Origin of the sequence: Methylomusa anaerophila (assembly GCF_003966895.1) — a bacterium.
Classification (GTDB): Bacteria; Bacillota; Negativicutes; order Sporomusales; family Sporomusaceae; genus Methylomusa; species Methylomusa anaerophila.
Window position 1 is genome coordinate 1038086 of sequence record NZ_AP018449.1, and the last position, 57671, is coordinate 1095756.

General features: G+C 49.7%; 50 protein-coding genes and 1 other annotated feature (2 of these 51 running past the window's edge). Of the genes, 11 read left to right on the top strand and 39 right to left on the bottom strand.

Annotated elements, in window-relative coordinates; translation table 11 throughout:
- The 3 genes in view from MAMMFC1_RS04640 to MAMMFC1_RS04650 are tightly spaced (at most 24 nt apart) and all read left to right on the top strand, a layout consistent with a single transcriptional unit that may run on beyond the window.
- Positions 1-19, top strand: the final stretch of a protein-coding gene (locus tag MAMMFC1_RS04640) for an NADH-quinone oxidoreductase subunit NuoE family protein (protein ID WP_126306895.1). Its footprint begins 485 nt before the window's first position; only the last 19 of its 504 coding nucleotides appear in the window; its start codon lies off the left edge, out of view; it ends in the stop codon at positions 17-19.
- A 24-nt stretch (positions 20-43) separates the two neighbouring features.
- Positions 44-3139 (top strand): NADH-ubiquinone oxidoreductase-F iron-sulfur binding region domain-containing protein, encoded by a 3096-nt coding sequence (locus tag MAMMFC1_RS04645; protein ID WP_126306897.1) that lies wholly within the window; start codon positions 44-46, stop codon positions 3137-3139.
- 9 nt (positions 3140-3148) lie between these two features.
- Complete coding sequence (locus MAMMFC1_RS04650) at positions 3149-4936, top strand: NADH-dependent [FeFe] hydrogenase, group A6 (RefSeq protein ID WP_126306899.1); 1788 nt, start codon at positions 3149-3151, stop codon at positions 4934-4936.
- 243 nt (positions 4937-5179) lie between these two features.
- On the opposite strand, the gene MAMMFC1_RS04655 is transcribed toward MAMMFC1_RS04650, so the two are convergent.
- Both MAMMFC1_RS04655 and MAMMFC1_RS04660 read right to left on the bottom strand, forming a co-directional pair.
- Positions 5180-6202, bottom strand: a complete 1023-nt coding sequence (locus MAMMFC1_RS04655; RefSeq protein ID WP_232035665.1) for an FAD:protein FMN transferase — start codon at positions 6200-6202, stop codon at positions 5180-5182.
- 21 nt (positions 6203-6223) lie between these two features.
- On the bottom strand, positions 6224-6958 hold the full coding sequence (locus MAMMFC1_RS04660) for a hypothetical protein (RefSeq protein WP_126306901.1): 735 nt from the start codon (positions 6956-6958) through the stop codon (positions 6224-6226).
- A 167-nt stretch (positions 6959-7125) separates the two neighbouring features.
- On the opposite strand from MAMMFC1_RS04660, the gene MAMMFC1_RS04665 reads away from it, so the two are divergent.
- Positions 7126-7956: a fumarylacetoacetate hydrolase family protein gene (locus MAMMFC1_RS04665; protein WP_126306903.1), complete on the top strand. Its 831-nt coding sequence runs from the start codon at positions 7126-7128 to the stop codon at positions 7954-7956.
- Between the two features lie 235 nt (positions 7957-8191).
- Here the strand turns inward: MAMMFC1_RS04665 and leuB are convergent, their stop codons facing one another.
- From leuB to MAMMFC1_RS04745, 16 genes are all read right to left on the bottom strand, one after another.
- On the bottom strand, positions 8192-9295 hold the full coding sequence (leuB, locus tag MAMMFC1_RS04670) for a 3-isopropylmalate dehydrogenase (protein WP_126306905.1): 1104 nt from the start codon (positions 9293-9295) through the stop codon (positions 8192-8194).
- The gene (gene leuD, locus MAMMFC1_RS04675; RefSeq protein WP_126306907.1) at positions 9292-9801 is read right to left on the bottom strand and encodes a 3-isopropylmalate dehydratase small subunit; all 510 of its coding nucleotides are present in this window, start codon (positions 9799-9801) and stop codon (positions 9292-9294) included. Before leuD ends, leuB begins: the two co-directional genes overlap by 4 nt.
- 2 nt (positions 9802-9803) lie before the next feature.
- Positions 9804-11072 carry a 3-isopropylmalate dehydratase large subunit gene (gene leuC / locus MAMMFC1_RS04680; protein ID WP_126306909.1) on the bottom strand — a complete coding sequence of 423 codons (1269 nt, stop codon included), beginning with the start codon at positions 11070-11072 and terminating at the stop codon, positions 9804-9806.
- A gap of 43 nt (positions 11073-11115) precedes the next feature.
- Positions 11116-12744 (bottom strand): citramalate synthase, encoded by a 1629-nt coding sequence (cimA, locus tag MAMMFC1_RS04685; protein WP_126306911.1) that lies wholly within the window; start codon positions 12742-12744, stop codon positions 11116-11118.
- 89 nt (positions 12745-12833) lie between these two features.
- Positions 12834-13156 (bottom strand) — a binding site (T-box leader).
- 75 nt (positions 13157-13231) lie between these two features.
- Positions 13232-14524, bottom strand: a complete 1293-nt coding sequence (locus MAMMFC1_RS04690; RefSeq protein ID WP_126306913.1) for a hybrid sensor histidine kinase/response regulator — start codon at positions 14522-14524, stop codon at positions 13232-13234.
- A gap of 385 nt (positions 14525-14909) precedes the next feature.
- Positions 14910-15479: an aminoacyl-tRNA hydrolase gene (pth, locus tag MAMMFC1_RS04695; protein ID WP_126306915.1), complete on the bottom strand. Its 570-nt coding sequence runs from the start codon at positions 15477-15479 to the stop codon at positions 14910-14912.
- 157 nt (positions 15480-15636) lie between these two features.
- A complete protein-coding gene (locus MAMMFC1_RS04700; protein WP_126306917.1) occupies positions 15637-16584 on the bottom strand; it encodes a ribose-phosphate diphosphokinase in 948 nt (315 codons plus the stop codon).
- Between the two features lie 255 nt (positions 16585-16839).
- Entirely contained in the window at positions 16840-18210 is a 1371-nt protein-coding gene (gene glmU / locus MAMMFC1_RS04705; RefSeq protein ID WP_126306919.1) for a bifunctional UDP-N-acetylglucosamine diphosphorylase/glucosamine-1-phosphate N-acetyltransferase GlmU, read from the bottom strand.
- Positions 18211-18474: 264 nt separating this feature from the next.
- Positions 18475-19674 (bottom strand): threonine ammonia-lyase, encoded by a 1200-nt coding sequence (ilvA, locus tag MAMMFC1_RS04710; RefSeq protein WP_232035666.1) that lies wholly within the window; start codon positions 19672-19674, stop codon positions 18475-18477.
- A 1-nt stretch (position 19675) separates the two neighbouring features.
- The gene (gene purR, locus MAMMFC1_RS04715) at positions 19676-20497 is read right to left on the bottom strand and encodes a pur operon repressor (RefSeq protein ID WP_126306923.1); all 822 of its coding nucleotides are present in this window, start codon (positions 20495-20497) and stop codon (positions 19676-19678) included.
- Between the two features lie 356 nt (positions 20498-20853).
- Entirely contained in the window at positions 20854-21612 is a 759-nt protein-coding gene (locus MAMMFC1_RS04720) for a nucleotidyltransferase family protein (protein WP_126306925.1), read from the bottom strand.
- A gap of 72 nt (positions 21613-21684) precedes the next feature.
- Positions 21685-22368 carry a GntR family transcriptional regulator gene (locus MAMMFC1_RS04725; protein WP_126306927.1) on the bottom strand — a complete coding sequence of 228 codons (684 nt, stop codon included), beginning with the start codon at positions 22366-22368 and terminating at the stop codon, positions 21685-21687.
- A gap of 2 nt (positions 22369-22370) precedes the next feature.
- Positions 22371-23243: a 4-(cytidine 5'-diphospho)-2-C-methyl-D-erythritol kinase gene (gene ispE / locus MAMMFC1_RS04730; RefSeq protein WP_126306929.1), complete on the bottom strand. Its 873-nt coding sequence runs from the start codon at positions 23241-23243 to the stop codon at positions 22371-22373.
- 251 nt (positions 23244-23494) lie between these two features.
- A complete protein-coding gene (locus MAMMFC1_RS04735) occupies positions 23495-23989 on the bottom strand; it encodes a chemotaxis protein CheW (RefSeq protein WP_126306931.1) in 495 nt (164 codons plus the stop codon).
- Between the two features lie 111 nt (positions 23990-24100).
- The gene (cphA, locus tag MAMMFC1_RS04740) at positions 24101-26797 is read right to left on the bottom strand and encodes a cyanophycin synthetase (RefSeq protein ID WP_126306933.1); all 2697 of its coding nucleotides are present in this window, start codon (positions 26795-26797) and stop codon (positions 24101-24103) included.
- A gap of 63 nt (positions 26798-26860) precedes the next feature.
- Positions 26861-27679: a cyanophycinase gene (locus MAMMFC1_RS04745; protein ID WP_126310446.1), complete on the bottom strand. Its 819-nt coding sequence runs from the start codon at positions 27677-27679 to the stop codon at positions 26861-26863.
- A 535-nt stretch (positions 27680-28214) separates the two neighbouring features.
- Here MAMMFC1_RS04745 and MAMMFC1_RS04750 point away from each other — a divergent pair.
- Positions 28215-28712 (top strand): L,D-transpeptidase, encoded by a 498-nt coding sequence (locus tag MAMMFC1_RS04750; RefSeq protein ID WP_232035667.1) that lies wholly within the window; start codon positions 28215-28217, stop codon positions 28710-28712.
- On the opposite strand, the gene MAMMFC1_RS04755 is transcribed toward MAMMFC1_RS04750, so the two are convergent.
- From MAMMFC1_RS04755 to MAMMFC1_RS04765, 3 genes are all read right to left on the bottom strand, one after another.
- On the bottom strand, positions 28674-29483 hold the full coding sequence (locus MAMMFC1_RS04755; protein ID WP_126306937.1) for a HipA family kinase: 810 nt from the start codon (positions 29481-29483) through the stop codon (positions 28674-28676). The genes MAMMFC1_RS04750 and MAMMFC1_RS04755 overlap by 39 nt on opposite strands.
- A 148-nt stretch (positions 29484-29631) precedes the next feature.
- Positions 29632-30594 (bottom strand): SPOCS domain-containing protein, encoded by a 963-nt coding sequence (locus tag MAMMFC1_RS04760; RefSeq protein WP_126306939.1) that lies wholly within the window; start codon positions 30592-30594, stop codon positions 29632-29634.
- 41 nt (positions 30595-30635) lie between these two features.
- A complete protein-coding gene (locus MAMMFC1_RS04765; protein WP_232035668.1) occupies positions 30636-31328 on the bottom strand; it encodes a DUF3794 domain-containing protein in 693 nt (230 codons plus the stop codon).
- Between the two features lie 448 nt (positions 31329-31776).
- On the opposite strand from MAMMFC1_RS04765, the gene MAMMFC1_RS04770 reads away from it, so the two are divergent.
- Positions 31777-32055: a hypothetical protein gene (locus MAMMFC1_RS04770; protein ID WP_232035669.1), complete on the top strand. Its 279-nt coding sequence runs from the start codon at positions 31777-31779 to the stop codon at positions 32053-32055.
- 80 nt (positions 32056-32135) lie between these two features.
- Here the strand turns inward: MAMMFC1_RS04770 and yabG are convergent, their stop codons facing one another.
- A complete protein-coding gene (gene yabG, locus MAMMFC1_RS04775) occupies positions 32136-33017 on the bottom strand; it encodes a sporulation peptidase YabG (protein WP_126306941.1) in 882 nt (293 codons plus the stop codon).
- A gap of 355 nt (positions 33018-33372) precedes the next feature.
- On the opposite strand from yabG, the gene MAMMFC1_RS04780 reads away from it, so the two are divergent.
- Positions 33373-34179, top strand: a complete 807-nt coding sequence (locus MAMMFC1_RS04780; RefSeq protein WP_232035783.1) for a glycosyltransferase family 2 protein — start codon at positions 33373-33375, stop codon at positions 34177-34179.
- Positions 34180-34382: 203 nt separating this feature from the next.
- Here the strand turns inward: MAMMFC1_RS04780 and rsmA are convergent, their stop codons facing one another.
- The 7 genes from rsmA to metG form a co-directional block, all read right to left on the bottom strand.
- Positions 34383-35255 carry a 16S rRNA (adenine(1518)-N(6)/adenine(1519)-N(6))-dimethyltransferase RsmA gene (gene rsmA / locus MAMMFC1_RS04785; RefSeq protein WP_126310449.1) on the bottom strand — a complete coding sequence of 291 codons (873 nt, stop codon included), beginning with the start codon at positions 35253-35255 and terminating at the stop codon, positions 34383-34385.
- Entirely contained in the window at positions 35248-35802 is a 555-nt protein-coding gene (gene rnmV, locus MAMMFC1_RS04790; RefSeq protein WP_126306943.1) for a ribonuclease M5, read from the bottom strand. Before rnmV ends, rsmA begins: the two co-directional genes overlap by 8 nt.
- 195 nt (positions 35803-35997) lie before the next feature.
- Positions 35998-37713 carry an ABC transporter ATP-binding protein/permease gene (locus MAMMFC1_RS04795; protein ID WP_126306944.1) on the bottom strand — a complete coding sequence of 572 codons (1716 nt, stop codon included), beginning with the start codon at positions 37711-37713 and terminating at the stop codon, positions 35998-36000.
- A 500-nt stretch (positions 37714-38213) separates the two neighbouring features.
- Positions 38214-39074 carry an acyl-ACP--UDP-N-acetylglucosamine O-acyltransferase gene (gene lpxA / locus MAMMFC1_RS04800; protein ID WP_126306946.1) on the bottom strand — a complete coding sequence of 287 codons (861 nt, stop codon included), beginning with the start codon at positions 39072-39074 and terminating at the stop codon, positions 38214-38216.
- Between the two features lie 352 nt (positions 39075-39426).
- Positions 39427-40410, bottom strand: a complete 984-nt coding sequence (locus tag MAMMFC1_RS04805; protein WP_126306948.1) for a 3D domain-containing protein — start codon at positions 40408-40410, stop codon at positions 39427-39429.
- 106 nt (positions 40411-40516) lie between these two features.
- The gene (locus tag MAMMFC1_RS04810; protein ID WP_126306950.1) at positions 40517-41281 is read right to left on the bottom strand and encodes a TatD family hydrolase; all 765 of its coding nucleotides are present in this window, start codon (positions 41279-41281) and stop codon (positions 40517-40519) included.
- A 1-nt stretch (position 41282) separates the two neighbouring features.
- Entirely contained in the window at positions 41283-43214 is a 1932-nt protein-coding gene (gene metG, locus MAMMFC1_RS04815; protein ID WP_126306952.1) for a methionine--tRNA ligase, read from the bottom strand.
- Positions 43215-43517: 303 nt separating this feature from the next.
- Here metG and MAMMFC1_RS04820 point away from each other — a divergent pair, with 303 nt between their 5' ends.
- Positions 43518-43766 (top strand): AbrB/MazE/SpoVT family DNA-binding domain-containing protein, encoded by a 249-nt coding sequence (locus tag MAMMFC1_RS04820; protein ID WP_126306954.1) that lies wholly within the window; start codon positions 43518-43520, stop codon positions 43764-43766.
- Positions 43767-43926: 160 nt separating this feature from the next.
- On the opposite strand, the gene rsmI is transcribed toward MAMMFC1_RS04820, so the two are convergent.
- From rsmI to MAMMFC1_RS04870, 10 genes are all read right to left on the bottom strand, one after another.
- A complete protein-coding gene (gene rsmI / locus MAMMFC1_RS04825; protein WP_232035670.1) occupies positions 43927-44793 on the bottom strand; it encodes a 16S rRNA (cytidine(1402)-2'-O)-methyltransferase in 867 nt (288 codons plus the stop codon).
- Positions 44794-44961: 168 nt separating this feature from the next.
- A complete protein-coding gene (locus MAMMFC1_RS04830) occupies positions 44962-45732 on the bottom strand; it encodes a tRNA1(Val) (adenine(37)-N6)-methyltransferase (RefSeq protein ID WP_126306956.1) in 771 nt (256 codons plus the stop codon).
- A 243-nt stretch (positions 45733-45975) separates the two neighbouring features.
- Positions 45976-46782: a PSP1 domain-containing protein gene (locus MAMMFC1_RS04835; protein WP_126306958.1), complete on the bottom strand. Its 807-nt coding sequence runs from the start codon at positions 46780-46782 to the stop codon at positions 45976-45978.
- A complete protein-coding gene (holB, locus tag MAMMFC1_RS04840; protein ID WP_126306960.1) occupies positions 46776-47777 on the bottom strand; it encodes a DNA polymerase III subunit delta' in 1002 nt (333 codons plus the stop codon). Before holB ends, MAMMFC1_RS04835 begins: the two co-directional genes overlap by 7 nt.
- Before the next feature lie 9 nt (positions 47778-47786).
- Positions 47787-48233 (bottom strand): YaaR family protein, encoded by a 447-nt coding sequence (locus tag MAMMFC1_RS04845; RefSeq protein WP_126310451.1) that lies wholly within the window; start codon positions 48231-48233, stop codon positions 47787-47789.
- A gap of 176 nt (positions 48234-48409) precedes the next feature.
- Positions 48410-49099 carry a dTMP kinase gene (locus tag MAMMFC1_RS04850; RefSeq protein ID WP_126310452.1) on the bottom strand — a complete coding sequence of 230 codons (690 nt, stop codon included), beginning with the start codon at positions 49097-49099 and terminating at the stop codon, positions 48410-48412.
- A 190-nt stretch (positions 49100-49289) separates the two neighbouring features.
- A complete protein-coding gene (locus MAMMFC1_RS04855) occupies positions 49290-50723 on the bottom strand; it encodes an aminotransferase class I/II-fold pyridoxal phosphate-dependent enzyme (RefSeq protein ID WP_232035784.1) in 1434 nt (477 codons plus the stop codon).
- A 285-nt stretch (positions 50724-51008) separates the two neighbouring features.
- Positions 51009-51623, bottom strand: a complete 615-nt coding sequence (clpP, locus tag MAMMFC1_RS04860) for an ATP-dependent Clp endopeptidase proteolytic subunit ClpP (RefSeq protein WP_126306964.1) — start codon at positions 51621-51623, stop codon at positions 51009-51011.
- Between the two features lie 67 nt (positions 51624-51690).
- Positions 51691-52242, bottom strand: a complete 552-nt coding sequence (locus MAMMFC1_RS04865; protein ID WP_126306966.1) for a nitroreductase family protein — start codon at positions 52240-52242, stop codon at positions 51691-51693.
- A 15-nt stretch (positions 52243-52257) separates the two neighbouring features.
- On the bottom strand, positions 52258-53400 hold the full coding sequence (locus tag MAMMFC1_RS04870; protein WP_126306968.1) for a sensor histidine kinase: 1143 nt from the start codon (positions 53398-53400) through the stop codon (positions 52258-52260).
- Between the two features lie 284 nt (positions 53401-53684).
- Here MAMMFC1_RS04870 and MAMMFC1_RS04875 point away from each other — a divergent pair, with 284 nt between their 5' ends.
- The 3 genes in view from MAMMFC1_RS04875 to MAMMFC1_RS04885 are tightly spaced (each overlapping or abutting the next) and all read left to right on the top strand, a layout consistent with a single transcriptional unit that may run on beyond the window.
- On the top strand, positions 53685-55565 hold the full coding sequence (locus tag MAMMFC1_RS04875; RefSeq protein ID WP_126306970.1) for a spore germination protein: 1881 nt from the start codon (positions 53685-53687) through the stop codon (positions 55563-55565).
- On the top strand, positions 55562-56668 hold the full coding sequence (locus MAMMFC1_RS04880; protein ID WP_126306972.1) for a GerAB/ArcD/ProY family transporter: 1107 nt from the start codon (positions 55562-55564) through the stop codon (positions 56666-56668). Before MAMMFC1_RS04875 ends, MAMMFC1_RS04880 begins: the two co-directional genes overlap by 4 nt.
- Positions 56653-57671, top strand: partial view of a Ger(x)C family spore germination protein gene (locus MAMMFC1_RS04885; protein WP_126306974.1) — the 5' portion only. Its footprint extends 262 nt past the window's final position; only the first 1019 of its 1281 coding nucleotides appear in the window; it begins with the start codon at positions 56653-56655; its stop codon lies off the right edge, out of view. The genes MAMMFC1_RS04880 and MAMMFC1_RS04885 overlap by 16 nt, the downstream gene beginning before the upstream one ends.

A 57671-nucleotide genomic window follows, 5' to 3' on the forward strand; every position in this document is an offset into this window, starting at 1 on the left:
TATTTTGGCTAAGTATTAATTGAAGAGGCTTGGAGGTGAAGAAATGAGCGTTACAGCGATTAAAAGCATCAGTGATTTAGAAAATATTAAAATAAACTATAATGAAAAATTAGCGAAGTATAATTACCAGGTGCTGGTTTGCGGTGGGGCCGGTTGTGTCTCTTCCAACTGCAGCGAAATCAAGGCTGCCTTAGAGAAAAGTCTGGCCGAATTTAACCTTAAAAATAAGGTTGCCGTCATTGAAACCGGCTGTATGGGTACCTGTGCGGTGGGACCGGTTGTCCTGATCCTGCCGGATCAAACCTTCTATACCGAAGTTAACCCGGCCAAAATGGCGGAGATTGTTAAATCCCATATCATCAACGGCACGATCCTTGAACAATATACCTTCTATGATCACGCCCTGCAAAAACACATTCCCAATATCCATGATATTAATTTCTTTAAGGATCAGGTCAAGATTGCCTTACGCAACTGCGGTTTGATTGATTATTCTTCTATCGAAGCCTATATTGCCAGAGACGGCTATTTTGCCATTGCCAAAGCCTTGGGCGGCATGACCGATAAAGAGGTCGTGGAAGAAGTCAAAAAATCGGGTCTCAGAGGGCGCGGCGGCGCCGGGTTCCCGGCCGGTATTAAATGGGAAGCCGGAATGAAAGCGGAGGCCGATCAGAAATATATTGTTTGTAATGCCGACGAAGGCGACCCCGGTGCTTTTATGGACAGAAGCATCCTGGAAGGCGATCCGCACACCGTCATTGAAGGAATGATGTTAGGCGGCTACGCCATTGGGGCGACCATGGGTTATGTCTATGTCCGCGCCGAATACCCGATTGCGGTGGAACGTTTAGGCGCTGCCATCGATGAAGCCCGTCAGTATGGTTTGCTGGGGGAAAAACTGTTCGGCAGCGATTTTCAGTTTGATTTGGAGATCCGGATTGGGGCCGGTGCCTTTGTTTGCGGTGAAGAAACCTCCCTCATGGCCTCCATTGAAGGACAGCGCGGTGAACCGAGACAAAAACCGCCGTTCCCCTTTGAACGCGGCTTGTTTGGCAAGCCGACCATCATTAATAACGTGGAATCTTACGCCAATGTTCCGCCCATTATCCTCAAAGGCTCCCACTGGTTTTCCCAGTTTGGCACCGAGACCAGCAAAGGGACCAAAGTTTTCGCTTTGGCCGGAGATATTGTCAATACCGGTATTGTCGAAGTTCCGATGGGAACTCCCCTGGGCGATATTCTCTTTAAGATCGGCGGCGGCATTCCCGGCGACAAACCGTTTAAAGCGGCCCAGGCCGGCGGACCTTCCGGCGGCTGTATTACCAAGGAATATTTAAATACGCCGGTCGACTACGAACATATCATCAAGTTAGGCGCGATCATGGGCTCCGGCGGACTGATCGTCATGAACGAAGATACCTGTATGGTGGATACCGCCAGGTATTTCATGGAGTTCATCCAGGATGAATCCTGCGGGAAGTGCCTCCCTTGCCGGGTAGGCACCAAACGAATGCTGGAGATTTTGGAACGGATCACCAAAGGCCAAGGCCGGGAAGGCGACATCGAACTGTTGGAAGAACTCAGTGAAAGCATCCAGCAGACGGCCATGTGCGGCTTAGGACAATCCGCTCCCAATCCGGTTTTAAGTACCATCAAATATTTCCGTCACGAATATGAAGAACACATTAAATATAAATACTGCCGGGCCGGGGTCTGTTCCGAACTGTTTATCTCGCCTTGTGAAAATGCCTGTCCGGCCAGTGTCAATGTTCCCGGCTATATGGCCCTGGTTTCCTCCCGCCGGTTTATTGACGCTTATAACCTGATCCGGCAGGAAAATCCCTTCCCGGCGGTTTGCGGGAGAATCTGCACCCATCCCTGCGAGAGCAAATGCCGCCGAAATCAATTGGATGAAGCCTTGGCTATTTCCGACCTCAAGCGTTTTGTGGCCGACTATGCCTTCAAACACGAAGAGGCTTTCAACAAAGACATTGTTTATCCCACAAACGGCAAGAGCGTCGGGATTATCGGCGCCGGTCCTTCGGGCTTAACCTGCGGTTATTATCTGGCCAGGCTGGGTTATGCCGTTGATGTTTACGAAGCCCAATCCATCGCTGGCGGCGTCCTGGCCTTTGGTATTCCGGAATACCGGCTGCCCAACAATGTTTTGGCCCATGAAATTAAACTGATTGAACAGGTCGGCGTTACTATTCACCTGAGTACGGAAGTCGGCAAAGATATTACCTTTGACGAACTCCGCCAGAAACATGACTCCGTTTACATCGCTACCGGTACCCAGCTTTCCAACCGGATTGGCATCCCCGGTGAAGATCTGCCCGGCGTGGTCCATGGTCTGGAGTTCCTGCGCAACGTCAATCTGGGTAGCAAGGTGAAGATCGGGGAAAACGTAGCCGTGATCGGCGGCGGCAACACTGCAATCGATGCGGCCAGAACCGCTCTCCGCATGGGCGCCAAAAAAGTGCAGATTCTCTATAGAAGAACCGTGGAAGATATGCCTGCCGATGCCAGGGAAATCCACGATTCCCTGGAAGAAGGCATTGAAATCATTCCGCTGGTGGCACCGGTTCGCTTCGTGGGCGACGGTCAGGTTGCAGTCGTTGAATGTGTCAGGATGGAACTGGGCGGTTTTGATTCGGCCGGCCGAAGAAGACCAAAGGTCAAAGAAGGGTCCACCTTTACCATTAAAGCCGATATGGTTATTCCGGCAGTCAGCCAGTCTTCCGACCTGCCCTTTGTCAAGACAGAAGAAGTGGAAGTCACGGAATGGGGCACTTTCGTCACCGATAAGGACACGCTGATGACCTCCCTGGAAGGTGTCTTTGCCGGCGGCGATGTAGCCAGGGGTTCCGATGTGGCCATCACGGCCATTGCCGACGGTAAAAAAGCCGCGATCTCGATCGACCAGTACCTGGGCGGCAAGGGAACCTTAAATAAAGGGGAAGCCATTGACATTCCGGCGCCCAATGATGAAGACGAACTGGTTGAACATGAACGCTTCCCGATGGAAGTGCTTGATCCGGAAAAGAGAAAAGACTGCTTCCGCGAAGTGGTCCGCGGTTATCATAAGCTGAATGCAATTGCAGAATCGATGCGCTGTTTACGCTGTGACAGGAGGTAGGTGAAAGACATGATCAATTTAACGATTAACGGTAAGCCGGTTTCCGTAGCGGAAAGTTCGACCATCCTGGAAGCGGCTAAACAGAATAATATTTATATTCCAAACCTCTGTTATCTGGAGGGTGTCCATCAATTCGGATCCTGCAGATTGTGTGTGGTGGAGGTTGAAGGGGCCAGAAACCTGCAGGCCTCCTGTATGGTTCCGGTCCGGGAAGGGATGGTCATTAAAACCAATACCGAAAAGGTCCGTAAAGCCAGGAAGGTTCTTTACGAGCTGCTTTTGTCCGATCATCCCAAGGATTGCTTAAGCTGTGAACGCAACCAGAGCTGCGAGCTGCAGGAAATCGGCAACCGCCTGGGTGTGACGGAAGCCCGTTTTGAAGGAGAGCGTTCCAAAGGGTTTGAAGATTTTTCTCCTTCCATTACGCGGGATATGTCCAAATGTATTCTGTGCCGCCGGTGTATTACGGTTTGTAAAGAGATTCAGAACGTCGGCATCCTCAATGCCCAGAACCGGGGTTTCAAAACCGTGGTGGGGCCGGCCATGGATCTGCCGATTAATTCGGTAAACTGCGCTTACTGCGGTCAATGTACGGTCGTTTGTCCGGTTGGCGCCCTCAAGGAAACCGATGCCATCCAGAGTGTCTGGAAAGCCATTAATGATAAAAAGAAACGGGTCGTTGTCCAGGTGGCCCCGGCCATCAGGGCCGCTATCGGCGAAGAATTCGGCCTGGCTCCGGGAACGCTCGTTACAGGCAAGCTGGTCACCGCCCTGCGCGAAATGGGTTTTGACGATGTGTTTGACACCAACTTTGCTGCCGACCTGACCATTATGGAAGAAGGAACCGAACTCCTGACCCGGGTGAAAAAGGCCCTGACCGGCGGGGAAGCGACCCTGCCGATGGTCACCAGCTGCAGCCCCGGTTGGATTAAGTATGTCGAGCACGCCTTCCCGCAGGAACTCGATCATCTTTCCACCTGCAAATCCCCGCATACCATGCTGGGAGCGCTGGCCAAATCCTATTATGCCGAGAAAATCAAGGTTGATCCCAAGGATATGGTTGTTGTTTCCATTATGCCTTGTACGGCCAAGAAGTTTGAAATCTCCAGGCCGGAAATGAAAAATAACGGTGTGCCCAATGTGGATGCCGTTCTCACAACCCGGGAACTGGCCAAAATGATCAAGGAAGCCGGCATCGACTTTGTTAATCTGGCAGACAGCCAGTTTGACAATCCGCTGGGCCTTTCCTCCGGGGCGGCCGATATCTTCGGGGTGACCGGCGGTGTGATGGAAGCCGCCCTGCGGACGGTTTATGAACTAGTTACCGGACGGGAACTGCCGTTTGAAAAACTGCATGTGACCCCGATTGTTGGTTTGGAACAAATCAAAACAGCGGATATCCTGATTGAAGACCCGCTGGAAGACTATAAATTCCTGGACGGCTTTACCGTTAAAATCGCGGTGACCAGCGGCCTGAAAGGGGCGAAAATCCTTTTGGATCAGATCGCCAAAGGCGAGTCGCCGTATCACTTTATCGAAGTGATGGGTTGTTCCGGCGGCTGTATCGGCGGCGGCGGCCAGCCCAGACCCACAACCCCGGAGATCCGCAAAAAACGGATGGCGGCCATTTACCAGGAAGACGAAGGCAAAGCACTGAGAAAGTCTCATGAAAATGAGTATATCAACAAGCTTTATCAGGAATACCTGGTTGCCCCCAATGGTCATAAGTCCCATGATCTCCTGCATACCCATTACACGAAACGTGGAAAATTTAACGAATATCTCAATAAAGAATAAGTTTTGGCCCTAACGGATTAGACGATAGAGAAACGAAGTAATAAATAGCCGGCAAAGGTCAATGATTTGCCAGGGCTTTTGCCCAATGGATATTTATTAAATTTAACAGATAAAAGCCGCGCCTAAATCAGGGCTGAAAGGCCCATTCAGGCGCGGTCTTTGTTTAAGGCCCATCCTATTGTACGATTCTACTCCATTTATCGTAAACGTCTCAACATCTTAGGCAATCTACACGTTTCAGTACTACTGCGTCACTTCCACTTTGCCCTCAAGCCCAGGGGTCAAAATCACTCTCCCGTCAACTGTTACAAGTATCGCCTCCGCCTCGGGAAAATAGTGGCGCAGCAGTTGCTGCCCCCGTTCGGCGCCGAGGATAAATATGGCGGTGCTTAGGATATGGTTTTCGTCGGCGGAATTGGTGACCATGGTGACGCTGGCCAGTTCACCCGGCTGACGGCCTGTTCTGGCATCGAGGATGTGGGAATAGCGTACCCCGTCCTTGATGAAGTATCGCTGATAATCTCCCGACGTCTCCAGGACATCCCAGCCGGTCATGGATATCTTGGCAATGACCCCGTCTGAATTCCGCGGATGCTGCACGCCGATACGCCACGGTTGTCCATCCGGTTTGGTCCCGATAACCCGGACATCGCCGCCGGCGTTGAGCAGGGCTGACTTTATCCCCCTGGCCTTCATAACTTCGACGGCTTTGCGGTTGGCAAACCCTTTCGCCACTGCCCCCAAATCGATGCTCATGCCTTCTTGGGGTAAAAACACTGTATTGTTCGTCTCATCAATCTGGAGCAAGCGATAATTGACTAACGGCAACATTTTGTCAATCTCGGCCTGGGTAGGCACGAATTCCCCCTTATGTCCTATTCCCCATAATTGGGTAAGCGGCCCTACCGTCACATCCAAAGCGCCATCCAGTTTTTCCGACCGGGACTGAGCCAGCTTCAGCAGGGAAATCAATTCGGGATCCACCTGAACCGGGGCCTTGCCGGCCATAGCGTTGATTTTGGACACTTGGCTGTTGGGATCAAAATGGTCGGCCAAGCCTTGTATCCGCTTAAATTCGCCAAACGCGGCCTCCACTGCCGCCTCACTGCCGGAACCGTAGGCGGTGATCTCAATAATGGTATCCATCAGAAACTGAGTTTCCTTATAGGGCTTGGGAGCGAAGATACCACCTGGGCTGCAGGCGGCGGTTATAAACATTAAAATAAATGCAGCCGGCATTAAAATAAAAAGATTGCGGCGTCTCATACTTATATACTTATCCTCCCTTTATGCTTGAAACTCTTTGTCAAATGCCTCAAATTCCTTAAATTCTTTAAATTGCTCCACAATCGAAGAAAAAATACTAATGATTTCCTGTTGATGCTTTTCCCTAAGGGTCCGCGAAATTTCAATCTGAAATGCATTATAGTTCCGGCCATAACCGGGATAGCGGCGGCTATCGCCCCAGCGATGGGCTGCCAGCGACGGGTTGCCTACCCAATGTTGGTCGAAGACAATCTTGACTTCGGGAAATATCTCTTTTGTCTTCTCTTTAAGAGTTTCACCAAACCATTTCCTTATTTTCAGGGAACATGTATGACCGTGGATGGTACCTACTTCCATACTGAGCGGACCATAATGAAGGTCCTTCATGCCATGCAGCCCCAAATGCAAATAAGGTGCAAGCAGTTTGTCGCCCGTGCCGGTTAGTATATTTAAGTTTTTCAAAATATCCCGGATTACCGCGCGGTATTCCGCTACCGCCGCCTGATTTGCCGGTCCGGGCGGCCGGTTAAGGTCGGCTACGGTTCGGGACACCGTGCTGATAATTCCCGCACAGCATGTATTGGCCATAATACCGGCAACAATTTGGCCGGTAAATCTGTCGGCCTGAGGCGAAGCGGCATGGACAGCATCCACATGGCAGCAGTTATTGCCATTCCCAAAATAATATTTTACAAAACTGCCGGCAAAAGGCGGCAAAAATTGTTGATTTTCCGCTTCCGAATTCATAAAGGCCAACACTCACCCCTCTCTCGACCCGTTTGTCATTTTTAAGTTGCATATTACTTTTTATTATTTTTTGTTGTATTTGCTGCTAAGTATGCCTAATAAAGTAATATTCCAACCATGCCGCAAATGTCCTTCTCCAAATTTATAAAATAGGAAAATAACCGGAGGGAAATGACTTGAAAATAGTCAGATTTACATATGGCGCTCAGGATAAATGGGGCGTATTAAATGAAAAAAATGAAAAAAAAATAAACATTATTAACGGTAATATTTTCGCTAACTATAATAACCATAATAGCTATGATAACTATAATAACTATGAAGTATCAGATGAATACGTTTCGCTTGATAATGTACAATTACTGGCTCCTTGCATCCCCAGCAAGGGAGTTTGTATTGGACTTAATTATTATGACCATGCCAGGGAAATGAACCTCAAGCTGCCGGCGGAGCCGCTGATGTTTCTGAAACCTTCATCTTCGCTAAACCATCCCGGCGGTATTATTGAGTATCCCGCCATCTCACAGAATCTCCATTATGAAGCGGAAATGGCGATAGTCATAAAGAAACAGGCCCGGCATGTATCTGTGGAAAATGCTTATGACTATATATTAGGCTATACCTGCGCCAATGACGTTACCGCCCGCGATTTACAACAAAAAGACGGACAATGGACCAGGGGCAAATCATTTGACACCTTTATGCCGCTGGGACCGTATATTGAGACTGATATCGATCCGCATAATATCAATATTACGCTTTATGTAAATAATGTGGCCTGCCAGTCATCCAATACCGGTAATCTTATATTTAAAGTTCCTGAACTGCTGGTGTTTGTCACTCAGGTTATGACCCTATATCCGGGTGATGTAATATTAACCGGGACACCGGCCGGAGTAGGGCCGATGCAGGCAGGGGACACTGTGGCGGTTGAATTGGAAGGCATAGGCAGATTAGAGAATACTGTCAGCAAAGCTGACAAGAGAAGCTGTCAACCTCTTTTATAAGGCTTTAATCCAGAGATGTTTACTGAAAAAAATATTTATCCCAATGTGTCAACAGAAAGTACTTATACTTTCTGTTAGAGCAAAAAAGGGGCGCCGCATTGCGTTTTTTCATAAAACGTTTTGCGGCAGCCCCTTCCGTTTTTTAAACTTATTAATATTTATCAATTTTTTATCAATTTTATTATCGATAGCTATTGCCTGTTGGAGGCGGGTATGGCGGCTTCACTGTCTGTATCTATATTTCCGCCAGCACCAATTCTCCCATTTTTTTGGTACCGACTTTTTCGAACCCTTCTGTCCAAATGTCCCCTGTCCGATACCCTTGGCCGAGGACGCTTTTTACCGCTTTTTCAATATCCCGTGCCGCTTCCGCCATACCCAGGGAATATTCAAACAGCATGGCGGCGGATAATATCTGCGCCAGGGGATTGGCCAGATCCTGACCGGCGATGTCCGGCGCCGAACCGTGAATGGGTTCGTACATGCCCAGGCTGCCCTCCCCTAAGCTGGCGGAGGCCAGCATGCCGATGGAACCGGTTATCATCGACGCCTCATCCGAGAGGATATCGCCAAACATATTGCTGGTTACGATTACATCGAATTGGGCCGGGTTTTTCACCAGTTGCATGGCGGCGTTGTCAACATACAGATAATCTATAGCAACATCGGGGTAGTCCTTGGCGATTTTGTTCACCACTTCCCGCCACAGTCTTGAGGATTCAAGGATATTGGCCTTGTCCACAAGGGTAACCTTGCGGCGTCTTTTCCGGGCCGCTTCGAAAGCAGTCCTGGTTATCCGGGATATTTCTTTTTCATTGTAGACTTCATGGTCATAGGCGGCAGCGTAGCCATCCACCGTCGTTCTGCCTTTTTCCCCGAAATAGATGCCGCCTGTCAGTTCGCGCACGATTAATAGATCGATGCCTTTTTCAATAATGGTGTCTTTGAGGGGTGACGCGGCTTTCAGTTCGTCATAAATCCTGGCCGGACGCAGATTCGCGTATAGCCCCAGACCGCCGCGCAGCCCGAGAAGAGCTTGTTCCGGCCGCTTGTCGCCGCTGAGATTATCCCACTTGGGGCCGCCTACCGCGCCCAACAGAACGGCATCCGACTTTTGGCATTGAGCCAGTGTTTCTTTCGGCAAGGGTTCGCCGGCCTTGTCGATAGCACAGCCGCCGGCTAATAGTTCGGTAAAGTTTAGCTTTACTTCATGCTTGGCGGCTACTTTTTCCATCACTTTCAGAGCCGCCGCCGTAACTTCAACCCCGATGCCGTCGCCGGGAATAACGGCTATATTATATTCATTGCGGCTTGCTTTGGCTTCATTGGAGTTGCTCATTGGTTATTCCCCCATTTAATTGTATTTTCTTTGACGCAGTTTACCAGGCCGTTGTTTTCCATGATTTTGATAATAAACTGAGGGAATGCCTGGGCTTTATATTCTTTTTTCAGTGTCAAGTTTTTAATTGTGCCGGTGGTAAAGTCTACCTCCAGTTGATGTCCGGTTGCCGCCTCATTAACCGCCTCTTCGCATTCCAGGATGGGAAAGCCGGTATTAATGGCGTTTCGGTAAAATATCCGGGCAAAGCTTTTGGCAATTACGCAGGCTACGCCGGCAGCTTTAATACAAATGGGAGCGTGTTCGCGGGACGAACCGCAGCCAAAATTCCGGCCGGCGACGACGATGTCGCCATTTTTTAATTTTTTCAGAAAATCGGCATCCAGGTCTTCCATACAGTGTTTGGCCAACTCCTGGGGGTCGGAAGAATTCAAATATCTTGCCGGTATAATGACATCCGTGTCAATATTGTCACCATACTTTAAAACATCACCAATTGCCTTCATAATTACATTACCTCCTCCGGTGCTACTATTTTGCCAGCAATAGCCGACGCCGCCGCTACTGCGGGGCTAGCCAGGTATACTTCGCTCTTCGGGTGCCCCATCCGGCCGACAAAGTTTCTGTTGGTTGTCGCCAGCGCCCGTTCCCCTTCCGCCAAGATCCCCATATGGCCGCCCAGGCAAGGACCGCAGGTGGGAGTACTGAACACGCCGCCTGCCTCGATGAAAATCCGGACAAGCCCTTCATCCATGGCTTGCAGCACTATGTCCTGCGTACCGGGAAGAATAATCAACCGTAAGCCTTTTTTAACTTTTTTGCCTTTTAAGATGGATGCGGCGATTCGCAGATCCTCCATTCTGCCGTTGGTGCAGGACCCGATCACAACCTGATCAATTGCCACATCACCCACCTGGTCTATGGTTTTGGTGTTTTCCGGCAAATGGGGAAAAGCTACCGTCGGTTTCAGCGCGCTCAAATTAATTTCAATAACCCGGCTGTAGGGAGCGGCGGCATCGGCGGCAAACACTCTGAATTCTTGGCCGGTACGTCCTTTTACATAGGCAATGGTTTGTTCATCAACCGGGAAAATGCCGTTTTTGGCGCCTGCCTCGATGGCCATATTGGCAATGGTGAATCTGTCATCCATGGAAAGATACTGCAGCCCGTCACCGGCAAATTCCATGGACTGATACAGTGCGCCATCCACGCCAATCATACCGATAATATGGAGGATGACATCTTTGCCGCTTATCCATTTGGCCGGCTTGCCTGTAAGCACAAACTGAAGGGCGGACGGCACTTTGAACCAGGCATAACCCGCAGCCATTCCCACCGCCATGTCGGTGCTGCCGACGCCGGTGGAAAACGCGCCGAGAGCGCCGTAGGTGCAGGTGTGGGAATCGGCGCCGATGATGACATCGCCGGGTTTGGCCAAACCCTTCTCCGGGATCAATACATGCTCAATTCCCATTTCGCCGACTTCAAAATAGTGGGTAATATCCATCCGGCGGGCAAATTCCCGGATCAGCTTACAGTGCTCGGCCGACTTGATATCCTTATTGGGTGTAAAATGGTCGGGAACTATGGCGATTTTGTCTTTGTCGAAGACCTGGACGGTGTTGGTTTCGTTAAAAGCTTTGACCGCCACCGGCGCGGTAACGTCATTGCCCAGGACCAGGTCAAGCTTGGCGCTGATCAGTTGACCGGGTTCAACATCCGGCAGTCCGGCGGCAGCGGCTAATATTTTTTGGGTCATTGTCATTGGTTTGGTCATGTTACAAATCTCCTCCTGTTTTATTATTCAACATTAAGATATATTAGTTTTGGCAAGCAGCATTACGAATGGCGCCGTTATTTGACAACAGGCAATATTCATAGGAATCGACCAAGGCTTGCAGACTGGCTTCGATAATGTTATCGGAAAGCCCGATGGTTGTCCAGGTAGTTACGCCATCCGTCGATTCAATCAGTACCCTTACCTTGGCCTCGGTGGCGTTCTCGCCGTTGATAACCCTCACCTTATAATCAGCAAGATGCATTTGGGATATCGGTTTGTAAAATTGGTGGAGCGCCTTTCGCAGTGCTTTGTCCAGGGCATTGACCGGTCCGATCTCATCGGATACGCCGACTTCCTCCACGACGCCGTCAACTGCAATCCTGACAAACGCCATGATTCTGCTTTTCGGCAAGCTGCCGGGTACGGCAACGCTCTGGCGCTCGCTGATTACCTTGTAGTCCACAATCTCAAAGGAATGCTTAAATCTGCCCAGCTCCTTCCGGACCAACAGCTCCAAACTATGCTCGGCGCCCTCATACTGGTAGCCATAAAACTCTTTTTCTTTGATATGGTTAAGTATTCTCTGCGTTTCCGGCGCATCCCTACTAACCGACGGATCTATTTTATTAATTATCATTTGAATTGTGCTTCTGCCGGATACTTCCGAGGCTAATATTCTGCGTTCGTTGCCGATAGCTGCGGGTGAAACATGTTCAAAAGAAGCCGCGTTCTTGCGAACGCCGTCAATATGCATGCCGCCTTTATGGGCAAAGGCGCAATTGCCTACATACGGTTCTCTTTCATTGGGAAAAATATTGCTTATTTCACATATATACCTGTACGCTGCGCATAAGTTGTCCATTTTATCGCCGGGAATGGAATGACAACCCAGCTTAAGACCTAGGTCGGCAATAATTGTACTTAAATTGGCATTGCCACATCTTTCCCCGAAGCCGGTGAAGGTGCCCTGCACCTGCCTAACTCCCGCCTGTACGGCAACCAAGGAATTGGCAACCGCCGTTCCCGCATCGTTATGGCAATGGATACCTAAGTTTTTAAGCCCTTCTTCCCGGACAAGTCCGGCGACAATCTGATGTGTTTCCAGGGGAAGCATACCGCCGTTGGTGTCACAGAGCACCAGCCAATCGGCGCCGGCATCCCTGGCGGTGCGCAGTACGGCGACGGCATAATCGGGGTCGGCTTTATAGCCGTCAAAAAAATGCTCGGCATCAAAAATAACTTCTTTTCCCAAGGATTTTAAATAGGTGATACTGTCTTTTATCATCAGGAGATTTTCATTAAGAGTTGTTTTGATAATCTCCCGCACATGAAAAGGCCAGGCTTTGCCAAAAATAGTCAGAGCATCAACGCCGGCGGCGATCAGCGCTTTCAGGTTGTCGTCATCCTGCGCCCGGATACCCGGCCTGCGGGTGCTGCCAAAAGCGCACAACTTGGCGGTGGAAAATTTCAGCTCATCTTTAGCCCTGGCGAAGAATTGCAGGTCTTTCGGATTTGACCCCGGATTTCCCGCCTCAATATAGCTCACTCCCAGTTCATCCAACTTGGCGGCTATTTTTAATTTGTCAGTGACGCTGAAGGATATTCCCTGGGCCTGCGCCCCATCTCTTAAGGTACTGTCGAAAATGAATATTTTTTTATCTTTATCCATTATCCGGCGGCCCCCACTGAAAACTAAATACTAAATTCACCCCATATACCACTGTTCCCCACCTCCGTAAAAATAAAAAAACCGTCCCGCAAAGGGACGGAGGCTAATCCGCAGTACCACCCTAATTATTACGGCATAAGCCGCAATCTCTTAACAGGTACGGAGAAGCCAGATTGCCTTCTCGATACCTCAGCACGATAACGGGTGCTGTTTCCTCTAGAGACTGTTGAAAAAGCGCATCTGCGTTGTTGGCGCTCCGGTTACGGTCTAAGAGGCCCGGCATAGCTTACTGACTGGTTCAGCCTGCAACTCGCGAAGGATCTTCAATACGAAGGAAGCTGCCGGTTTACACCTGCCCCGGCTCTCTGTAAACTCCCATATTCCTATCTACTCTTTCGCTCATCGTCATTACACATTTTGTTTTTAATAGAATAACAAAAGTACCACTACGTGTCAAGGGGCAGCCTATAGAAACGCACCCTAAGAATTAATTGCCCAAAGGTTTTTTAGGCAGGGAGAAGCTGATTTTTGTCCCAATACCCAGCTCGGATTCGCACCAGACTTTTCCTTTCAGTTGTCGAATAATGGTCTTGACATAAGCTAAACCCATCCCTTCACCGGGCACCTCTTGATTTCCCCCTCGCCGGAAAATCTCGAAAACCTTCTCTTGATCTTGAGAGGAGATGCCACAACCATTATCTTGTATGGTAAAAAGGTATTCGTCCTCTTTATCAAGGCAAAATACGTCAATTTTACCAGGCCGGCTAGGCTCCAGGTATTTTATGGCATTGTCCAGGAGATTGCCGATGATTTGCTCCAATGCCAAATAGTCCGTTTCAATCGTCGGCATAGACCCTACTGCCACATGAATTCCTTTCTGCACGATCTGATGATCGAAGGACAGTAAAACGGCTTTAATAAGTTTATTGCAATCCACCTGCTGGTAAATCATATCCCGCCTGCCTTCACGGGATAATTTCAAGAGGGCCGCAATCATTCTATCCAGCCGGTCCACCGCAGAATTAATAAATTGCACTGCATCCGGTACATCCTGTCCGATTAACTTGTTTGCCTCCTTTTGGACTTTTGCGGGAAGATGCGCTACCGCATCTTGAAGAATCTGCTTGAGGTCAGCCAAAGCATTGCCTAATTCTTTAGAAAAACCCTTCAAATTGACCATTGGCGTCCGAAAATCATGAGCTATGATATTGGCAAAATTCTGAAGTTCCTTATTGGTATTCTCCAACTCGGCAGCGTAATGCTGCAGCAGCCTGTTGGCCTCCATCGCCTCGGCCTTCTGCGCCTCAAGTTCTTCATTTTTTCGCTTAAGTTCTTCTTCCCGTTCAAGAATGATGGCCTGCATATCTTTAAAATACTCCAGCAGAAAATCCTTTTTATTCAATTTCAAATAAACATTAATTTTGTTAATCAGCAGATTGTCGTCAATAGGCTTAATGAGATAGTCCACAGCCCCGGTTTTGAAGCCGCGTTTCTTAAATTCTCCGGTTATACATGCGGCCGTTAAAAAAACAATGGGAATCTTTTGCATTTTCTTCCGTTGCTTGATAATGGCCGCTGTTTCAAATCCATCCATTCCTGCCATATGTACGTCAAGGATAATAAGGTCGACAGTTTCGTTCAGCAATATTCTTAATGCCTCTTCGCCTGATTTGGCCTCTATAACCCTGGCAGCAATATTTTCTTCGATAATTGTCCGTAAGGTAAATAAATTATTGGAATTATCATCCACAATCAGAATGGTGTAATTGGGAATCGGCATTATTATCACACTCTCTTTTTCTGCTAGTGGAGTGTCAAGTCTAAAAATGCCGGTGCCGGCGCGAATGCACTTAACCTTTTAAACTTGACAGTCTACTAGGGTTAAATATTTTTTTATATATCCTGTTTTCCTTGTCATAGACGCGAAAATACCTGCATCCTGCCGATATTTCCGCTGGCATTGCGGGCGGTGTTGGATACAACGAAGGGATAACAGTTATTTTTATTCTAGCAATAAAGATAATTCCCTTTATAACTGCATCATCATCATTGATGATTACCATAGATGAGTGGTAGCGGAAAAAGATAAGCTGAGCTATCATTCCCGTGCCGGGAATGATAGCTCAGCTTATGTAAATTATGAAACAAATTAGACTTACTAACTGTTAAGCCGGGGAATTAAACTTGTTCATAGCCTTATTAAATCCTTCTTTCAGAAGGCACTCCACCGCGTCGGCGGCACGGGTTATGGCATCTTTGATCAGTGGTGTTTCCTCGGCCGTAAACCGGCTTAAGACATAATCCGCCGTCTCCCATCCCTGGGGCGGCCGGCCGATGCCCACCCGTATGCGGGCGAAAGCATCCTGACCAAGATGCTCCAGCAAGGATTCTATGCCGCGATGGCCGCCGGAACCGCCTTTGCTGCGAAGTCGCAATTTGCCGACAGGCAAATCAAGATCATCGTAAATAACGATTATGTCAGTCACAGGTATCTTATACCAGCGGGCAAGCGCACCTACCGCTATACCGCTTAGATTCATATATGTCTGTGGTTTTACCAGCAGCACCGGTTCACTGCCCCGATATTCCGCCGCAAGGGCCTTTTCCCGCTCCCGCCAGGATGTAATTGCAATTCCCCAGCGGTCGGCAAGTAAATCAACCGCCATGAATCCGACATTATGCCGGGTAACACTGTATTCTTGTCCCGGGTTGCCCAGACCCGCCACAATCTTCATCTATATCCATCCTCCCCCTCAGTGCGCATGTGTCATGAGTGAACTCGTTTCAGCATCGCTGAAACATCGGGGATTCAGGTGGAGAGTCTACTCCACCTGAATTAATGCCGCCTGTAGAGGCGGGAGTCTTGACTCATTATCAGGATAAAACCGGGATTTAATCGTCAAACAGTTTGCTTACTGATAATTCACCAAATATACGAATAATTGCTTCGCCCAGGAGGGGCGCGATCGACATGACTTTGATTTTGGATATGCGTTTTTCTTCCGGGAGGGGAATGGTGTTGGTGACAATTAATTCTTTGATGTTGGATTTCCGAATGCGTTCTATCGCCGGGTTGCTCAATACCGCGTGGGTACAGCAGGCGTACACTTCCTTGGCTCCCATCCGGGCCAGAGCCTGGGCGCCTTCCGTTAGGGAACCGGCGGTATCCACAATGTCATCAATAATAACCGCACTTTTGCCTTCGACGCTGCCGATGAGGTTCATCACTTCAGCCACTCCCGGCTGCGGGCGGCGTTTTTCGATAATAGCAATTGGCGCATGCAAACGGTCGGCAAATTGTCTTGACCGGGAAACTCCTCCCAGATCGGGAGATACCACAATCAGATCATTTATCCCTTTCGATGCAACATATTCGGCAAGAATAGGCACACCTGGCAAATTGTCAACCGGTATGTCAAAAAAACCTTGTATCTGGCCGGCATGCAAATCCATGGTGACAACACGGGTTGCACCGGCAATTGTAAGCAAGTTAGCCATCAGTTTGGCGGAGATGGGTTCACGTCCCCGTGTTTTCCGGTCCTGGCGCGCGTAGGCATAATAGGGAACAACAGCGGTGATATTCCGTGCCGATGCCCGCTTTACGGCGTCAATCATAATCAAAAGTTCCATGATATTATCATTCACCGGCAGGCTGGTAGGCTGAATGATAAATACGTCGGTTCCCCGCACACTTTCGTCAATCATAACCTGAATCTCACCGTTATTAAAACGGCCTACAAAAGCGTCCCCCACATTAAGTCCCAGATATTGAGCAATTTCCCGGGCCAGTTCCGGGTTGGCGTTGCCGCTGAATATTCTAAGTCGCTTGTTGTCTTCCATCGAACTTCCGTACCTCCAGTCATTGTTAGACTATTCGCTTTAAGGTAGGAACTGCTTATAAGCCGCCATCTGCTTCGTTGCTCTTGCGGTCCTCACTACAGCGTACAACCAGTACGCTTCCGTTCCGGTCCCCGCACAAACTATTATGCTGAGTCGACGAAATCAGAATCGTCATCGCGCCTCGCATCTGACAACTTCTAAGCAGTTCGCGGCACATAATAAGCTAAGCAAATATAAGTATGACTAATTCGGCGGTTATTTGTTGCGGTGCTTTTCCGCCCAGCCGTCGATTACGCTCTGGCGGGCCCGCGCTACCCCGAGGGAGTCGGCCGGCACATCTTTGGTAATAGTAGAGCCGGCGGCTACATACGATCCCCGGCCAATAGTCACCGGCGCCACCAAATTGGCGTTACAGCCGATGAAGGCCCCGTCTTCAATTGTTGTCCGGTACTTGCGTTTACCATCATAATTGACCGTTATGGTTCCAGAGCCGATATTCACCTGCGATCCCATATCGGTATCACCGATATAGCTTAAATGGGGAATTTTACTGTTTTGGCCCACCTGGGAATTTTTTACTTCGACAAAATTGCCTACTTTAACCCCGGCAGCCAGCTTTGTGCCCGGCCGCAGGTGAACGTACGGTCCCAAAGTCACATTGTTCCCTATTTCACAGTCATGGGCGTATGTAAAGTGTATAACGGCACCGTTGCCAATCACTGTATTTTGAATCCTGGTATTGGGACCAATTTCACAATCGCCGCCGACACTCGTCCCGCCTTCCAGCCAGGTAAACGGGTAAATCACCGTATCCGGTCCCACCTTTACCTCGGCATCAATAAAGGTGCTGTCCGGGTCCATAATGGTGACGCCGTCGTTCATCAAATCTTCAAGCTTGCGCCGGCGAAGAATCTTTTCCGCTTCGGCCAGTTGAATGCGGGAATTGATTCCCAACGTTTCCCGGTGGTCATCCGCGCTGACAGCCCGGACCTTGTTTCCCCCGCTATTTAAAATGCCGATAACATCCGTCAGATAATATTCCCTTTGCACATTGTCGCAAGTCAGCCTGGCGAGAGCATTTAAAAGCGGCTCCTTTTCGAAACAATAGATGCCCGTATTAACTTCATCAACCTTTCGTTCTTCCTGACTGGCATCTTTGTGTTCCACGATCTTGGTCACCTGACCCTGGCCGTTACGGATTACCCGGCCATATCCGCCGGGATCCGGCACAATCGCGGTAAGAACGGTGGCTGCCGCACCCGCATTTTTATGAGCCTGGTACAATTTGGACAATAACGTGCCGGTCAGAAGCGGAGTATCGCCGCATAACACCATAACCGTGCCCTCAATCGCCTGAAGCTGCTCACGGGCTTGCATAACGGCATGACCTGTCCCCAGCTGTTCAGCCTGAACTACAAATTCCGCCTGCGGTCCTATCGTCTTCTCCACACTCTCAGCGCCAAAGCCGACAACTACAACTTGTTTTTCGGCACCTGCTTCCCGGGCGGCATCCAGCACATGCCGGACCATAGGCTTACCACCCACCGGATGCAGGACTTTCGGCAGCGCCGACTTCATGCGGGTGCCTTTTCCTGCCGCCAGAACAACCGTTACGAGTTGTGACATCTACCTTCCCCCTATAGCATCTAGCCTCTTGGTAATCATTCCTTCAAGTATTCAGGATTCTGAATTTTGAATTTTGAATTCAGGAGCAGGAGCAGGAGTTAGGAGTCCGAATTTAGAATGGTTCCGGACGATCCGTTATTTCACCTGACTCCGGATAGTCAATTAACGTAAGTCGCAATAACAACCTGACATTGATAATTTCGCCGTAGATATACCTTTCCCTTTGCCGCTTAATGAAAATTTAAATAATCAATTATTTAATAGTTACATAATTTCCACATTATATCCTTCCTGGCGAAGGGTACTTAATATTTGATCCGTATGCAATGCGTCCCGGGTTTCAAGGCCCACTTCCACTACCGCTTGCCCCAACGGCACATGGTGCTCAACCCGGTCATGGGACACATACAGCACATTGGCCTGCAGCCGGGCGATCACCGCCAGCATTCGCTGCAGATTCCCGGGACGGTCGATCACCATAGTTGAGAGACGCACCCGCCGTCCTGCTTTGACCAAACCCCGTTCAATAATCCGGGATAAAAAGTTGACGTCAACATTGCCGCCGGATATAACGCTGACCACTTTTCCCTTTACCGGGATTTTATTGTGCAATATGGCGGCCAGACTTACGGCGCCTGCGCCCTCAACCATTAGTTTGGCCCGTTCCAAAAGCATCAAAATGGTGCCGGCGGTAGCTTCGTCGTCAATAACCACGATATCATCCACGTATTTTTCAATGATCGCAAAAGTAAGATCCCCCGGGGCCCTCACCGCAATTCCGTCGGCAAACGTCTCGGCGTCATGGGTGGTTTTAAGGTGATGCTCGCGTTTAGACATATACATAGCCGGCGCGCCCTGCGCCTGAACACCGAATACCTTCACATGGGGCGCGGTTTCTTTTACGGCAACGGCAATCCCCGCCAGGAGGCCGCCTCCTCCCACCGGCACCACAATGGTATTTACGCTGTCCAGATCTTGCAGAATTTCCAATCCAATGGTTCCCTGGCCGGCAATAACGGCAGGGTCATTAAAAGCATGGATAAAAGTTTGACCAGTTTGCGCCTGGATCGCTTTCGCCTTAGCAAAGGCTTCGTCATAATCAGTTCCCGCCAATACCACCTCGGCGCCATAGCCGCGGGTTGCCACGATTTTCGCCAGCGGAGCCGCCTCCGGCATAACAATGGTGGATTTAATTCCCGCCCGGTTTGCCCCGTATGCCACACCCTGAGCATGATTACCCGCGGATGCGGCGATAACGCCGCAACTTTTCTCTGCCGGTGTCAGGGTGTCTATTTTATTATACGCGCCGCGGATTTTAAACGAACCTGTCTTCTGCAGGTTTTCAAGTTTGAGATACACTTCACCGCCTGTTAAGGAACTAAACGTATTGCTTCTATCGAGAGCAGTATGGTGAATTACCCCGCTTAATGCTTCTCTGGCACTTAATATATCCGCTAATTTCACTTCACTTTTTCGCCTCCAAAACCGGTCGAATATCGATGACTTTAGTATGTTCATCTATATCATGTAAAATTAACAGCGATAAATAATCATCCACCAGTTTGTGGACCGGTTCAGCGGTGGAAACCAATACGCCGGTGCCTACTATGTAAGCCCCTACCTCTCGCGCCAGATCAACCATTCCTTTGGCCGTACCGCCTGCCTTCATAAAGTCATCAATAATCAGCACCCGGGCTCCTGCCGGCAGCGCCCGCCGCGGCAGAGACATGGTTTGAATCCGCCGGGAAGAACCTGTTACGTAATTAATGCTTACTGCCGTTCCATCTGTTACCCTGCTGCCTCTGCGCACAGTCACCAGCGGAATATCGAAAGCCCGCGCCGTCATAAATGCCAGTGGTATGCCTTTGGTTTCAACCGTCAATATATGGTCCGGTATGGTATGAGCCAACCGGGACATAAAAATTTCACCGACTTTTACCATTAGAGTCGGCGTGAACAAAAGATCGGACATATAAAGAAAACCGCCTGGAATAATCCGGTCCGGTTCAGACAAGCGCGAGGCCAGTTTTTTCAATAGTTCCAGAGTGGCATCACGGGAAGGTACGGGAACAAACCGGACGCCGCCTGCTGCGCCCGCTACGGTCTCAACGACACCAAGACCAAACTCGGCCAGGGTCTCTCTGATGGTTATTACATCTTCACAAATTGTAGATTTAGCCGCCCCAAATATTTCGCTGAAGTAGCTTAATGAAAATAAATGATGCGGGCTGTCCACCAGAAACTTAGTCATGGCGACAACCCGTTCCATTTTCCGTACTTTATCCATCCACACTCCCTCCAGTATCCAGGAAATACCGAATATTCTTCCCATACTAGATGTTTTTATTCACTTTCTCTACGGGGGAATCCTGCTATGGTCCAAAAAAATTTGCTTAAGAAACCAGTAACCATACTCTTGTATAATAAGAAAAACGCTAACGCGTCTTTGATGACCGGCAGGCAAAGGACAGCCTTATTATAAGCGGAGGTTAAGCGATAGTGTCGAAGCGTTAATAAGGCTGTCGTTTGCCGTCCTAAACAGATACTTTTCTTATATAATGAAAAAAGACTTGGCTTGCACCAAGTCAATCAAAACGGGCGGCAACAACACTCGCCGTTACATTCAGGACACTATTATCCAAATTATACCCGCAGGGAAAATGTATTCCGCACCAACTCCAGATCACTTGGCTTGTCAACATCAATGCCAAGTTCCGGATAACCGGACAAAACGACGGCTCCCTGGATTCCCAGCAGCTCACCGGCACGGGCTTCCACTTCTTTCAGTTTTAAGGCACCAAAGATAAACTTACCCACAAATGACCATCCGAGCATACGGCATAACTTCAATGGATTTTTACGGTTGGCAACAATTTTTTCTGCTATTTCCATACAGTGGGGAACAATACCCGGTTTAACCAGAAAAATATTGCCGCCGGTAAATACCCCTTCTTTAAGTCTGACGTACGTGCGCTTATTTCCCGGATACTTTCGCTCATGGTCATTCCTGGCAACGATTGGATAATACAGGTCGGCCTCAATACCGGAACATTGACGTAAAAAGTCATCAATGGCCGCCGGCGTCAGGAGAGGGATGTCTGCCGTCACCACCAGAGTTTTCTCCTCATGCCCGAGGGCGCCTATGCTGATGCCAATGGTATCCATAATGGTCCGTCCACCGTTCACAATAATCGCCGAAGCGGGAAATCGACAGTTCGCCAGCTGCTGAACCGGACCGGCGATTAATATCCTGCGTACATGCGGACTGGCGGCCAAAGCTTCCGCCACAAATGTAACCATTGGCCTGCCGGCAATTTCAATCATAGCTTCATAGGATTGTTCCGTATAGCGACTAAGATGCTTACTGTTTTCGCCACCGGCCAGGATAATGGCATCGTGCATGGCTTAGGCTCCTTTCAAAAATAATGGGATAATAGGATAATAAAGATAAGATCAAGAAATCAGGCGGGATAATCAGATTTGACGACGCTCATGTAAATCCTGCAACAGCGTGTGTTCCGAATTCTCCATATGCTCACGGGCTATTTGCTGGGCTGAATCCATATTGCGGGAGGCAATAGCCTCCACCAGGCGACGGTGTTCTTCCAAAGTCTGTTGAATTCTGCCGGGATAATTGATAGAAATGGATCTGAATCTTGTAAACTGTTCCCTGAGGTTACTAATAATACCCACCAGCCGGTCATTGCGGCTGGCCTTATAAAGAACATCATGGAACTGGCTGTCAATTTCAACGATTTTATCTAAATCCCCCTGCTCAATGCAGTCGGAAATGCGGACCAGCAACCGTTCCATTTCCTCCAATTCCTCTTCGGTGATTCGTTCCACCGCCAGACCCGCGGCCAATACGTCAAGAGCGGTTCTGATTTCAAACACTTCATTAATATCCTTAATGGACAAACCGGCCACGTAAGTGCCCCGCCGGGGAATCATCACCACGAAACCTTCCAGCTCAAGCTTACGGATAGCTTCCCGCACCGGAGTACGGCTGACGCCGAGATCTTCCGCCATTTGAATCTCCATCAGCCTTTCACCCGGTTGCAATATGCCCGATATGATAGCTTCCCGCAGCGTTTCGGCTACCACTTCCCTTAGCGGTTTATAACTGTCAAGCTTAATCGGCACCAACCGCCGTTCCATATTCATTCCACCTTCGCCAGAGTCTTAGCCATAAAGAATTCGGCCTTAACTTCCTTATTATTTCTCATTTTGTCAACAATATATTCAGCCTGTCCGGCATCCGCCGCCAGCGCGAACACGGTGGGGCCGCTGCCGGACATAAGGGCGGTCAGAGCGCCGTATTGCAGCATGTATTCCTTCAAAACGGCAATTTCAGGATAGGAGGGAATTGTCACACTCTCCAGTACATTGCCAACTAAAGCAGCTATCCCTTTTAAGTCTTTCGCCGCAAGCCTTGCCCGCATGGCATTGATGTCAGGACGGGCCGGAATGCTTTCTGCCCGGTACTGGCCGTAGGCCCAGGCGGTAGACACCGCTACCGGCGGTTTGGCAAGTACCACGAAACTTTCCGGCATGGCCGGCAGCGGAGTTAACCTTTCCCCCCTGCCAGTGGCCAGCATAGTACCGCCATATAAGCAAAACGGCACATCAGACCCCAGACGGGCGCCAAAATGGCTCAGCTCCGCCAGAGAAAGTCCCAAACCCCATAAAGAATTTAAGCCGCGTAATACGGCAGCGGCATCGGCACTGCCGCCCGCCAACCCGGCCGCCATAGGAATTCGCTTCTCAAGTGCGATGTGTACCCCGCGAGACACCTGACACTCTTCCCGGATAAGAGCGGCAGCCCTATAGGCCAAATTTGACTGATCCGCTGGCAAACCGGGAACAGGAATGTTGACGGAAACGGAGATAGCTTCCGCCCGGTCGCTCAAAGTTACCGTATCGGCTAAGTCTATGGCTTGCATAATCATAGCCACTTCATGATAACCGTCGGATCGCTTATGAAGTACATCCAGCGCCAGGTTGATTTTGGCATAGGCTTTTACTTTTAACACTTCAACCCCCTTGTAGATCTGTTTACTTAAAGTAGGGAACTGCTTATAAACCGTCATGCTGCGTCGCCGCACCATCTGCGGTGCTGTCATCTGCGACAAGTTAACCCGCGTTGACAATACTAACGAAATCAGAATCGTGGTCCTGCGGTCCTCACTCCGGCGTACATCCCAGTACGCCTCCGTTCCGGTCCTCGTCGTGCCTAGCAGCTAACGATTTCTAAGTAGTTCGTGGCAGTTGATGACCTTATGCTTTAAGCAGTGAGTTGTTTTAGGGTTATGTTCTCTTGGGAGGTTAGAATGCGGTCGATATTGAGGAGTATGAGGAGCCTGCCTTCGAGTTTGCCAACTCCCTCAATATACTGGGCATCCAGGATAAAGGTGGGCGGCGGCGGCTCGACATCCGTTGTTGAGAGGCAAAGGACTTCGTTTACGGCATCAACGGTCACACCCACTGTTTGTTCGTTTACTTCCACAATAATAATCCGGGCTTCATCATTATGTTCCGCGGCGGCCAGTTGAAAGCGTTTTCTAAGATCAATCACCGGAATGATGCGGCCGCGAAGGTTAATAACTCCTTCCATAAAAGACGGAGTCTGGGGTAATTTGGTTATTGGCATTAAGCGGTTGATCTCCTGAACTTTGGTAATCGGCAATGCGTATTCCTCTGTTGCCAGCCGGAAAATAACGAGTTGCAATTCCTGTTCAGACTTAACATTATCCCGATCCAGAGTAGTTATGTTTTCCATATCCCAAGACACCTCCACATAATAAAATACAAATGATTATATATATTCTACCTGTGGCGGCGTATGCCTGCAGAATTGGGAACAATTACTTTTTTTTATTTTCTATCCTTTCTATCCTTTTATGGTTACTCCGGTTAAAAGTGCCGGTGATTTGCCTGCTTTGCCCTTGACCCCGGGGGGAGAAAAATTTGCACTTCGCCCACCAAGTTTTCCATATTCCTCGATAGCGGCCATTACTACATCATATTTTTCGTACATAATCACTACTAAATCATCCGGCTGCGCATCCCTGACGGCACAAGCCACAGCCTCTTTTTCCGGCAATATGGTCTTGATCCGTTCCGGCGCAATTCCGTTTTCGATGGCGCCTTTTCTTAGCAGCGCCGCCGTTTCCCCCGGTTTTCTTCCCCGGAGATCCTGGTCCTCTTTCACATACAAGTAATCAAAGCCTTGGCCCGCGATTCTGCCTACGGACAATATAGCATCATCCCGGCGGTCGCCAGGAGCGGCAATTACACCCACCAGACGTTTGGCGCCCAACTGGCGAACCGTATTGATTAAAGCCTGATATCCCGCCGGGTTATGAGCATAATCCACACAAACGCGAAATTCACCTAACTCGACCAGAGTCAACCGGCCCGGATTATCCAAAAAGTTGCCAAGCCCCCGCCGGATGACCCCGACGGGGACTTTACCGGCGTAACAAGCCGCAGCCGCAATAATACAGTTTTCCACGTTATGAAGAGCAATACCGCCTAAAGTCAATGGAATGTCTTCTATTCTAATAACCGGCAACGCCAAAGCGCCGGCAGCTATGTATACAATTCCCTCCCTGACAAAAGCTGCCCGGCCGCCGGCGCCTAAATGACGCCGGACCAGGATATTATCCGGTTGGGTACTGAAGTAAAAGATTTCTCCCCTGGCGCGGGCAGCTAAGGCTGCGGCCCGGGAATCATCAGCATTTAACAGGGCCGTGCCATCGGGTTTAACTGTTTCCACGAGCAATGACTTGATATGGGCTAAATCCTCCAAATCCTCTATGCCATCCTGGCCAAGATGATCTTCCGTAATATTGGTTATCACACTAACATCCGCCTGATCATAGCCCAGTCCGCCCCGCACGATTCCGCCGCGGGCAACCTCCAGAACAGCTAATTCAACCGCTGCATCGGACAGTACCATTCTGGCGCTGTCCGGTCCGGTGGTATCACCGCATAAAATTTTGCGGCCGCCAACAAAAATGCCCTCCGATGTAGTCATACCCACATTTTTGCCCATCTGGCCGAAAATGTGCCCGATTAAGCGGGTAACTGTCGTTTTTCCGTTTGTCCCTGTTATTGCCACAATGGGAATACAGCCGTCCGTCCCGTTAGGAAACAAATAGTTGACAATTTCCGCACCTACATCCCGCGGCTTGCCTGCTGCCGGGTAAAGATGCATTCTCAGGCCAGGGGCGGCATTAACTTCAATGACCGCCCCCTCACCGGCAACAAGCGGCTTGCCGATGTCCTGGACAACAATGTCAATTCCGGCTATATCAAGATCGACTAAACGCGCTATACGCTCCGCCAGATATACCGTTTCCGGGTGCACTTGGTCTGTAACGTCTACCGCCGTTGCCCCGGCGCTTAAATTGGCATTGTCACGGATATAAACCGTCTGGCCGCAGTCCGGCACGGTATCCGGGGTCATGTTGTGTCTGGCCAGCACTCCTATCGATGTCGCATCAAGCCGAAGTTTAGTCAACTCTTTTGTATGTCCCTCGCCTCTTACCGAATCCTGATTGACAATATCCACCAGCTTCTTTATGGTGCGAACCCCGTCCCCGGTGACACAGGCAGGAATACGCTCGGCACAAGCAACCAGTTTGCCGTTGACAACACATAACCGGTACTGTTTCCCGGCGATGAATTCTTCCACAATTACCCGCTTGTCATGTTCACCGGCGAAAGTAAAGGCCCGCTCCAGCTCCTGCGGCTGACTGACTTGCAAAGATACCCCCCGGCCATGATTACCGGCTACGGGTTTTACGGCGACCGGCCCGCCAATGGACTGAAAAGCCTGCAAGGCCGCTTTATAATTGTCCACGGCATAACCAAAGGGGACAGGTATGCCATGCTGGCTTAACAGCTCTTTAGTCAATTGCTTGTCACATACCAGATCTACCGCTACCGAGCTTGTCCGGCTGGTGGCGGCTGCCCACACCCGTTCCTGTTTTATGCCATATCCCAAAATCAGCATATTGGCGTCTGAGTCCACTCGCCGGCAAGGGATTCCCCGCCGCCGCGCCGCATCATATATGGCTTGCGTACTGATGCCTAATTTGCCATTCTCGCCGGCCAGGCGGATTTTTTCTACCAGCCTGTCCACTTTCACCGGCGAATGATTCAGCAGCTCCGTGAGAAGCTCTTCGGTTTTTTGCACGGCCGTCATAACGGCGGTAAGGGATTTATACCCGATTACCACATCGTACACCCCTGGCTGGTCTGCCCGGCGAGTCTTGCCAAACCTTGCCGCATATTCCTCACCGGCCATAAATTGAAGTTCCAGCACAACATGTTCAAATATATGGGCAAGATAAGTCCCTTCATACAAGCGTTCCACCAATCCTCCCGGCCTGCCGCGGGAACAGTTATGATTATAGAGCCCGGGCAATAAGGCCAAAAGCCCGGCAATAAAACCGGGAATACCATTGCTGGCAATCCATTCGTATTGCCCGATGCTCAGCGTAACTTTTAATACCGGGCGATAACTATATACATTAGGTCCTTCCAGGTTACGAATCGACAAAACTTTTAAACTCCGCATTGATTATCCCTTTCCTCCACAAGATACCTACTTACCTTCCTATTGAATTTTATAATTAACTTTTTAATGCTCTTGATAGATATGAGGATGACGGCGCTTTAAATCAAAACCGAACCCATCAGGCAGAATATGCAGTATAACATTAGTGATGGCCAGCGGCTCACTCTGGGTAGATTCGGAAATATTGGAATGGACGATATTTTTCCCGTCAATGACGGTCACGGTTTGTGATCCTATCACCCGGAACTTTCCGCCGGGCGCGACCACAATCGCCGTGTCTTCGTCGATACCGATTCCTAATATGTGAGGATTTTGCGCCACCGCCGAAAGCAACCGGTTAATCCGGCCGCGTTGGGCAAAATGCTGATCAATGACTACTTCGCCCAAAAAACCCATACCATGCGCCATGCTAAGAGAAGATTTCTTGGGGCTGTCATTGGAATGTCCGCCTACAATCATGGTCTCGCTCATTACCGACGCCCCGGCGCTAGTCCCGGCTACCACTGCTCCCATCGTCAAGGAACGCCGCACGGCTGCGTCCACCTGCGATCCACCCAATATACTGGTTATCCTCAGTTGGTCGCCGCCGGTAAAAAAAATACCGGTGGCAGTTTCCAGACTGAGAACTTGTTGCCTGTCATTGGCCGACTGCCTGTCATCGATCAATAAAACTCTTGGTAAATCCGCGTCAAGTTCCTGAAAAAGCCGGCGGTACTCCTCCCCTACCAACCGGGGCTGCTCGGTAGCGGTTGTAATTATGGCAATCCGGCTTTCCCGCCCGCCCGCCAAATGAACAAACTCCCGCAAAACCCTGCACTGTCCCGTCTTATCCTCATTACCGCCGATGATCATTAAACTGCCCTCAGGTTTACTGTGATCCATACTATGATCCATGCAATCATCCCCACTTAGACTAATCAATCCGTATCTCTACTTAGTATTACTCTGCCATCTACTGCCACAAACTATCCTGAAAATCTAAAACGTCATAAGACAAAGGAACCGGAACCACAGAGACACAGAAGACACAGAGGGACACAGAAAAAGGATAACGAAGAACGTTGAAAAACGATAAATACTGAATCCCTCTGCGTTTCTCTGCGGTAAAACGTTCTCCATTTTCATTCCTTGTATTACTCTGCCATCTACTGCCCCGAACTGCTTAGAAATTGTCAGCTGCTAGGCGCGACGAGGAGCACAGCGGAGGCGTACTGGTCGTACGTCGGAGCGAGCACCGCAGGAGCAACAACGCAGATGGCGGTTTATAAGCAGTTCCCCTCTTTAAGCCGCACAACCTCTCTACTCCTATTTTTGCCAGTCCTGCCCAACCTTTATACAATTTTAACTCTTAATAACCAATTCAGCCGCCCTCGAATATACTATGCATAGAAAATGCCTAGTTAGGAGGTCGGTTGATATGCTTGTGCGAATAATTTATCCGTCTGAACCCCTGAGATTGTTAAAATCGCGCTTAACCGACGGGGAAGAGAACCATTCCCTTATTGTCTATTGCCGGCAACAGGCTGCCAAAGAAATGGAAGTATCAGCGATTCCGCGTCCCCAGGCTGTGAACCTTCCACACCGGGCCAATATTCTGATCGTTAAATCTCAGCGCCAACTCACTTTATTTGACGGTAATACACCCATGCACCAGTATCCGGTAGCTATTGGCAAGCCGTCCACTCCCACGCCGGCGGGAAATTACGCCATCGCCACCAAAGTCTTGAATCCGGGCGGCGTTCTTGGAAGTCGCTGGATGGGGCTCAATTACGATACCTATGGCATTCATGGCACATCGGCTCCGTGGCTGATCGGCAAAATGGTCTCCAACGGCTGCATTCGCATGCATAACCCCCATGCGGAAGAACTTTTCTTCCTAATCAGAGTAGGGACGCCCGTATATATCCGGGATTAATCCGGCAAGACGATGGGCTATCTCCTCTGCCATCTCCCGTCGAGTTTGTATAAATTCTTTCAATGCCTCCCGTTCTCCCGTGTCCGGCAGCCACGCCAGCGGAATGGAATCAATCAGCAACCCGATTTGAGTATCACTAATTGCTCTCACACGGGCAGCATACTCAAAAAATTGCTCCGGTTTGAGGCAATGCTTTAACAACAAGCCAAATGCCCGCAGCCGGTTAATTGTTACACCTGCCGATAACTCTTTCAGCCCTTCAATTGTCCACGCGCCCCGCCGGAATAAATGGGAATTGTCAATAGCATAGATCTTATAGCCGGCCTTCTCCCGGCGAATGATCAGGTTCTTTCTGTTATGCGTCCGGTCCAAATTGTAAAATAAGTGGTCAAACAGTATGACCCCGGCCATCTGTTCTTTATTGACTGCCCGAAACAGGTTATGCCGTCCCACATAAGTAGTTCCTTTTAGGTACTCAGAGGCAAAATGAAAACCTGGTTGAACCCCGGCCCGCATGAGCCGGCGGCTTCGTTTAAGAACCTCGGCGGCAATATGAATTATGCCGCCGGCCGGAAAGCACAAATCCATGATCTCACCGAATCGAGCTGCAATCAGTTCGTTGACCAATACCTTGGCTCCGATCCGATTGTTAGCCAGCTTTACAACATAAATGCTGCAACCGGAATCCGATTCAATGTCTTTGGCCTTGAAAAGTTGCGGCGACGTTGCCCCGAGGCCAACAGGACCAAGATATTCAATAGCCTCAAACATCCCGCCTACCTCCCATCCATGCACCCGTATAATTGCTGCGAAAATCCCGGCGCCTTGGAGAAGGCCCGGGATTTTCCAAAATAAACACCCAGGGACCCTGGCTTTTGCCATCCCTGGGTCTTTTTATGAGAAAAGACTGCACGGCCACCTATCCTTTGGGACTTTCCGGCACTCCCGGTCCTGATACCAGCCAACTGGCAACCCAGCCGGTTGTACCGTCATATAAGACTACATTGTACCAGCCAAAGGCCTGGTCTCTGATTACAACCGTGTCCCCCTGGTTAACCTTCGTTACAATTGGAAAATTAGTACCGGGGCCGGTTCTGATATTTACCACATTGCCGGTAATGGTAGTTTCACCGCTGGGTCCGGAAACAGGCACCCCCGCAGTCGGGGTCATCGGTCCGGTAACAATATTCTGATCATACCCTGCCAGTCCGCCGCCGCCTGTTGAAGCCGATACCGTATCGCCCAAAGTACTGGCAGATGCACTATCACTGGCAGAAGCAGTGGCGCTGGTGGTTTCCGCTGTTCCCACTTCATCAATGGGTCCGAGAGCATAAACATCCATTTCAACAGTGTTCACTACCCTGGCCCAAATTTTAAGTACGATTGTAACATGAACTTTGCGGGGATCATTTTCGTCAAAATCGTAATCCACAAATTCCACCGTGACGTCGGAAGTGGTCTTCATATTCGCTTCTGCGCCCAGGATCTCAATATCACGGGTAAAACGGATATGGCTTTTTTCAAAGGCATGGACCGGCTGATTAGGCAGGTCGGCCACGTACATAATCTTGACCTCAAGTTCGCCGCGTATAATCACTTTATCGGGAATAACATCAACGGAAGTAATTTCAACATCCTTCACGTAAACGTCCAACACTTGCTCAATATCAGGTTTTTGCGACGGCACAAACAGGTCCAGTTCCAGAACTCTTTGTTCCATATCCGCCCCGAGTACCTGCTCCACTTCAATTGTTTCCATGCCTGGCTCCGGGCAACCGTAAATTGCTTCGGCCTGGTCGGAAGTCTTGCTGCCGGTAGTCGATATTGTGGTCGAGCCGGAAGTTGTAGTTGATCCTGAACTTTGCCTTAGTTCATCATCCATTATTCTCCCCCCCTTTTTTACAGGATAGAAATGGCAGACCGTTATCCTTTAGGCTGCAGCGGTACGCCGCCACCGACGGCGCCAAGAGTTACTTGCCTGTCAGTCAAGACTTTGCCGGTAATTTTAAGCACAACCGATACATCAAATTCGCGTAAGCCCTCTTCTGCCACCACCTCGGCTACGGGATATTCCGGACAAGGCGCCGCGCACTCTTCCTCTTCGGCTTCTTCCTCTTCCTCATCCTCATCACAATGGAGGTGGTCGTAGTGTTTATATTTGTAAGCGCGAGTTTTTTCTGCCACATCATAGTCAACAAATTCCACGGATACGCTGGCGTCTGCGTCCATACCCTTGCGGGCGCCAAAAATATCAATATCCTGAGTAAACTTATAGTGTTTGATCTCCACGGCATGAACCGGCTGATCCGGCAGATAAGCCACATAAATGGCCTTAAGCTCAAATTCACCGCGGACAACTACCTTGTCGGTAATAACATCAACACTTAGTACTTCAACGTTCTTTACAAATACGTCAATTATTTGTTCAATGGACGGTTTTCTATCGGGAACGACCACATGAATGTCCAGAACTTTTTGTTTTTCCTGCTCGCCGACTACCTGGCGAACGATGATTGTCTGCGGGCCGGTTTCCTCTCCCAGTACGCATTGGTTATATTGACTGTTATATTGGTTATATTGGTTGTTATTCACGGTTCTGGTATCTTTATCGCCCACACCTATTCCCCCCTTTGTATATTCTAGTTATATATATGCTTGCTCTAATTTTTATGTGACAAAAAAACAGCAACCGCTGAAAATGCCAGCAGTCTGTCACAAGGCAAGCAAATTCCTAACATATAACTATGCGAAGGTTCTTAAAAACATTACTCAATAGTACGCGTTTAGAATAACCTCGTCTGGCCATGCCGGACTTGGAGATTTCAGCGGGGGACTACTCCCGCTGGAAAACACCGGCCCGGTGAAAAGTTATACCGTCTAATACTGTAAGAAAACATAACATTTTGGCTATCTTTTTCATACAATATAGCAGATAACCCTTAAACCCAACCTTGAAGTTTGAAGTTTGAAGTTTGAAGCTTGAAGCTTCAAGATTGAAGAGTTTATACCAAACAACAGGAGAACAGGAGAACAGAAGAACAGAAGAACAGGAGGTAGATAAATAATGAAAAAAAAGTGTGACTGTCAGTATCCGAAATATGATGATTGCCACGATTACAAGTCTGATTATTGCGATGACTATGAAGCGGACGACTATTGTGAAGTGTCCTGTCCTACGCCCAAAATGAAATGTCATCCGACTAAAGAATGCGTAAAAACTTACAAATGTTACTACAGATTGTACAGAATCTCTTACTATCGTCTGTATAGAGTATGTCCCCAGTGCGGCCACGAACATGACTATTACCATCATCGCGGCGTATGCCCCAGATGCATGATGTAAGAAAGACCGTTCGTGTCTTCGGACTGGGAGGAATTTAAAAATCCTGCGGTTTATTAAACCGCAGGATTTTTTTTACTTAATTATATAGTTTTTATAGCTGTCTTGGGCATGCCCAGGCGAAACTTGCCTCTTGTTTCCACTCCTCCCACTCCGTCAACCCCTGTAACGGAAGCGGCAATAGCATCGCTGACATCAACTGTTTTATTGATTGGGGTGAAAGCAACCTTTTCCGCAATAAACACAGGGTCATAAGCGTGAATAAAAACCCTGTTGGGCGAACTTGCGAAATTAGCACCGGCGCTTAGTATGGCTTCGAAATAAGATTGGCAAGCTCCGGCGAAAATAACCAGGTCGTCCCTTGACGGCTCAAATACCCGGGCCAGAGTGACCGCTGCGATAAAGTTTTTTGAATTACGGTAGTTATTAATATCACTCACATCTTTTTTCCCGTTGCCCGTTATGGCGTCATGACCGGTCAACACCAATATGTCAGGCCGGTGCTGCATCAATAAAGATGTAACAACTTCCGGTTGTTTTGTTTCCTCCACCCACAGACCGGCGGCTTGAATGTTGAGTTGCGCATAAGTCTTCAAACACATCTGCAAATAGTCTTTATCACCATCCAAATGCAGCACCCGGCCGGGCAGATCAAAAAAAGAGAACTTTTTGGCGGATTCAGAGCGTTTCATTTCAACTTGTTCCCTGTCGATCGAGCGACGCATCATTACCCGTCTTAGTCCCTCATTGTGCATCTTCTCCATCTGCAAAATCTCTTTACGCAGATGCTCGGCATCTATCCGTTGCAGGTCATCTATAGGGGCATCAGCCATAAGCCTAAGATGAAGTCCTCTAAGTATACAGTGGGTTTGCTGATTATCGTCAACCAATATTTCGGTAACTTTAAATACAATATCACCGCCGTGGGATTTTCTTATCACCAAGTCGCCAATGTCAATGTCCATTGTAGCCCCCCCCATCATAGCTGTAACTATTACATCCTATTCTTAAAAGACGGTAAGTGCCACCAGACTGAAAAGATACTGTTAGAAAAACGCTAAAGCGTCTTTTTAATGACCGGCAGGCAAAGGACAGCCTTATTCTAAGCGGAGGTTAAGCGGCAGCGTCGCAGCGTTAATAAGGCTGTCCTGCGCCGTCCTAAACAGATACTACTTTCTTATATAACAAGAAAAGAATCTTCCTTATGCCTCGGTTCTGTGACAAATGTGAGATACCTTCAATATACTATATTGAACTCCCATGAGGCCGCTCATAACATCACACCTGCCACAGAACGCAACTTCAAGCGACTCCGAGGTGATGGACTTGATTTCTGTAGTTGTTCCGGCCCGAAACGAGGGAGGTCGCATCACTACCGTACTGCAGAATTTGGGTACACTGCCTATTGACCAGATTATACTGGTGGCAAACGGTTCCAGAGACAGTACGATGCATGAAGCCCTGAATATGCGTCTCCCAAAACTTCAGATCATCTACTTTCACGACAGTCTAGGCATTGACATTCCTCGTGCAATCGGCGCTAAAGCGGCTTTGGCTCTGGGCAGCGACGCAGTCGCCTTTGTAGATGGCGATATGGTCGGAACATTCAATGAAAACTTGATGGAACTTGTCGATGGTATACTCCTCAAACACATGGATATGGCCCTTACTAATTGTTATCCTTCTCCCCCCCGTCATATCGAACGCTGCAACCCTACATTCCAATGGCGGTTGAATCTCAATAAAGAATTGGGCCTGGAAAAAAAAATCAGCATAGCTAACCCCTCCCACGGACCACATGCAGTTTCGCGCCGGTTTCTGGAAACCACTCCTTTGCGGGAGCTGGCTATACCGCCGGTTTCCATGACCCTGGCCCGGATGAATAAACTGAGAATCGATGTGGCCACTACCATTCCCCACTACCGTCTGGGTTCATCAGTAAAAAACCAGATTCACACCAACAAGATCATTGATACAATAGTCGGCGATTGCCTTGAAGCCATAGCCGCCTTTCGCAACCATCCCCGCAACCGTCAATGGCAGAGCAAAACCTATTTAGGTTATCACATTGACCGGCGTTTTGACTTATTAGACAGTTTTTTGGATGAAAAACCCTGCTCGAAATAAGAGCAGGGTTTCGACTTTTTACCTATTCGCTTAAAGCGGGGAACTGCTTATAAACCGCCATCTGCGTTGTTGCTCCTGCGGTCCTCACTCCGGCGTACGACCAGTACGCCTCCGTTCCGGTCCTCGTCGCGCCTAGCAGCTGACGATTTCTAAGCAGTTCGTGGCAGTTGACGACAAGTAACGATAAATGATGACAAGGCAGGCTAAAGTTCGACTCTAGTGACGTTAAACCAGGCATTGGCGAGGGCGGCAAACTCAGCTTGGGAGAGTTGCTCGCCCCGCCGCTTGCCATCTATACCGGTGCTGTTTAATATATCGTCAACCAGGGTTTTAGTTAGCCCGGCGGCTTTGAGCGCGTTGCTCAGGGTTTTTCGCCGCTGGGCAAAGGCCGCTTTGACTACCCGGAAAAAATATTTTTCATCAAACAGCTGTACCGGCGGCTCCTGCCGCACAGTGCAGCGGATGACCGCAGACTCAACCGCCGGCGGCGGAATAAAGGACGCCGGCGGCACCACAACCATAATCTCCGGCACAGTATAATATTGTACGGCCACAGATAGCGCGCCGTAATCTTTTCCGCCGGGTTGAGCCACCATTCTCTCGGCCACCTCTTTTTGCACCATGGTTACAAGTAATTCGATGGGCAGCCTGTCTTCCAAAAGTTTCATAATAATAGGTGTCGTAATATAGTAGGGCAAATTTGCCACAACTTTATAATTTTTATAATTTCCCCCGATTATTTCCCGGGAAATGTCGATTTTCAATATATCTCCCTGCAAAATTTTGACATTTTCATAGCCCGCCAGCGTTTTTGCCAAAACAGTGAGAAGCCTGCGGTCAAGTTCCACAGCGGTAACGTCAGCCCCGGCTTCGGCAAGACCCTGGGTCAGTGTCCCAATTCCCGGCCCGATTTCCAGCACCGCATCCCCCGGGGATACTTTGGCCGCAGATACAATCCCCGCTACCACCGACCCGTCAATAAGGAAATTCTGTCCCAGCTTTTTACTCATATGAATGCCGAAAGTTTTAAGAATGTGCAGGGTGACATCCTTTTGGGCAATACGTGGTTTAAGCATCGTCATCAAAGCTTCCCTCCAACGACTTCAAGGCAGCGGCAAACTCCTCCCGCGTTACCCCATAATTGTTGAGTCTGTATAAAAAACCTTTCACATTGGCATAACCAATCCCCAGCGCCGCACCCAGTCTGGCGCGGCGGCCGGCGGCCGCCGGCACCCCACTGAGTCCCGCCGCCAGCATATCTTTTAAATCGAATTCTCCCGACGGTTCCCAGTCCTGCAGACGGACTTTGCTTAACGCCTCTCTTATTGCGCCGGGGGTCGCCTGTTCGACCCCAATATCGCCGGCAGCGGTAGCCTGCTCTTTCGGAACAAAAGCATGCTTGGCCTTGGGAAACCGCTTGGCAAGATATTTCCGGATGCGCTCGCCGGCATTGTCCGGGTCGGTTAGTATAATTACCCCCCGTTTTTGATAAGCTTGCTCAATGCGTTCCAAACAGCGCGGCAAAAGGTTAAATCCTTCCGTCGCAATGCACTCGGCATCTACTGCCCGTTTGACCGCCGCAATATCCTGCTTGCCTTCAACAACTATGACTTCCTTAATCATACCGAATCATCCTGATCATCCTGGTAATAACCACTCTTTCCTTCACGCAACCGCAGCATCTTGGCTCAGCATCTCGCACCCGGCAGCGACCATACGCATATTTTGCCATATTGCACGATATTTATAATTCTTCCTTATTTTACTTCACTATATTAATTTCTCCATGACATAATATCAAACAAATGTGCCACATTTTTAATTGAGTAAACTCCATTTTCCCGTTCCGTCCAAAGTTAATTTTTTCTTGTGATAACTTGTCAGCGTGTTCCTGTGCCCTACGCTGACAATAGTGATATCCGGCAAGCGTTCTGTCAGCAGGGAATATAGGTAGCGCTCCGTCGGCTCGTCCAGAGCGGAAGTCGCCTCATCAAGGAACAGCCAGTTGGGTTTTGTCAGCAACACGCGGGCGAAGGCGATTCGCTGCTGCTCGCCCAGCGACAGCACATGCGACCAGTCTTCGGTTTTGTCTATCATGCCGGCGAGCTTATCCAGTTTGCACAGATTCATGACTTCCCGGATCTCCTGCGCAGAGACATTGGTAAATTTCGGGTACAACAAGGCCTCCCGCAAAGTTCCCAGGGGCAAATACGGCTTTTGCGGCAAAAACAAAGCCTTGTAATCCGGCGGCACAGCAACCCTGCCCGCCGCATATGGCCATATGCCGGCCAGGGTTCTCAGCAGCGTACTTTTACCGCTGCCTGACGGGCCCGCTACCAGCAGCGAATCCCCTGCCGCCAGTTCCAGATTCAGCTGTTCCAGCAGCGGCCTGCCGTCGGGAAGCTTGATATTCAGCCCTGCCGTTGCCAGGACCCGGCTCGGCGAGGACACTCTCTCGATCTTTTCCCTGTCTGCTGCCTGACTGGTATCTGCCATGCTTTTGTCAAAGCCGGTAAGCCGGTCAACCACCGACCGCCACTGGGCCAGTTGGGAATAGGCATCAACAAAAAAAGAAAAGGCCTCCCGTACATTATCAAAAGCGGTAGCAATCTGCATAAGTCCACCCAGTTGAATTTCTTTGGCAAAATAACGTGGCAAGGCAAGCATGATACGAATAAAAATAGAAGCTTGACCGAAGCCGGCGGTAAACCAGGTAAGTTGTTTCTGCCGCCGCATGATTTCCCAGAAATTCCCTAAAACTTTCTGGAAACGGTTCATAAATGCTCTCTGTTCCTCCTTTTCACCACCAAAGAGAGCAATGCTTTCGCTGTTTTCCCTAAGCCGCACCAGACTGAAACGAAAGTCGGCCTCGTACCGCTGTTGTTCAAAATTCAATTTAACGAGGGGCTTGCCAATTTTATGAGTGAGCCAAGTGCCAACAATTGAATAACCTACAGCTACCCAAACCATACTACCATAAATTGTAAACCGCTGTTGCCCCAAAGGAATGGTCATAACCCCTGACAATTGCCATAGAATAGCCACAAAGGAGATGAGCGTAACCACCGCTCTGAAAAGCCCTAGCGACAGATTGATACTCATATTGGTGAAAAGATGCAAATCCTCACTGATCCGCTGGTCAGGGTTGTCGGTCCCTTTATCGGTAAGCTGCATACGATAGTAAGCTTTGTCTGCCAGCCAGCGCCCAACATAGCGTTCTGTCAGCCAGCAGCGCCATTTTATCTCCAGCATTTGCTGCAGATATGTCAGATAAACTACGACGATAATGTTTAAGGTCGCCAAGATGCAAAATTCCTTAAAGGCAGCTACAATTCCATTCCAGTCATACTCCTGCAGCGCGCTATAATAGTGATTAAACCATTCGTTATACAACACCTGAAGATAAACATAGCCTAAGCTTAAGCCCACAATCACCGCCAAGAGGCCCCAAGCCTGCAATTTTTCTTCCGAACTCCAGTAACTGCGGGTCAAATACCACATTCCCCGTCCAAATCTTTTTATATCAGCTAACATTGCTACGACCTGCCCTCCATCGACAAAATTCCGATTTTTTTCTATATATATAGTTTTCAAAAATGATTTACAATCGTAATGCTAGGATAAGCGTAGGTTAAGCGGCAGCGTCGAAGCGTTCCTAGCATTACGATTAATAGAAAATCATTTTTGAATTCCATATAGTAACCCTATGGTAACCCTATAATTCTCTGCTGCGCCGATTTATCCTGCTAAAAGCAGTCTAGAGATTTATATGCTTGGCATTGACGCGGCAAGAACCGGAAATTGGACAGGGAGACCCGAACCGTAAAATAAGAAAAATGCTAACGCGCCTTTTGGACGACCGCAGGCGCAGGACAGCCTTATTATAAGCGGAGGTTAAGCGACAGTGTCGGAGCGTTAATAAGGCTGTCCTGCGCCGTCCTAAACAGATACTTTCTTACTATAATAAAAAAGCAAGGCATTCATTCATAAATGCCTTGCCTTTATTGGTATAAGTATGTCACCCATATTACAGGTTACTTGTTAAGACTAATAACATCAAGCTGAATACTTTCCGCTTCGCCTGCTCCTTTTCGGCTGCGGCAGATACCTCGTCCCACATTCCGCAGGAATCGCAGCAGGTGCTCGACTTCCTCGCAGGATTCAAGTTCCTCTTCCATAACAGCGGTAGCCTGGGCCAGGTTTAAACCGGAACAGTATAATATTTTATAAGCCTTTTTCAGATTGCGGCGGGCCAATTCGCCGATACCCGCGCGGGCTATACCAACTTTATTCAGACCGCGTACGCTGGCCGGGTGACCATCCACAGTAACAAATGGCGGCACATCCTGCACCACTTTGGAAGCTCCGCCCACCATGGCGTTGCGACCGATTTTGACAAACTGGTGCACACCGACCTGCCCCCCGATTATGGCCCGGTCTTCCACCACCACGTGGCCGGCCAGCATGGCGGCGCTGGACATAATGACATGATTGCCGATAACGCAGTTGTGGGCAACATGGGTATACGACTGTAACATACAGTTGGAACCTACCCGGGTTTCCTCCCCTTCGCCGGTAGCGCGGTTGATTGTGGCGAATTCCCGGATCTTGGTGTTGTCACCGATAAAGACGTAGCTTTTTTCGCCGCGGAACTTAAGGTCCTGCGGTTCAGCGCCGATAGATGCGCCGGGAAAGACCATACAGTTCTTACCAATTTGGGTCCACCCGTCAATAACTGCATGGGCGCCGATATGCGCACCGTCATCAATCCGCACGTTTTCACCAATCACGGCGTATGGCCCGATCACAGCATCCCTGCCGATGCGGGCATTGGGATGAATAACCGCAGTTTCATGGATCCGTTTAATAGGTATAACAACCGTTTCCGGCATCATGATTAATCCAACCCCCTACTTAATATCCTAAATATATATGGCAATTGGCTTTTTTACATAGTAACACTTTTATATTCCGACTAAACAGTCACAAAGTGACGTTTAAAATATAGCCAAATTCAGCCTTACCAAGCTAAAATATTAAATTATGGTAATCTTTTCTTTTATAATCGACTGAATTTGTCCCTATTGCTTAAATGCAGCAAAACTATGTTGAACATCCAATTTCCGCAATATCGAAATCTTTCGAAATCTTTATATATGCCGCATTAAAAAATTGACATGCGGGTTGGGGGTATAAGAAAAAAATAATAAGCAGGGCACAATTTGAAATGCCCTGCTTATTTATGAATTATTCGAGAATATAAACTTTCACTGTTCGCCTGCCAAACCCCATGGCCTCGTAATAATCTTCCATGCAAAGGTCAATTTTGTTGCCTGTGACAGCAACGCCTGTGTCGGCAGCCAGAGCCAGGCCGTAGCCGTTTACATACACTCTGGTGCCAAGCGGAATTACAGCCGGGTCCACGGCCGCTATGCCCTGCCGCGCGGGTATGCCTGAAGCCGTAAGCCCTCCTGATGATCCGTCGGTAGGCAAGTAGGCGGAAGCCTCCATATATTTTATATTCCGGAAACGCAAGGTTCCCCTTGATGTTTCCACTGTATCCCGGGTACCTACCTTAATGATTTGCGGTTTAGCGGGTATAACGTCGGTCTCCGACGATACTTCGGAACTTACCTGCGTCCCATCTTCAAACTTAAGACGAAAAGTTACTTTCTTTAAGCCGTTTGCACCGGCTTCCACCGTTTCTTCCACTCCTTTTTCCCTGTTGGCGTCCGGTTGATGAACGATCGGATAGGGAGCGGTAATCTCTTGCTCAACAGTCTTTTCACTGAGTATGATGGCCCTGATGTTGAGCCCGGCGGTAGGTCGTACGGCATCACCAGGTTCAAGCCTGATATTCTCGTGCGGTATATTAAGCATATCGGCAACTTCGCGCACGGTTGGCTTTCCGGTGTTGAGGCTGGTGACCTTGCCTTGATAAGTAACCGTTACCGGCACGGCACGATATACTTCAATTGCCGTACCGTTTTCAAGTTTTGCTGTTGACAGCCGGTATTCATCTTCCGGATTCAAGGTTATCCCGGCTTGCTGCAATATTCTTTGCGGTTTATTATATATTGTATTTAGGGAGTAATGTCGATCATCCGCCACAATGTGTATCTGCTTTGCAGCCCAAATGAATCCGGTTGCCACCAGTGATGTTACCACCAACGCTACAATCAGCGCCAGCTTCTTGCATCGGCATGCTTGCGCAGGCGTTTCATCGCTCATACGTCCCCCCTTTCCACGAATTGTATAACTTTAATACAATCCATGTATTTATTATATTCCGCGCCTCCCAAATTATTCCTTTTTCATAATTGCAAATATTTTTAAACTATTTAATCCGAAATAATTGTTTTACATTCGCTGTAGCCGCCGTAGCCAGAGCTTCCAACTCCAGTCCTCTTAGTCTTGCCACTTCTTCCGCTACATAACGGACATAAGCCGGTTCATTGCGGCGGCCGCGATACGGCTGCGGCGTCAAATAAGGGCAGTCGGTTTCAACCAGCAGTCGTTCCAAAGGTACGGCTGCCGCTACCTCTTTTGTTTTCACGGCATTGGCAAAAGTCACCGGTCCGGCAAACGAGACGTAAAAGCCAAGTTTCACTACTTCCCTGGCCATTTCCACACTGCCGGAAAAACAGTGAAACACGCCGGTTAACCCTTGGGCCTCTTTTTTAACAATACTCAATAAATCTCCATGGGCATCCCGATCATGAATAATAATTGGCAGCTTAAGCTGGCGCGCCAGGTCCAGATGGCGGATAAAGACCTGCTGCTGAACATCCCGGGGAGAAAAATCGTAATAATAATCCAGGCCAATTTCCCCTACCGCCACTACCTTAGGCCGGGCTGCCCATTCCGCCATTTTTTCATAATCGGCCGGACCGGCATCTTTGGCATCATGAGGGTGTATACCGACTGAAGCATAGACTATATCGTATTCTTCAGCCAAAGCTACCGCCTGGGCCGAAGACTCCATACAGGCGCCGGCGTTTAGTATGCCGACACAGCCGGCTTCCCTGGCCCGGCTGATGACTTCGGCCCGGTCGCTGTCAAACCTCTTATCGGTAACGTGAGCATGCGAATCAAACAGCATGTTATTTCACCTTACTGCCGGCAGGCATGTCCGCGGTAACCAAGGCCAGCTTGTCATCACTGGAAGCCGCCAGTACCATGCCGCGGGATTCAATGCCCCGGATCTTGGCCGGTTTTAAGTTTACCACCATGACGACGTTTTTGCCGACCAGATCTTCCGGCTCATAGTGTTTGGCAATACCCGAGACAATGGTGCGCTGCTCGCTGCCCAGATCAACTGTTAACTGCAATAGCTTGTCGGCCTTTTTCACCTTCTCGGCGGCCAGCACTTTGACAACCCTAAGGTCTACTTTGGCAAACTCTTCTATGGTAATTTCAGAAATAGTCGCCGGCGTCTCCGGAGCCTTGGCAACCGCCTGGTTACTCACGGCGCCGGCGGTATTTTCCTCTTGCTCAGGCTCTTCCTCGATCCTGGGGAATAAAGGTTCCGGTTTCGCAACCACCGTACCGGCAGCTAATCGGCCCCAGCCTTGGGCATCAACCAATTTAACAGCGGCGAAATCAGTGGCAATGCCGAGCTGTGCCCATATTCTGGGAGCCGTAACCGGCAGGAAAGGCGAAATCAGGATGGCAACAATTCTCAGTACCTCAGCCAAATTATACAAAACGGTATTCAAACGCTCTTTTTGGGCCGGGTCTTTCGCCAAAGCCCATGGTCCTGTTTCATCTATGTATTTATTGGTACGCCCGATTAGCGCCCAGACATCCTTCAAGGCGCTATTAATATCCAAATGTTCCATAGCTTTTTCATAATTGACAGCGGTCGCCTGCGCCAGTTCCCTAAGATCACGGTCCACCTGCCCCGCTTCCCCGGGAGCCGCAATCACACCGCCGTTAAACCGCCCGATCATATTTAAGCTGCGGTGCAACAGATTGCCTAAGTCATTGGCCAAATCAGCATTAATGCGGTTAACCAAAGCGTCACGGGAAAAGTTGCCGTCTTGGCCCAGGGCAATCTCCCGCAACAGAAAATACCGGATGGCGTCAGGACCGAACTCCTCAATAAGAGCCAGCGGATCAATCACATTTCCCTTGGATTTGGACATTTTATCCCCTTCGATAACCAGCCAGCCATGTCCATATACCATCTTGGGCAAATCCACACCTAAAGCCATGAGAATGACCGGCCAGATAATACTATGAAAGCGGACAATTTCCTTGCCGACAAGGTGTATATCCGCCGGCCAGTATTTAGAAAATTTCTCCCTGTCGTTTAAATAGCCGGCGGCGGTAATGTAGTTGGTAAGGGCGTCAAACCATACATAAACAACGTGTTTGGTATCAAAAGGAACAGGAATCCCCCAGTTGAAGGTAGTGCGGGAAACACACAAATCCTCCAAACCGCCTTTAATGAAGTTTATCATTTCATTGCGGCGCGACGTGGGCTGGATAAACTCGGGATTTTCCTCTATATATTGGAGTAACCGGTCCTGATATTTGGACATCCGGAAGAAATAGCTTTCCTCCTTGACAATCTCAACCGGACGGCCGCAGTCCGGACACTTGCCGTCAACCAACTGCCGCTCCAGCCAGAAAGTTTCACAAGGGGTACAGTACCAGCCTTCGTATTCCGCTTTGTAAATGTCGCCTTGATCATAGATTTTTTGAAACACAGCCTGGACCAGCTCATGGTGCCGGCGTTCCGTGGTGCGAATAAAGTCGTCATTGGAAATATGTAATTTCTCCCACAAATGTTTAAACGAAGCTACAATATTATCGACAAATGCCAGGGGGGTTGTACCGGCATCCTCCGCCCGGCGCTGGATTTTCTGGCCGTGTTCATCCGATCCGGTCAAAAATAACACATCATACCCGGCAAGACGCTTAAAACGGGCAACAGCGTCAGCTACTGTTGTGCAATAAGCATGACCGATGTGAAGTCGATCACTGGGATAATAAATGGGAGTAGTGATATAAAAGTTTTTTTGTTTCATAACTCCGTGAGTCCTCCTAATTCCAAAACTATTGCCCCAATTATAGACATTTCGTCAGCGTTTGTCAAACAGCAAAGTTATTGACACAATATACTATTTTATGACAAAATATGATATAAGATACGATAAAAATTTACATGTTTATAAAATTTTTACGGTAATTAGCAATTTATAGATTGACAAGCTATGTAATATTTGGTATTATTTAGTTGGAAAGTTTTTGTCGAATCTTGTTGCCGTTTCCTGTTACCTTACTCTGATTGTTTCTTATACTCAAAATGTTGAAGGGAGAAAAAAGAGAAAATGAAATCAACTGGTATTGTACGTAAGGTCGACGAGTTAGGCAGGGTTGTAATTCCTATTGAACTACGCCGCACTCTTGATATCGAAGAAAAGGATGCTCTTGAAATTTATACGGATAACGACCGGATTATTCTGCGCAAGTACGAGCCGGCCTGTGTATTCTGTGGTAATGCCGACGAAGTAATAAACTTTAAAAACAAGAACGTTTGCCGTACCTGTCTCGAATCTATGAGTAACAAAGCTGTATAGAGAATAGAATTAGAATTCATTTAAGGAGATGCGAATCGTCTTTAAATAATAGAGAAAGTAAAGTTACTTCCGGCTCTTGAGAGAAAGCCAGCGCCTTGGGCAAATCCCAAAAAACTTATACTTTCTGATCCGGGACAAGCTTACAGTTGTGGAATGTAGACTAATCAGTTTCGTAAATAACCGACTGATACACTTCACGCTTGGGAATGCCCCGTTCGGACGCCACTTGACGGATGGCGTCCTTTTTATTTACCCCTGTTCCTATTAAATAGGCTACAGCTTGAGCCGGCGAAAGGCCTTGACTAACTGCCGGCGCAGCCGGTATCGTCGCCTCCCCTGTCAAAGGACCTGCTACGATAAGAGTAAACTCGCCCCTCGGCTGGGTCTGACGAAAGTGCGCAATCAATGTGTTTAGTGTTCCGCGGACAAACTCTTCAAATTTTTTGGTCAGTTCTCTGGCGGCTACTGCTTGTCTGTCCCCAAATATCTCTGCCAGTTCCCCCAGTGTCGCAATGAGACGGTGAGGGGATTCATAAAGTACAAGGGTATAGGGATGATTGACAAACTGGTTTAATAACTCCCGGCGTTTTTTGGCAGTTTTCGGTAAAAAGCCCAGGAAAGTAAACTGGGCGGTACTAAGCCCGGATGCAACCAGGGCAGTTACCGCCGCGTTAGCTCCCGGTACAGGCACTACCGGTACTCCCGCCTCAAGAGCAAGCATTACCAGATCCGTTCCGGGATCCGATATGCCGGGCATACCGGCATCACTCACCACGGCAATATTTTCTCCCGCCGCCAGCTGCGCAATGAGCTCCGGACCTCGCTCAGCCTTATTATGTTCATGGTAACTGACAAGAGGAGTATGGATGTCAAAATGACTCAGAAGCTTGCGGGTATGCCGCGTATCCTCGGCGGCAATAACCGCCGCCTCCTTCAATATCCGCACCGCCCGCAAAGTCATGTCCTCAAGATTGCCAATGGGCGTGGAACACAAATATAGCGTACCGGCTTTGGTATTTTCCTTCACCAAATCACCTACTAAACTCTTCCAATTACTTAGCTTACTTTTGCCACGAACTGCTTAGAAACCGTCAGCTGCTAGGCGCGCCGAGGACCGCAGTGGAAACGTACTGGTTGTACGTTGGAACGAGGACCGCAGAAGCAACAACGCAGATGGCGGTTTCTAAGCAGTTCCCTACTTTAAGCGAAAAGCCTTTTCCCCACCGTAGAGGCGTACTATATCATTCGTATATTTGCCGCCAGCGTCATATACAATTAACGGCGGCAAAACGTCAATACCCGGATTGGCGCCCCTAACCCCTTCAACCAGGAGCATATTGGGCTTTTTATCAATCCGGGGATATACCAGTTGCAGGCGCTTAGGTTCAATCCCTGCTTCCCGCATTGTATACATAATATCGGACAGCCGCTCCGGCAAATGAACCATAGCAAACCGCCCCCTGAACTTCATCAGAAATCTGGCGGCGTTCACCACGTCACTTAAGTTGGCAGTTACCTCATGCCGGGCCATAGCAACCCGGTCATTGGGACTGATAAAACCACCACCGACAAGACGGTAAGGCGGATTAGACACCACCAGTTCCCACTCGCCGCCAGGCAACAGCTCCCGCATCCGGCGTAAATCCCCCTGCATGATTTTGATTTGCTCACCCAATCCATTTACAGCCACGCTGCGGGCAGCCATATCGGACATCGCCGGACTGATCTCGATCCCGACCACTTTTCCCGCTCCCCGGGCATTGAGCAGCAGGCTGATGACCCCGGTGCCCGCCCCCAGGTCGACGGCAGTTCCTCCCGGCCGCAATGTGGCAAAGTGAGCTAAAAGTATGGCGTCCAGGGAAAAGCAGAACTCGGCCTCATGCTGGATAATCCGATAGCCCTTAATGATTAAGTTATCCAGACGCTCGCCGGGTTTTAGACATGTTTGAGGCAGATGCGTATCCATAGCTATTCACCTTAAGTTTGGAACTGCTTATAAACCGCCATGCTGCGGCGCCGCACCATCTGCGTTGCTGTTATCTGCGACAAGGTAACTTGCGTTGATAATACAAACGAAATCAGAATCGTACTCCTGTGGTCCTCACTCCAGCGTACACCCAGTACGCTTACGTTCCGGTCCTCGTCGTGCCTAGCATCTGACGATTTCTAAGCAGTTCGTGACATTTGATAATTTTGCATAAATATATATCTATTCTTTTTCAACTACTTCTTCCCAGGGAATGATCAACGTTTTTCCATCAGAAAGAATGATTGTAGCCGTTTTTTTCTGCTGATTGACCAAAACAACCCGGCCTTCTCCCTCTACCGTTATCACGTCCTTGCCGACGGTGGGAGCGACAATCTTTTTGCTGCAGCCGCCGTAACAGTCGCTTTCATATTTCAGACAACACATCAGCCGTCCGCAAATACCTGATATTTTCGTCGGGTTTAGGGACAAGTTTTGGTCTTTGGCCATACGTATGGAAACAGGTTCAAAGTCTCCGAGAAAGGTGGCGCAACACAATGAGCGCCCGCAGCAGCCGATTCCGTTCATAAACTTGGCCTCATCTCTCACCCCGATTTGTCTGAGTTCGATACGGGTACGAAAAACGCTGGCCAGGTCCTTAACCAGTTCGCGGAAGTCAATCCGGCCTTCGGCCGTAAAATAAAATATGATTTTGTTCACATCAAAAGTGTATTCCACATCAACCAGATTCATGGGCAACCCATGAGCCTGAATTTTTTGCTCGCAGATCCGCATGGCTTCCTTTTCTTTACGCCGGTTTTCATTTACCTTGGCAACATCTTCCGCCGTTGCCTTGCGCTGCACAGGTTTTAAAGGGGATATAATCTGATCTTCGGTTACTTCCCGCGGGCCAATGACGACATCGCCAAACTCTATTCCCCGCGCCGTCTCAACAATAACGGAATCCCCAGGTTCAAGCCTAATCTCACCCGGATCAAAATAGTATATTTTTCCGGCTTTTTTAAACCGAATGCCAACAACGATCAACATGCTTGCTCTCCTTTTTCCAAACGCTTCAGTTTTATAAATAATGCTTCCATCGCCAAACGGCTATTCGCATTGCCGGTTATCGCCCGAATTGTTTCCCGGACAACGCCAATTGCCGCCAGCAGCCCGTCCTCGTCCCATTCACCGTTCAGCGCGGCAAGTCTGTCTGTCAGATCGACATTATATATTAGTTGCCGCCCATTGCCAAGCGAAAGCAGCAATACGTCCCGCAAGATGTATATTACATAGTTCAGCAGGTCAAGCATGTCCCGCTGTCCCATTCCTTCCCAGCCGGCAATCCATTCCCATAACTCAAGTTTACTGCTTTTTGACAGCGAAGAAACCAACTGAAAAGCTTGATCCCGCCGCGCCAGCCCGTCAGGCTCCAGCAAAGCCAGCGCCGTTCCTAAACGGCCGCCGCTTAACCTGGATGCCACAGCCGCATCTGCCTGCCCAAACCCCCGCTTAACCAATTCATCAGTCAACAGCCCGGCAGGTAAGGCAGAAAATTTTAAGATGCGGCAACGGGATATAATTGTCGGGAGCAAAGATTCCAACGCGGAAGCGGCAAGAATAAAGTAAAAGTGCGGCGGCGGCTCTTCCAATAGCTTCAAAAGGCTGTTAGCCGCCTGAACCGTCATAAGTTCCGCGTCCTCAATGACACATACCCGCCCCTGGCTAAGGGCGGGTGACAGAGCGGCAAAATGTTTAAGAGCGCGTATTTGACCAATCTTTATGGCCGTTCCTTCCGGCTGAACCACTGTAAGATCAGGATGGCCGGCCCGCCGGCAGGCCATACAGGACGGACACGCGCCGCAAGGCCTGATGCCCTCGCTGCCGGCGCATAAAATTCCGGCGGCCAGTATGCGGGCAGTCAGCGACTTGCCAATCCCGGCTGGACCGGAAAACAGCAGCGCATGCGGCATAATACCCGCAGTCAGCATACTTTTGAGAGCAGCCACGATGTCGGAGTGGCCAATAATATCGTTCCAGTTCATAAATCCCCGCTACATATACAAGTCTACCAGCATCCCGCGGATGGCATCGTGTTTAGCCATAATATCCAGTTGGCGCTCCTGGCCAATCCGAACATCCTCAGCCATCTCCGCAAGCTTGTCATCAATTTTCCTGATCAGGGAAAACATTTTATGCCGCCCTTGCCTGTCCCAGCCGGTACGGGACTCCAGTGTGTACATGCGGCCTACGGCTTCGCCGATAAAAGTGCGGACCAGTTCCCGATAGGATTTGAGTTCACTATAGGTAGGGGTTACAGACAAACGGCGACCGCCTTCATCAATTTGAGCCAACATCGTCTTAAGCCGCTCAACTGATTGTTTTTCCTGAGTGCTTAAAAGATCAGAGGCGAAATACCCCCCGGATTTTTCCACCCGGTTCCCAGCATCCCGGTCAGTTAACACCGGCTGGTTGGGTATTCCCAGCTTGCCTATCTTCATACTCATGCCCGGACCTCCTGATTAGGTGAAATAGAATAATCTCAGCCCGTTTTAGCAGGCTGTCCAAAATTATTAATTGGTAAATTTATCCAGGTGATAGTATTCGACACTGCCGCGAAATATCCTTTAATTCCTCTTCAATTATAATAGGTTTAAAAAAAATAATCAAATTTTCTCTATTTATTGGCCCCAATTATACTGGTAACAATCCCATAGACTTCCTCATGTATATCATCAACGGATCGTATGGTGCCGTTATCGCCGCCGCTAATGCAGTTAATTCGCCGCCAGCCGTACTTCTTACTAAGGAGGCGGTAACTCTCGTAACACTTGGCCAGGTAGACCGCATTCCGCTCATGGATATCCTTTTGCGCGCCGGTCTTGACGGCGCGGTTTTGGAGCAAACGGCAACTGTATTCCGGCGGCATATCAAGAAAGATGACGGCATCGGGCACGGGCAGGGCGAATTTAACAAACTCCAGATCCCATAACCAGTCGAGAAACTGTTCTTTTTCAGTTGCATCCGAAAATTTCACCGCCTGGTGAACCATATTCGAGGTACTGTACCGGTCTGCCAAAACAGTACCGCCGCTACGGTAAAAATGTCCCCAGTCAGTGGCAAAAGAGGCATAACGGTCAACGGCGTAAAAAGCAGAAGCGGCATACGGATTTACAGCAGTTGGATCATCACCGAACTTGCCTTCTAAATACATTTTAACCAAAGCGGACGACTGACTTTCATAATCAGGAAAAGAAACCTTCCTGACGGAATAACCTTCGCCTCCCAGCCGTTCCAGCAGTTTATTGGCCTGCGTTTCCTTGCCGCAACCGTCGCCGGCCTCGATGACGATAAGCTTACCGCGCAAGTTGAGAACCCCCAATACTCCAGCCCTAATCGCGGCGTGTTTCAAAAAACACGCCTCCTTAATTTTAAGAGGCTGGTTCAAAATGCTTAGATGCTAGGCGCGACGAGGACGTGAGCGGAACAGTACAGAGAAGTACGTGCAGCGAGCGCCCACAGGAGCAACGACGCAGATGAGCGTTTTCAACCAGCCTCTAATCGACAACCTTAATTGTTTTCAGTAGATAATCCTCAGGTCCTGAGATGTGAAGGCCTGCGGCTTGCAACCGGTGGCAATAATCAATAATCTCCTGGGTAATAAGTTCCCCCGGACAAAGCACCGGGATACCCGGAGGATAAAAGGTGACTATCTCCGCGCATATTTTACCCTCGGAGTCTTCAAAAGGCACCATGACGGTATTGCCGAATAGCGCGTCCCGGGGTGAAATCACCTGTTCCGGTGAAGCAGGATAGGTGTCATGGGTATAAATGTCCGTAATACCGGAGAAGTCCCGTGTACCATGGCTGGTTACCGCCATATCCCGCAGGGCCGCCACCATTTTGACCGCATCTTCCTTGCTGTCCCCTAGAGTGATAAGGAACAATATATTATACATATCGGATAATTCTACCTGTACCTTGTACTGGTGACGGAGAATCCGCTCCGCCTCAGCGCCTTTTAGACCCAAACCCTTGACCGTAACCGTCACTTTCGTCGGGTCAAGGCGATCCACTCCCGGATTTCCCAGCTTTTCCTCCCCGAAGCAATATAGTCCCGGAATGCCGTTAATCTCCTGCCGGGCCCAGTTGGCCAAGTCGACGGCCTTTTCCACCAGTTCCCGTCCCTGGGTAGCCATTTGCATTCTGGCCACATCCAAAGAGGCCATCAGAATATAGTTGGGGCTTGTAGACTGGACAAGCTGCAGCATGGCCTTAAGCCGGGGCACCCGGATCCGGCCCTTGCGGCAATGCACCAGGGAACACTGGGTCAGGGCGCCAATAATTTTATGGGTACTTTGGGCCACGATATCCGCACCGGCGTCAAGAGCCTGAACAGGCAACCGGTCCGAAAACTTAAGATGCGGACCATGAGCTTCATCCACTACTACCGGAATGCCGTGTTCGTGAACAATATCCACAATTTGCTTGAGATCAGTGGCAACTCCATAATATGTAGGGTTAATTACCAAGACACCTTTGGCGTCAGGGTGCTGCTTTAAAGCCTTGGCCACCGTCGCCGGCGTCACCCCCATTGCCAATCCAAGTTCATAATCCACCTCAGGCTGTATAAAAACAGGTATGGCGCCGCTTAAGATAATACCGCCAATAATGGACCGGTGGGCATTTCTCGGTACGATCACCTTTTCGCCGGGACCGGCAATGGTCAATATCATGGCATAGATACCGCCGGTGGTCCCGTTAACCACAAAATAGCTATAGTCCGCACCATACAAATCGGCCGCCAGGTCTTGTGCGGCCTTTATCGGACCATGAGGTTCATGCAAATCATCCAGCTCGGCCATTAACGCCAGGTCAAGCGCCATAGCATTTTTCCCCATAATATTGCCTAATGCCGGGTGCATGCCTTTACCCTGCTTATGTCCTGGTGTATGAAAAGGAATGACTCCTTCCGTAACGTAGTTGTTCATTGCCGCCAAAAGCGGCGTCTTGGTCTGGTCAAGCACAGGTATTGATCACTTCCTAAAATTTTGTTTAATGCCAAAAAACGCTACTCATTCATTGTAGCATACCCCTCCCCAGGGTACAATAAACTGATCTAAGAAAACTGAAGGCATCCCGGGCCATTGTGAATTGTGAATTGTGAATTGTGAATTGTGAAAAAAATTCCGGCGTCGCTCACATAATACATGAGCAACACCGGAAATGCCTTTTGACAGTCGCAAGTCTAACCCGCCCCTCAAACCGATGATTAATTACGAATTGCCGCCAGGAATATTGGCTTTCACAGCCCGGCGGTCAATAATTCCATCCACCAGACCGTATTCTTTGGCCTGTAATCCGGACATGAAATAATCGCGTTCGGTGTCTTGACTGATTCGCTCCAGCGGCTGTCCGGTATGTTTCACCAGAATATCATTGAGAATCTCACGTAACCGGAGAATCTCCTTGGCTTGAATTTGAATATCGGTGGCCTGCCCCTGGGCCCCGCCCAACGGTTGGTGAATCATTATGCGTGAGTTGGGCAAAGACAGCCGTTTACCGGCTGCTCCGGCCGCCAGGAGCACTGCTCCCATACTGGCGGCTTGGCCGATGCATATGGTGGAAACGTCAGGTTTAATGTACTGAATTGTGTCGTAAATGGCGAGACCGGCAGTAACAACCCCGCCTGGGCTGTTAATATAAAAGTGGATATCCTTATCGGGATCCTCAGATTCCAGGAAAAGAAGCTGAGCGATAACAAGGTTGGCAACCGTGTCGTCAATAGGACCGCCCAAAAAAATTATCCGGTCTTTTAAAAGTCGGGAATAAATGTCATAAGCCCGTTCTCCACGGCTGGACTGCTCTACTACAATAGGTACAAAATTCAATGTTTTTCCCTCCCTGATTTACAGTATTTACACCAACTACTGAGCGCGTAAAAATATGGCCCGCCGGCTAATCAATATAGACGAATACGTTTCGGTTTCTCTCGGCAGCGACAGGGTTAACTTGTTCTTGCTTGTATCCCAGACATACGGCATAGTAAGGCTCATAGCCTTCAGGGATTTGCAGCCGGACGAGAATTCGGCCGTCGCCAAAGGCATGAGCAATCAGCCCGACCCATAAGGAACCGATGTTGAGGCTTTCGGCCGCCAACAGCATGTTCTGAATAGCGGCACAACAGTCGGCCAGAGGCGAATTGGCGCCTTTACGGCCGGAGATCACTATCACGGTAGGAGCATTATACAATATGTGTCTTTTTTTCTTCCCCAGCTTGGCAATCCAGTCCACTTGACTGGTGGCCATGACCTCTTTGGCTTTGCTACTCAGTTCATCAATAAAGCTATCGTTTTGGATAACGGAGAAAAACCAGGGTTGTTCATTGTGACCGGAAGGAGCATAAATTGCCGCATCCAGTATTGCTTTAAGTTCTGCGTCTTTTATCTGGTCCGGCCTGAACTTCCGGATACTTCGCCGCCTTTTGATTATCTTGATTACTTCATTCATGAACACAAACCTTCCTTATATCGGAACATTTACCGTTATCTTCGTTCCACTTCCATTTTTTGACTGAATAGAAATCTCGCCCTGCAAGAGGTTAATTCTCTCCCGCATCCCCATCAGACCAAAGCTTTCTCCACCGATGTTTTCGGAGTTGTCAAACCCTTGTCCGTCATCTTCCACAATCGCAATAACATTTGACCGCACGAACTCGATCCGCACCCGTACCGTACCGGCTTTAGAATGTTTCTCCACATTATGGAGAGCTTCCTGAATGATACGGAACAGTCCAATCTCAATATGGCTATCCAGCCGTTTATCTTCCCCCATGACAATCAGTTCAGGAAAGATGCCGCTGCGTTCCTTTATCATATCCAGCACCTTGCGAATGGTGGGTATCAGCCCTAAATCATCAAGGGTCATCGGCCTTAAGTCGAATATAATCTTACGGGTTTCCTGCAAAGCAATGCGTACTTGTCCCCGTAGATCCTTGAGTTCGTCTTTTGCTCTGGCAATATCAGCGTCAATTAGCTTTTCACATACTTCGGCCCGGAAAACAATATTGGCCATCGCTTGCGCGGGACCGTCGTGGATTTCTCGCGCCACCCGGCGACGTTCCTCTTCCTGGGCCCGAATAATATTGGCGCCAAAAATCTGGCTGGCTTTGAGCGATTCGATCTCGGTTACCACGCTACCCATTTGGTTGCCCAGATAACCCAGCACGGCGCCTACCTGGGATACCAGATTTTCCGCCTTTTCCACTGTCTGCTTAAGGACCTTGAGGCGAATCTCCAAGTCATCCCGCTGGTGACGCAGGGTCTGCTCCTGCAGCTTGGCCATAGCCAGCTCCAGTTGCACGTTGCTGGTATCCTCATAAGCGGCTTTAATATCAACTTCATTGTATTCATGGAAGTTGCGGCTCACTTCCATCAGGCGCAGGCGAGACCGACGTTCCCGTTTTCCCAGCGCATCCACGCGGGAAATAATATCTGTCGTCTCTTTTTTGATCCGTTCTACATCTCGCTTTACATTTTCCATTTCACCACGGGCGGCTTCATAAATGTCGAAAATCTGTGACTTACTTTTTTCTACCACGCCAATCGTATGCTTAACAATTTTATCAAGAACGTTTATGTCTAAATTTTTCGCTCTACCTTCCCCCATTTTCCTACCTCAAATTGACTTGATTAAATTTCATTAAATAAATTTGAATAATTGTTCTCTTTTCAATTGCTTTTGCTTTTTAATAATAGTAATACGCTACTTATTGCTCTAATCCCTGCATGTCTCGTCTACAAACAGAAAAGCGCCGGGAAATCGATGGATAATGGGTGCGAAAAACGAAGGAAGACAGACCACTAGTGGTCTGTAAACCCATTTCGGGACTGATATGAATAGATATTGCACATACTATCAGCAGCCCTTTCGTTGTGAGGTAACAAGAGACTATGAATAATATTTTTACCAAAAACTACCATGCACTCAAAAAACTGATAATATACAAGCCGCCGGCCAATCCGCCGCAGTTCACACTGGCTGAAGATGAAGAGTCCCGGGCCGCGGAATCCAAAGCGCAGTTGCCCCAAGACAATCTGCACCTCATCGCCGCTGAGCACGACTCCCTGCTTCGCTATGCCCGCCGCCTGGCCGACGCTTTGGCGAAAATAAAGGAGTGCCTGGCCCAGCCGCTTGCGCCGGAAAAGATTGCCGCCCTCAAGATGGAAATAGCGGCGCTTGAAAATCAGCAGATGTCCTTGTCGCCAATTGTCATGAGATATAACCTTGCCCAAAACCCGCTGGACCAAGCTGTCAGCACCAGCCTGGAGGAAAACAGGCTGGCTTTGAAGCGCCTGTACAACGTGCCGGCAAACAAGGACCTGATCATCCGCAGTATAACCATTCCCGCTGAGCCTCCCGTCACCGCCACCTTAGTCTTTGTTGAAGGGCTTAGCGACAAAAAAATAATAAACCTGGCCGTCCTCCAGCCTCTCCTGCTGCTGGGAAATGTTGAGCGGCGGCTGTACGACGGCCAATTGGCAACCCGGCTGATCACCGAATACCTGCCCGGCAATCAGGTCAGAGTGGCTACTACTCTGCGGGATGTGGTTGAGAGTCTCAATCTCGGCGATACCGCCATCTTTCTCGACGGGGTGGACGAAGCTGTCCTGGTTGAAACCAAAGGCCAGGAGCACCGCAACATCGACCGCCCGCTGATGGAGCAGACGGTGCAAGGCGGCCAGTCGGCCTTTACGGAGACGTTACGGGTAAACACCGGCTTAGTGCGGTCCCTATTGCGGACGAACGACCTGACTACCGAGATTTTCACCATCGGCCACCGCAGCAATACCCTCTGCGCTGTCATGTACCTGAAATCAGTGGCTAATCCGGTCCTGGTACGGGAGGTAAAGCGTCGCCTTAGCGGTCTCAAGGTGGATGCTATTACCGATTCCGGCACCTTACTGCATCATATCATCGACCACCCGGGAAATCCGTACCCCCAGGCCCTGCGCACCGAACGGCCGGACCGGGTAGCCGCCGCCCTTGCCGAAGGGCGACTGGCCATAATGCTGGATGGCTCGCCCTTTGTCCTGATAACGCCGGTCAGCCTGTTCACCTTGTTTCATACCGGCGAAGACTTCTCCGTTTACTGGGTTGCTGCCAGTTTCAGCCGGGTCCTCAGATTTTTAGGGGCATTCCTTACATTACTGATGCCGGCCCTCTACATAGCGATCAGCTACTTCCATGAGGAAGCGCTGCCCACCAGCCTGATCATCGCCATCGCCGGCGCCCGGGAGCGGGTGCCTTTCCCGTCCATCCTGGAAATAGCCATGATGGAGTTCTCTTTTGAACTGTTGCGGGAAGCCGGCGTAAGAATTCCCGGCATGTTGGGCTCCACCATCGGCATCGTCGGCGCCATTATTCTCGGGCAGGCGGCGGTAGCCGCCGGTATCGTCAGCCCCATTACCGTAGTCATCATTGCCGTCACCGGCCTGGCCTCCTTCGGCATTCCGGACTACAGCCTCTCCCACGCCATCCGTCTAACCCGCTTTGCTTTTGAAGTTCTGGCAGCCACATTCGGACTGGTAGGGGTGGCCAGCGGCTTACTGGCGCTGACGGTGGTGCTCACCAGCATGAAATCGCTGGGAGTGCCCTATATGTCGCCAGTGGCGCCAAAGTCCACCGCCGGCTACGATATTGTGTTGCGCGGCCCCCTTAACTCCCAGGAACTGCGGCCCGACGAACTTAACCCCCTGGACAGGCAGCGCCAGGCCAGCGTGGGCGTACAGTGGCCGGCAGAACAACCTGCCGGCGGGGAGGATGAATCATGAGTTACCAACCGGGGCGCCTCGGCCTGGCTGAAGGAATAGCGCTGGTCTTCGCCACCACTTTGGCGCCCATTTTCCTGACTATCTTTCCGGCCAGCGTAGATGCGGCAGGCCCCGCTGCCTGGATGCGTCCTGTCATCAGCTTTATCGAGTTTCTTGTTATCTTGTATCTACTGCTGTATGTACTCAAAAACACTACCGGCGATCTATATGCCGCCTGCCAGCAGTTGCTCGGCACTACCCTGACCCGGCTTGTCGCCCTGTATTACACCAGCCTGTATTTTCTCGACGCCGGCCTGCTGCTCCGCCAGTTTGCCGAAAACACCCTCCTCACCGCTCTGCCGCGGCTGGAATTTGAAGTGGCTATCGGCCTGTACGCCATAATGGCTGTCTTTCTCCTCTATTTCGGCTTGGAGGCAATGGCGCGGACGTGTTATATCATTCTGCCTTTTGCTGTCGCCGGTCTGTTAGCTATCATGGCTCTGGCCGCGCCCCGTTACGAATTCTTCCACCTTACTCCCTGGGTTGGGCCAGGACTGGGGCAGGTATTTATCTGGGGAGTGCAGGCCGGCGGCATCAATCTCGGCGCTCTGCTGCCCTTCCTGATTGCCGCCAGCTTCCAGAATGCGCCCACCATCCGGAACGCCGTTCTATACGGGCTGGGACTCAGTACCCTTATGCGAACGCTGGCCTTCATCGCTTACACCACTGCTTTCGGGGTGTCTGTCGGCCGGGAGAAAGTCCTGCCCTTTTTCGATCTGGCCCGGCTGGTGTATATCAATCGCTTCCTCCAGCGCATCGAAGCCTTCTTCATCATCCTTTGGACAGCCATGGGCATGCTTAATGTGGCTATCGATATCTACGCCGGTCTCTATCTCCTTTGCCGCCTGTTCAACCTGCCTTCCCTCCGGCCCTTCATCCTGCCGACCACCCTGATCATCGCCGAGCTGGCCATGCTGCCCCACGAAATCACCGGCGTCCTCACCTTCTACAACCAGGCAATTTTCAGCTTTTATAACCTCGGCACAATAGTGATTCCGCTGATGCTATTTATCGCTGCCGTTTACCGGGCAAAAAGGGGGCGGGAAAAATGCCGATCCGTTTAGTATTGACGGCGCTGTTCCTCTCTGTCACGCTGTTGATAACCGGCTGCTTTGGCGGCAAGGAGACCGACGATGTCGCCTACGTCCTGGTCATCGGCATCGACGCCAACGATGACGGCAATCTGAAAATAACCTACCAGATCGCTAATCCCAAAGGGGGCGGCGCCGCGAGCGGCGGGGAGGGTGGCAGCGCCACCGGCATGGGCGAGAAAGGCGGCGGCAGCCAGTCGTGGATAATTAACACCATTACCGCGCCTACCCCGGCCGAAACCCGTATGCTGCTTAATTCTTCCATGTCCCGTTTCCCCAACGTCGGCCATACCTCGGCCATTATCATCGGGGAAAGCATGGCCCGCAACGGTATCGGCTACCTCCTTTCCTTCTTTGTCCGCAACCGTGAATTCCGCGAAACCACCCTCCTGATTGTCGTGGCAGGAACAGCCGAAGACTTTATCCGGCACACCAAGCCCTCCATGGATGCCACCATCACCAAATTCTACGAAACCTTTACGACGTCTCTTGCCGAAAGCAGCTTTTCTTTCCGCACCGATTTGCACCAATTTTACACCCGGCTGAAAAATCAGGGCGGTTCGCCTTTTATAATGTACAGCGGCACCAACCCCAAGACCGGCGAAGACCGGCCGGCCGAGTCCAAGACACCCCAGCAGAAAGGAGAAGCCTATTTGCCGGGGGGCATTCCGCGCACCGGCACTGAGAGTTCTGCCGAATTTCTGGGTCTGGCCCTCTTCCGGGGCGACAAGATGGTTGGTGTGCTCAACAGCGACCAAACCCGGGCTGTGGCCATCCTGCAGGGAAATTTCTTCCGGGGCATAATCGGCGTCGTCGACCCCCTGGATGCTAAAGAGTCCGTAAGTCTCGTTATCCGTAACGGCGGCAAGCCCCGGATAACCGCCGACTTCAGCGGCAGGGCGCCGGTATTCACCGCCAGCGTGCCGATTGAAGCCGAGATACTGGGCATCACCTCCGGCATCAACTACGAGGCCGA

Excerpts from the sequence above, each read along its gene's own strand:
- MAMMFC1_RS04820 (WP_126306954.1), top strand. The coding sequence starts at position 43,518 with ATGAAATCAACTGGTATTGTACGTAAGGTCGACGAGTTAGGCAGGGTT.
- MAMMFC1_RS04755 (WP_126306937.1), bottom strand. The coding sequence starts at position 29,483 with ATGTTTGAGGCTATTGAATATCTTGGTCCTGTTGGCCTCGGGGCAACG.
- MAMMFC1_RS04805 (WP_126306948.1), bottom strand. The coding sequence starts at position 40,410 with ATGAGCGATGAAACGCCTGCGCAAGCATGCCGATGCAAGAAGCTGGCG.
- purR (WP_126306923.1), bottom strand. The coding sequence starts at position 20,497 with ATGGATAAAGTACGGAAAATGGAACGGGTTGTCGCCATGACTAAGTTT.
- MAMMFC1_RS04735 (WP_126306931.1), bottom strand. The coding sequence starts at position 23,989 with ATGGAAAACATAACTACTCTGGATCGGGATAATGTTAAGTCTGAACAG.
- leuD (WP_126306907.1), bottom strand. The coding sequence starts at position 9,801 with ATGAAGGCAATTGGTGATGTTTTAAAGTATGGTGACAATATTGACACG.
- MAMMFC1_RS04780 (WP_232035783.1), top strand. The coding sequence starts at position 33,373 with ATGGACTTGATTTCTGTAGTTGTTCCGGCCCGAAACGAGGGAGGTCGC.
- lpxA (WP_126306946.1), bottom strand. The coding sequence starts at position 39,074 with ATGATGCCGGAAACGGTTGTTATACCTATTAAACGGATCCATGAAACT.
- MAMMFC1_RS04870 (WP_126306968.1), bottom strand. The coding sequence starts at position 53,400 with ATGGGGGAAGGTAGAGCGAAAAATTTAGACATAAACGTTCTTGATAAA.
- MAMMFC1_RS04830 (WP_126306956.1), bottom strand. The coding sequence starts at position 45,732 with ATGGATACGCATCTGCCTCAAACATGTCTAAAACCCGGCGAGCGTCTG.
- leuB (WP_126306905.1), bottom strand. The coding sequence starts at position 9,295 with ATGAGCAACTCCAATGAAGCCAAAGCAAGCCGCAATGAATATAATATA.
- MAMMFC1_RS04845 (WP_126310451.1), bottom strand. The coding sequence starts at position 48,233 with ATGAAGATAGGCAAGCTGGGAATACCCAACCAGCCGGTGTTAACTGAC.
- rnmV (WP_126306943.1), bottom strand. The coding sequence starts at position 35,802 with ATGATTAAGGAAGTCATAGTTGTTGAAGGCAAGCAGGATATTGCGGCG.
- MAMMFC1_RS04655 (WP_232035665.1), bottom strand. The coding sequence starts at position 6,202 with ATGAGACGCCGCAATCTTTTTATTTTAATGCCGGCTGCATTTATTTTA.
- MAMMFC1_RS04835 (WP_126306958.1), bottom strand. The coding sequence starts at position 46,782 with ATGTTGATCGTTGTTGGCATTCGGTTTAAAAAAGCCGGAAAAATATAC.
- MAMMFC1_RS04750 (WP_232035667.1), top strand. The coding sequence starts at position 28,215 with ATGCTTGTGCGAATAATTTATCCGTCTGAACCCCTGAGATTGTTAAAA.
- MAMMFC1_RS04770 (WP_232035669.1), top strand. The coding sequence starts at position 31,777 with ATGAAAAAAAAGTGTGACTGTCAGTATCCGAAATATGATGATTGCCAC.
- MAMMFC1_RS04720 (WP_126306925.1), bottom strand. The coding sequence starts at position 21,612 with ATGCACGATGCCATTATCCTGGCCGGTGGCGAAAACAGTAAGCATCTT.
- MAMMFC1_RS04725 (WP_126306927.1), bottom strand. The coding sequence starts at position 22,368 with ATGGAACGGCGGTTGGTGCCGATTAAGCTTGACAGTTATAAACCGCTA.
- leuC (WP_126306909.1), bottom strand. The coding sequence starts at position 11,072 with ATGACCAAACCAATGACAATGACCCAAAAAATATTAGCCGCTGCCGCC.
- rsmA (WP_126310449.1), bottom strand. The coding sequence starts at position 35,255 with ATGCTTAAACCACGTATTGCCCAAAAGGATGTCACCCTGCACATTCTT.
- MAMMFC1_RS04760 (WP_126306939.1), bottom strand. The coding sequence starts at position 30,594 with ATGGATGATGAACTAAGGCAAAGTTCAGGATCAACTACAACTTCCGGC.
- glmU (WP_126306919.1), bottom strand. The coding sequence starts at position 18,210 with ATGTCACAACTCGTAACGGTTGTTCTGGCGGCAGGAAAAGGCACCCGC.
- metG (WP_126306952.1), bottom strand. The coding sequence starts at position 43,214 with ATGAAACAAAAAAACTTTTATATCACTACTCCCATTTATTATCCCAGT.
- MAMMFC1_RS04700 (WP_126306917.1), bottom strand. The coding sequence starts at position 16,584 with ATGGAAGACAACAAGCGACTTAGAATATTCAGCGGCAACGCCAACCCG.
- holB (WP_126306960.1), bottom strand. The coding sequence starts at position 47,777 with ATGAACTGGAACGATATTATTGGCCACTCCGACATCGTGGCTGCTCTC.
- MAMMFC1_RS04745 (WP_126310446.1), bottom strand. The coding sequence starts at position 27,679 with ATGGATCACAGTAAACCTGAGGGCAGTTTAATGATCATCGGCGGTAAT.
- MAMMFC1_RS04865 (WP_126306966.1), bottom strand. The coding sequence starts at position 52,242 with ATGAATGAAGTAATCAAGATAATCAAAAGGCGGCGAAGTATCCGGAAG.
- yabG (WP_126306941.1), bottom strand. The coding sequence starts at position 33,017 with ATGGACATTGACATTGGCGACTTGGTGATAAGAAAATCCCACGGCGGT.
- pth (WP_126306915.1), bottom strand. The coding sequence starts at position 15,479 with ATGAAGATTGTGGCGGGTCTGGGCAACCCGGGACAAGAATACAGTGTT.
- MAMMFC1_RS04875 (WP_126306970.1), top strand. The coding sequence starts at position 53,685 with ATGAATAATATTTTTACCAAAAACTACCATGCACTCAAAAAACTGATA.
- MAMMFC1_RS04880 (WP_126306972.1), top strand. The coding sequence starts at position 55,562 with ATGAGTTACCAACCGGGGCGCCTCGGCCTGGCTGAAGGAATAGCGCTG.
- cphA (WP_126306933.1), bottom strand. The coding sequence starts at position 26,797 with ATGCGGAGTTTAAAAGTTTTGTCGATTCGTAACCTGGAAGGACCTAAT.
- MAMMFC1_RS04795 (WP_126306944.1), bottom strand. The coding sequence starts at position 37,713 with ATGTTAGCTGATATAAAAAGATTTGGACGGGGAATGTGGTATTTGACC.
- MAMMFC1_RS04855 (WP_232035784.1), bottom strand. The coding sequence starts at position 50,723 with ATGAACAACTACGTTACGGAAGGAGTCATTCCTTTTCATACACCAGGA.
- MAMMFC1_RS04645 (WP_126306897.1), top strand. The coding sequence starts at position 44 with ATGAGCGTTACAGCGATTAAAAGCATCAGTGATTTAGAAAATATTAAA.
- MAMMFC1_RS04690 (WP_126306913.1), bottom strand. The coding sequence starts at position 14,524 with ATGCCGATTCCCAATTACACCATTCTGATTGTGGATGATAATTCCAAT.
- MAMMFC1_RS04810 (WP_126306950.1), bottom strand. The coding sequence starts at position 41,281 with ATGCTGTTTGATTCGCATGCTCACGTTACCGATAAGAGGTTTGACAGC.
- MAMMFC1_RS04650 (WP_126306899.1), top strand. The coding sequence starts at position 3,149 with ATGATCAATTTAACGATTAACGGTAAGCCGGTTTCCGTAGCGGAAAGT.
- cimA (WP_126306911.1), bottom strand. The coding sequence starts at position 12,744 with ATGGATAAAGATAAAAAAATATTCATTTTCGACAGTACCTTAAGAGAT.